General features: G+C 63.8%; 48 protein-coding genes, 1 tRNA gene and 1 pseudogene (2 of these 50 running past the window's edge). 30 read left to right on the top strand and 20 right to left on the bottom strand.

Features of this window, described 5'->3' with window-relative positions; genetic code table 11:
• Positions 1–515: the 5' portion of an ABC transporter permease gene (locus N826_RS02335; protein WP_044425671.1), read on the bottom strand. 340 nt of this gene lie to the left of the window's left edge; the window shows 515 of its 855 coding nt (coding positions 1–515); its start codon is at positions 513–515; its stop codon lies off the left edge, out of view.
• 9 nt (positions 516–524) lie between these two features.
• On the bottom strand, positions 525–1,511 hold the full coding sequence (locus tag N826_RS02340; RefSeq protein ID WP_044425672.1) for an ABC transporter substrate-binding protein: 987 nt from the start codon (positions 1,509–1,511) through the stop codon (positions 525–527).
• A 120-nt stretch (positions 1,512–1,631) separates the two neighbouring features.
• Between N826_RS02340 and N826_RS02345 the strand changes: the two genes are divergently transcribed.
• Both N826_RS02345 and N826_RS02350 read left to right on the top strand, forming a co-directional pair.
• Positions 1,632–2,534, top strand: coding sequence for a LysR family transcriptional regulator (locus tag N826_RS02345; protein ID WP_044425673.1), 903 nt, complete (start codon positions 1,632–1,634; stop codon positions 2,532–2,534).
• Positions 2,535–2,708: 174 nt separating this feature from the next.
• Entirely contained in the window at positions 2,709–4,448 is a 1,740-nt protein-coding gene (locus tag N826_RS02350) for a bifunctional diguanylate cyclase/phosphodiesterase (RefSeq protein ID WP_044425889.1), read from the top strand.
• A 3-nt stretch (positions 4,449–4,451) separates the two neighbouring features.
• Here N826_RS02350 and N826_RS02355 read toward each other — a convergent pair whose 3' ends face one another.
• The 3 genes from N826_RS02355 to N826_RS02365 form a co-directional block, all read right to left on the bottom strand.
• Positions 4,452–5,231, bottom strand: a complete 780-nt coding sequence (locus tag N826_RS02355) for an OBAP family protein (protein ID WP_044425675.1) — start codon at positions 5,229–5,231, stop codon at positions 4,452–4,454.
• An 81-nt stretch (positions 5,232–5,312) separates the two neighbouring features.
• Positions 5,313–5,861, bottom strand: a complete 549-nt coding sequence (gene msrA / locus N826_RS02360; protein ID WP_044425676.1) for a peptide-methionine (S)-S-oxide reductase MsrA — start codon at positions 5,859–5,861, stop codon at positions 5,313–5,315.
• A gap of 98 nt (positions 5,862–5,959) precedes the next feature.
• On the bottom strand, positions 5,960–7,654 hold the full coding sequence (locus tag N826_RS02365; RefSeq protein ID WP_044425677.1) for an AMP-binding protein: 1,695 nt from the start codon (positions 7,652–7,654) through the stop codon (positions 5,960–5,962).
• Positions 7,655–7,883: 229 nt separating this feature from the next.
• Between N826_RS02365 and N826_RS02370 the strand changes: the two genes are divergently transcribed.
• The 7 genes from N826_RS02370 to N826_RS02400 all read left to right on the top strand — a co-directional run bounded on the left by N826_RS02370 (position 7,884) and on the right by N826_RS02400 (position 16,307).
• Complete coding sequence (locus tag N826_RS02370) at positions 7,884–9,107, top strand: amino acid aminotransferase (protein WP_044425678.1); 1,224 nt, start codon at positions 7,884–7,886, stop codon at positions 9,105–9,107.
• Between the two features lie 469 nt (positions 9,108–9,576).
• A complete protein-coding gene (recO, locus tag N826_RS02375) occupies positions 9,577–10,326 on the top strand; it encodes a DNA repair protein RecO (protein ID WP_044425679.1) in 750 nt (249 codons plus the stop codon).
• 3 nt (positions 10,327–10,329) lie between these two features.
• On the top strand, positions 10,330–12,546 hold the full coding sequence (parC, locus tag N826_RS02380) for a DNA topoisomerase IV subunit A (RefSeq protein WP_044425680.1): 2,217 nt from the start codon (positions 10,330–10,332) through the stop codon (positions 12,544–12,546).
• A gap of 117 nt (positions 12,547–12,663) precedes the next feature.
• Positions 12,664–13,551, top strand: a complete 888-nt coding sequence (locus N826_RS42780; protein ID WP_044425681.1) for a PRC-barrel domain-containing protein — start codon at positions 12,664–12,666, stop codon at positions 13,549–13,551.
• A 17-nt stretch (positions 13,552–13,568) separates the two neighbouring features.
• The gene (locus N826_RS39605) at positions 13,569–14,108 is read left to right on the top strand and encodes a PRC-barrel domain-containing protein (protein ID WP_052830766.1); all 540 of its coding nucleotides are present in this window, start codon (positions 13,569–13,571) and stop codon (positions 14,106–14,108) included.
• Positions 14,109–14,149: 41 nt separating this feature from the next.
• Entirely contained in the window at positions 14,150–15,256 is a 1,107-nt protein-coding gene (locus N826_RS02395) for a branched-chain amino acid ABC transporter substrate-binding protein (protein WP_044425682.1), read from the top strand.
• 76 nt (positions 15,257–15,332) lie between these two features.
• Positions 15,333–16,307, top strand: a complete 975-nt coding sequence (locus tag N826_RS02400) for an SDR family oxidoreductase (protein ID WP_044425683.1) — start codon at positions 15,333–15,335, stop codon at positions 16,305–16,307.
• A gap of 4 nt (positions 16,308–16,311) precedes the next feature.
• On the opposite strand, the gene N826_RS02405 is transcribed toward N826_RS02400, so the two are convergent.
• Together N826_RS02405 and N826_RS02410 are read right to left on the bottom strand one after the other, a co-directional pair.
• Entirely contained in the window at positions 16,312–17,454 is a 1,143-nt protein-coding gene (locus tag N826_RS02405; RefSeq protein WP_052830767.1) for a glycosyltransferase family 4 protein, read from the bottom strand.
• Positions 17,451–18,641 (bottom strand): glycosyltransferase, encoded by a 1,191-nt coding sequence (locus N826_RS02410; RefSeq protein WP_044425684.1) that lies wholly within the window; start codon positions 18,639–18,641, stop codon positions 17,451–17,453. The genes N826_RS02405 and N826_RS02410 overlap by 4 nt, the downstream gene beginning before the upstream one ends.
• Positions 18,642–18,951: 310 nt before the next feature.
• On the opposite strand from N826_RS02410, the gene galE reads away from it, so the two are divergent.
• Genes galE through N826_RS02425 form a run of 3 tightly spaced genes read left to right on the top strand, consistent with a single transcriptional unit; the run spans position 18,952 to position 21,616 of the window.
• A complete protein-coding gene (gene galE, locus N826_RS02415) occupies positions 18,952–19,992 on the top strand; it encodes a UDP-glucose 4-epimerase GalE (RefSeq protein ID WP_044425685.1) in 1,041 nt (346 codons plus the stop codon).
• A gap of 1 nt (position 19,993) precedes the next feature.
• Positions 19,994–20,578: a class I SAM-dependent methyltransferase gene (locus tag N826_RS02420; RefSeq protein ID WP_044425686.1), complete on the top strand. Its 585-nt coding sequence runs from the start codon at positions 19,994–19,996 to the stop codon at positions 20,576–20,578.
• Positions 20,579–20,617: 39 nt separating this feature from the next.
• Positions 20,618–21,616, top strand: a complete 999-nt coding sequence (locus tag N826_RS02425; protein WP_052830768.1) for a GNAT family N-acetyltransferase — start codon at positions 20,618–20,620, stop codon at positions 21,614–21,616.
• Between the two features lie 13 nt (positions 21,617–21,629).
• Here N826_RS02425 and N826_RS02430 read toward each other — a convergent pair.
• Positions 21,630–21,704: transfer RNA gene (locus tag N826_RS02430), tRNA-OTHER, on the bottom strand.
• 14 nt (positions 21,705–21,718) lie between these two features.
• Positions 21,719–22,075 carry a hypothetical protein gene (locus N826_RS02435; RefSeq protein ID WP_044425687.1) on the bottom strand — a complete coding sequence of 119 codons (357 nt, stop codon included), beginning with the start codon at positions 22,073–22,075 and terminating at the stop codon, positions 21,719–21,721.
• A gap of 59 nt (positions 22,076–22,134) precedes the next feature.
• Between N826_RS02435 and N826_RS02440 the strand changes: the two genes are divergently transcribed.
• Entirely contained in the window at positions 22,135–23,343 is a 1,209-nt protein-coding gene (locus tag N826_RS02440) for a glycosyltransferase family 4 protein (protein WP_280178410.1), read from the top strand.
• Here N826_RS02440 and N826_RS02445 read toward each other — a convergent pair.
• The 3 genes from N826_RS02445 to N826_RS02455 form a co-directional block, all read right to left on the bottom strand.
• On the bottom strand, positions 23,337–23,963 hold the full coding sequence (locus tag N826_RS02445) for a ParA family protein (RefSeq protein WP_044425688.1): 627 nt from the start codon (positions 23,961–23,963) through the stop codon (positions 23,337–23,339). The genes N826_RS02440 and N826_RS02445 overlap by 7 nt on opposite strands.
• Positions 23,964–23,979: 16 nt before the next feature.
• Complete coding sequence (locus N826_RS02450; RefSeq protein ID WP_044425689.1) at positions 23,980–25,551, bottom strand: CYTH and CHAD domain-containing protein; 1,572 nt, start codon at positions 25,549–25,551, stop codon at positions 23,980–23,982.
• 169 nt (positions 25,552–25,720) lie between these two features.
• A complete protein-coding gene (locus tag N826_RS02455) occupies positions 25,721–26,767 on the bottom strand; it encodes a class I SAM-dependent methyltransferase (RefSeq protein WP_044425690.1) in 1,047 nt (348 codons plus the stop codon).
• A gap of 291 nt (positions 26,768–27,058) precedes the next feature.
• Here N826_RS02455 and N826_RS02460 point away from each other — a divergent pair, with 291 nt between their 5' ends.
• Entirely contained in the window at positions 27,059–28,252 is a 1,194-nt protein-coding gene (locus tag N826_RS02460) for a phosphoglycerate kinase (RefSeq protein WP_044425691.1), read from the top strand.
• Positions 28,253–28,282: 30 nt separating this feature from the next.
• Here N826_RS02460 and N826_RS02465 read toward each other — a convergent pair whose 3' ends face one another.
• The 6 genes from N826_RS02465 to N826_RS02490 all read right to left on the bottom strand — a co-directional run bounded on the left by N826_RS02465 (position 28,283) and on the right by N826_RS02490 (position 35,135).
• Complete coding sequence (locus tag N826_RS02465; protein WP_044425692.1) at positions 28,283–29,491, bottom strand: ABC transporter substrate-binding protein; 1,209 nt, start codon at positions 29,489–29,491, stop codon at positions 28,283–28,285.
• 39 nt (positions 29,492–29,530) lie between these two features.
• On the bottom strand, positions 29,531–30,571 hold the full coding sequence (locus N826_RS02470; protein WP_147040003.1) for a phosphotransferase: 1,041 nt from the start codon (positions 30,569–30,571) through the stop codon (positions 29,531–29,533).
• A 94-nt stretch (positions 30,572–30,665) separates the two neighbouring features.
• Positions 30,666–31,295 carry a TIGR04282 family arsenosugar biosynthesis glycosyltransferase gene (locus N826_RS02475; RefSeq protein WP_044425694.1) on the bottom strand — a complete coding sequence of 210 codons (630 nt, stop codon included), beginning with the start codon at positions 31,293–31,295 and terminating at the stop codon, positions 30,666–30,668.
• Positions 31,296–31,314: 19 nt separating this feature from the next.
• Positions 31,315–32,025: a TIGR04283 family arsenosugar biosynthesis glycosyltransferase gene (locus N826_RS02480; RefSeq protein WP_186818052.1), complete on the bottom strand. Its 711-nt coding sequence runs from the start codon at positions 32,023–32,025 to the stop codon at positions 31,315–31,317.
• Positions 32,026–32,126: 101 nt separating this feature from the next.
• Positions 32,127–32,990, bottom strand: a complete 864-nt coding sequence (locus N826_RS02485) for a sensor histidine kinase (RefSeq protein ID WP_169789276.1) — start codon at positions 32,988–32,990, stop codon at positions 32,127–32,129.
• Positions 32,991–33,425: 435 nt separating this feature from the next.
• Positions 33,426–35,135, bottom strand: coding sequence for an ATP-binding response regulator (locus N826_RS02490; protein ID WP_052830770.1), 1,710 nt, complete (start codon positions 35,133–35,135; stop codon positions 33,426–33,428).
• Positions 35,136–35,492: 357 nt separating this feature from the next.
• On the opposite strand from N826_RS02490, the gene N826_RS02495 reads away from it, so the two are divergent.
• The 9 genes from N826_RS02495 to N826_RS39610 all read left to right on the top strand — a co-directional run bounded on the left by N826_RS02495 (position 35,493) and on the right by N826_RS39610 (position 48,412).
• Entirely contained in the window at positions 35,493–35,795 is a 303-nt protein-coding gene (locus N826_RS02495; RefSeq protein ID WP_044425696.1) for a DUF485 domain-containing protein, read from the top strand.
• Positions 35,795–37,504: a cation acetate symporter gene (locus tag N826_RS02500; protein ID WP_044425697.1), complete on the top strand. Its 1,710-nt coding sequence runs from the start codon at positions 35,795–35,797 to the stop codon at positions 37,502–37,504. Before N826_RS02495 ends, N826_RS02500 begins: the two co-directional genes overlap by 1 nt.
• A 128-nt stretch (positions 37,505–37,632) precedes the next feature.
• A complete protein-coding gene (locus N826_RS45170) occupies positions 37,633–38,016 on the top strand; it encodes a Crp/Fnr family transcriptional regulator (RefSeq protein WP_244619381.1) in 384 nt (127 codons plus the stop codon).
• Position 38,017: 1 nt separating this feature from the next.
• Entirely contained in the window at positions 38,018–39,439 is a 1,422-nt protein-coding gene (locus tag N826_RS02505) for a putative nucleotidyltransferase substrate binding domain-containing protein (protein WP_244619380.1), read from the top strand.
• Positions 39,440–39,441: 2 nt separating this feature from the next.
• Positions 39,442–39,987, top strand: a complete 546-nt coding sequence (locus tag N826_RS02510; RefSeq protein WP_044425698.1) for a 3'-5' exonuclease family protein — start codon at positions 39,442–39,444, stop codon at positions 39,985–39,987.
• Between the two features lie 96 nt (positions 39,988–40,083).
• Entirely contained in the window at positions 40,084–40,911 is an 828-nt protein-coding gene (locus N826_RS02515; RefSeq protein WP_147040001.1) for a substrate-binding periplasmic protein, read from the top strand.
• A gap of 209 nt (positions 40,912–41,120) precedes the next feature.
• Positions 41,121–43,379, top strand: coding sequence for a mechanosensitive ion channel domain-containing protein (locus tag N826_RS02520; protein WP_244619379.1), 2,259 nt, complete (start codon positions 41,121–41,123; stop codon positions 43,377–43,379).
• A gap of 132 nt (positions 43,380–43,511) precedes the next feature.
• Complete coding sequence (locus N826_RS02525) at positions 43,512–44,636, top strand: FIST signal transduction protein (protein WP_044425700.1); 1,125 nt, start codon at positions 43,512–43,514, stop codon at positions 44,634–44,636.
• The gene (locus N826_RS39610; RefSeq protein ID WP_052830772.1) at positions 44,633–48,412 is read left to right on the top strand and encodes a response regulator; all 3,780 of its coding nucleotides are present in this window, start codon (positions 44,633–44,635) and stop codon (positions 48,410–48,412) included. Before N826_RS02525 ends, N826_RS39610 begins: the two co-directional genes overlap by 4 nt.
• 105 nt (positions 48,413–48,517) lie before the next feature.
• Here the strand turns inward: N826_RS39610 and N826_RS02535 are convergent, their stop codons facing one another.
• Together N826_RS02535 and N826_RS02540 are read right to left on the bottom strand one after the other, a co-directional pair.
• Positions 48,518–50,197, bottom strand: a complete 1,680-nt coding sequence (locus N826_RS02535; protein WP_044425701.1) for an L-lactate permease — start codon at positions 50,195–50,197, stop codon at positions 48,518–48,520.
• A 491-nt stretch (positions 50,198–50,688) separates the two neighbouring features.
• Positions 50,689–51,078 (bottom strand): annotated as a pseudogene (locus N826_RS02540) (gamma carbonic anhydrase family protein); the annotation flags it as partial.
• A 72-nt stretch (positions 51,079–51,150) separates the two neighbouring features.
• On the opposite strand from N826_RS02540, the gene N826_RS02545 reads away from it, so the two are divergent.
• The 7 genes from N826_RS02545 to N826_RS02575 all read left to right on the top strand — a co-directional run.
• The gene (locus N826_RS02545) at positions 51,151–51,807 is read left to right on the top strand and encodes a hypothetical protein (RefSeq protein ID WP_044425703.1); all 657 of its coding nucleotides are present in this window, start codon (positions 51,151–51,153) and stop codon (positions 51,805–51,807) included.
• Positions 51,808–51,885: 78 nt separating this feature from the next.
• Complete coding sequence (locus N826_RS02550; protein ID WP_044425704.1) at positions 51,886–52,143, top strand: GlsB/YeaQ/YmgE family stress response membrane protein; 258 nt, start codon at positions 51,886–51,888, stop codon at positions 52,141–52,143.
• 180 nt (positions 52,144–52,323) lie between these two features.
• The gene (locus tag N826_RS42785) at positions 52,324–52,974 is read left to right on the top strand and encodes a hypothetical protein (RefSeq protein ID WP_147039999.1); all 651 of its coding nucleotides are present in this window, start codon (positions 52,324–52,326) and stop codon (positions 52,972–52,974) included.
• A 164-nt stretch (positions 52,975–53,138) separates the two neighbouring features.
• A complete protein-coding gene (locus tag N826_RS02560) occupies positions 53,139–54,104 on the top strand; it encodes a thiamine pyrophosphate-dependent dehydrogenase E1 component subunit alpha (protein WP_044425706.1) in 966 nt (321 codons plus the stop codon).
• Between the two features lie 15 nt (positions 54,105–54,119).
• Complete coding sequence (locus tag N826_RS02565; protein ID WP_044425707.1) at positions 54,120–55,124, top strand: alpha-ketoacid dehydrogenase subunit beta; 1,005 nt, start codon at positions 54,120–54,122, stop codon at positions 55,122–55,124.
• Between the two features lie 35 nt (positions 55,125–55,159).
• The gene (locus N826_RS02570; RefSeq protein ID WP_044425708.1) at positions 55,160–56,296 is read left to right on the top strand and encodes an acetoin dehydrogenase dihydrolipoyllysine-residue acetyltransferase subunit; all 1,137 of its coding nucleotides are present in this window, start codon (positions 55,160–55,162) and stop codon (positions 56,294–56,296) included.
• A 102-nt stretch (positions 56,297–56,398) separates the two neighbouring features.
• On the top strand, positions 56,399–57,671 hold the 5' portion of the coding sequence (locus N826_RS02575) for a sigma-54-dependent Fis family transcriptional regulator (protein WP_044425709.1). Its footprint extends 683 nt past the window's final position; only the first 1,273 of its 1,956 coding nucleotides appear in the window; the start codon lies at positions 56,399–56,401; the stop codon falls past the right edge of the window.

The following is a 57,671-nucleotide window of genomic DNA, read 5'->3' on the forward strand; positions in this document are numbered from 1 at the left end:
AGGACGAGCTGGAAGAAGGTGCCGAGCCAGAGCAGGTACAGCTTCGTGCTTTCCCCAACGCCGAACCAGATGATCGACAGCGGCACCAGCGCCGGTACCGGCAGGTAGCGGATGAAGTCGATGATCGGCTCAAGCGCTGCTCCTACCACGCGGTAGCTGCTCATCAGGATGCCGATCGGGATCGCCATGACGGCGGCAAGGATGAAGGCGACCCATACCCGCAATGTCGAGATGCCGGCATGCTGAAGCAGGTTCTGCTTCTGGACCATCATCAGCATCGAACTCAGCACGGTGCTGGGGGATGGCAGGAACGTCGTGTTCACCAGCCCGATCCGTGCGACCGCCTCCCAGATCAGCAGCAGCCCGACGCTGGTTCCGACACCTATCCCGATCTGCGCCCGCCTGGACAGGGTGCCGCGAAACGCCCAGATCGAGGACGGATCGGGCCTGGGGGCCGTCGCGGCGGTTCGGGGGTCAGGGACGGTCACGGGAGCGGTTTCGCTGATATCGGTCATAGGTCCGGCCTATGGAGAGACTGCGGCGATTACCGAGGGATCGATCTGGCTGGACGCCGACAGCTTGGTCTCGGCCGCACCGTTCTCCAGGTTGAGCTGCATCACGGTATCGAAGATGCCATACAGCTTACCGGGCTTGCCCGAAGTTCCGATCATCTCCTTGGCCTCGGCAAGCGGCGTATAGGCGAGGCTGGTGGCGATGATGTCCTTGACCTCTTCCTCGCTCAGATTGTAGTGGGGGGCGGCAAGGGCGATGAACTCGTCCGGGTTGGTCTCGAAGAACTTGATTGCCCGATATATGCCGGTCAGGAAGTTCTGGTACTTCTTCGGGTTCGTCTTGAGATCGTCCTGCCGGGCGGTGATCACGTCGATGATGATCTCGGAATCGACCGACGACAGCAGGACCTTGCCCTTGCGGGCCGGGGAGATCGTGATTGCCTGCGACTGGAACGGCTGATAGGTGCCGACCGCCGCGATAGAGGTGTCGGCGAAGACGGCCGCCGTGTCGGCGGTCGCGATCTCCACGATTTGCAAGTCGTTCAGGCTCATCCCGGCCTTCTTCAGGGCGAGCTGAAGCAGCAGGCGGGCGGGGATATTAGGCTCCACCGCGATCTTCTTGCCGCGCAGGTCGGCGACGCCGTCGATCGAGCCGTCGGCGATCACGCCGTCGCCGCCGACAGACTTGTCGATCGTGCCGATGATGATGCCGGGCGTCGTCTCGTCACGCGGGCGGCCCTGATGCTCGCCGACGGTCCGCATATCGACGTCTATGTCGCCGCGCTGCATCGCCGCCATCACGTTGGCCCGATCGTCCTCGAACTTCATGTCGACGGTCAGGCCGAGTTCCTTGAAGTAACCCTTGTCGGAGGCGACGAACACGGGGGCGAACCCTGGCCATGTCGGCGACAGCACGCGGATGGTGTCTGCGGCCAAGGTCGGTACGGAAACGGTCCCGAGAAGGAATACAGCGGCTGCGATCTGGCTTATGCGGAGCATCGGTGACCCTCTTCACAGGAATTCGATGCCGCGATCATCACCCAGGTTTACATCGAAAATGAATCCCGTTTAATAGACGGATACATCGAAAACCTTCAATGTATCAGCGCTGGCAGGAACATGAGACGCCTCGACAACATCGACCTGCGCCTGCTCCGCGTCTTCGTGACCTTGGCCGAAGCCGACGGCTTCGCCGATGCGCAGATTCTGCTGAACCTGTCGCAATCGACACTCAGCACGCATCTGGCGGCGCTGGAGCGGAAACTGGGTGCGCCGCTGTGCCAGCGCGGACGCCGGGGCTTCCGCCTGACCGAGTTCGGTGAGGCGACCTACGACGCGGCCAAGCGGCTGTTCGCGGAGATCGACGCCTTCCAGTCTCGGATCGGACGCGACCGGGGCAAGCTGATGGGGCGGCTGAGGATCGGCATCGTCGATGGCGTCGTGACTTCGCCGGTGCTCGGCATCCACAAGGCGCTGGCCCGCTACTGCGACTACGCGCCGGATGTCTTCATCGACCTGTGGCTTGCCACCCCGGCGGAGCTGGAAACGGCTGTCGCCGACGGCTCCCGCGATGTCGTGGTCGGTCCGATGTCGCAGAAGGTACCGGGATTGACGTACCTGCCGATCTACCGAGAGCCGCATGCCCTCTACTGCGGCCGGCCCCATCCGCTCTTCGACGTGCCGGACGACCGGCTGGACAGGGGTGCTATCGAGGAGGCGTCGTTCGCGGTGCGAGGCTACCAGCACTTCGACGACCTCTACCGTGCCAACCATCCGCGTCCGGCTGGGACCGTCATGCACATGGAAGCACAGGTCATGATGATCCTGTCGGGCCGTTTCATCGGATTCCTGCCCTGCCACATCGGCGATGACTGGGTCGGACGCGGGTTGATGCGCCCGCTCAAGCCGAAGACCTATAATTTCGCATCGTCGCACTTCGTCGTGACGCGCAGCGCCGATGAACAGCGGGCGCTGGTCCAGTCCTTCGTTCAGGAAATCAAACGTCAGGCCGCCTCTTCATGAATAAAACCATTAGTCTAGTTATTATTAAATTTTTATGTCTTATTCCCTTCAAGTTGCAGGAATGCTTGTCGCCGTGATATCCGAAGTACCAGACTTGGGTAGCCTGCACTCGCAAGGCGCTTTTCAAACGGAGGTTCTATGGACACGCGGACCTGCGCGAAGGGCGACTGGAGAATGCTTCGGGAAAATCTTCAACGTCTTACCGTCGCTTTTCAACCGATAGTCAGCACCTCCTCCGGCCAGATCTTCGCACACGAGGTTTTGGTGCGGGGACATGAGGCAATGGGATACCGGTCGGTCGGGGAAATCCTGCGTGCCAGTCACGACTCCGGTTTGCTGTCGGAACTCGAAGCTCTGGTGCGCCGCAAGGCTCTCCGGATGCTGCCGCCTGCCGCGGCGGACGGCTCCCGGGTGTTGTCCTTCAACCTGGATCATCGAATAGCCGATGCCTGGAGTGTCCTGAGCGGCATCGGAGCCGGAGACCCTGGCAAGGATGGTGTGCGGGTGGTGACGGAGATAACGTCGATGCCCGCCTGCGCGGATGCCGCTGCCCGCGTTCGGTTGCTGAAGCGAGGGGGAGCCATGCTGGCGCTCGACCGCTTCGGAGTCACCGCGGATGGACTGGAGATGCTGCACGAGGTCGAGCCGGATTTCATCAAGATCGACCGCTCCTTCATCCAGGGGATCGAGGCGAATGCCCGCAAAAGGGTGGTTCTGGCTCAACTGATCGGCGTGGCCCATACGCTGGGCGTTCAGGTGATTGCCGTCGGTATCGAGAACGCCCAGCAACTGCGGATCTGCCGCGACCTGGGATGCGATCTGGTACAGGGCTTCTTCGTCCAGGCACCTATCGCGGATGCACGCCGCGCCAGCTTGTCCTTCCCGCATGTCGCCATGTGCGACAGCTTCACGGACCGCAGAAAGAAGGATCAGGAATGGGTGCTGGAGCGTTTGGACACGGCTCCAGCAATTCCATCCGACATGCCGATGCGCGAGGTCTTCGGCAGGTTCGCCAGCAATGCCAGCGCATCGTTTCTCCCGGTGGTCGACGGCGCCGGCCGACCGCTCGGCATCCTGTGCGAAAGCAGCCTCAAGAACTACGCCTATTCTCCCTTCGGCAAGGACCTGATCGCCAACAAGCAGATCGGACGCAAGATCACGGACTTCGTCGTCCGCTGCCCGGTGATCGACCTTGCGACCCCGTTCGACCAGATGCTGGCGATCTTCTCGGCGACCGACCATGCCGACGGCATCCTGATCACGACCGACATGGTCTATCGCGGCTTCCTCAGCGCCCATTCGCTGATTCGGGCCGTCCATGAGAAGAATCTAGACCGCGCGCGGGAGGAGAACCCGCTGACCCGGCTGGCCGGCAATGCCGCCATCAACGAATACATCGCCGGCCGCATCGCCGACGGCGAAGGCGCTTTCCTCGCTTACATCGATTTCGACAACTTCAAGCCATTCAACGACACCTACGGCTTCCGCCAGGGCGACCGCGCCATCCTATTGTTCGCCGAATTGTGCCGGAAGGCGTCGCGGCCCGAGTCATGGTTCCTGGGCCATATTGGCGGCGACGACTTCTTCATCGGCATCCGGGGCGTGTCGGCCACCGAAGGCGTCGCCGAGGTAAGCAAGCTGATCGGCCGGTTCACCTCGGATATCGAGAGCTTCTACGACCCGGAAACTCGGTTGCGCGGTTTCATCACGGCGGAGGACCGCGAGGGCAGGACCAAGACCTTCCCGCTGCTGTCGGCCAGTGCCGTGTTGTGCCAGTTGAACCCCGGCGTCTCGTGCCCGACCATCGATGAGATCAGCGGAGCCATCGCCGCGTGCAAAAAGCAAGCGAAGGCCTCTCCCGGCAAACTCGCCTTCGCGAAGCTGGACGAGATTGCGGAGAGAGTGTCGGCATAGCGATCACTTCGCGGCGCGCTTATCCACGACGCCGGGTATCGCCTGGGTCGGTCGTGGGAACTTGCCCTTCAATGCGTCCACGCCTTCCTGCGGGTGGGCCTGCGGCAGGAGGTCCTGGCGAGCCGCACTCCGTTCGGATGTGGATATGTCCATCTCGCGGTCGCGCGCCTCGACCAGTCCAGGCTGGGCTTCGCCCCGGCGGTTGAACGACCATGCCAGCAGGGGCGGGCCATAGGGCATCTTGGCGCCGGGTTCCGTGCCGTGCTCCGACTGCCATGTGTGCCACGTCTTGCCGTAGCTGTTCATCTTGCCCTTCATCAGCTCGTGCTCCGCCACTCCGGGAAGGTTGGGGGCTACGAGCTGGCCGGACAGGATCTCGCCGTTGTGGGGGTGCCAGTATTGGCGCTCTTTAGGCGGAAGCTGCTCGAACAGGCGTTCGGAGATGATGTATTCGACGCCGTTGAGGTTGGCATCCGCCGTGTTGCCGTCGAACAGCGCGCACTGGGCGAAGTCCTCGTTCACCTGATGGCAGAAGTGGTGCGCTTCCATCTGGTGGCTCGGATCGTTCTTCATCGGGTGGAAGCCGACGAGATAGATGTCCATGTTGCCGAGCGGCGCGTTGCTCTGAAGCGCCGCCGCTCCTGTTGCCAGCACGTCGGTCTTTGCGCTGGTCTCCGCACCCGGCGGGCTGGTGCTGGGCGGTACTGTCCCGGAGCCGGTGCAGGCGGCGAGCGTCATGAGGAAGGATGAGGCGATCAGGACCCTGCTGCGGGGGGACGGCATCGGTTTCTCCCGATATGATTGTACGATCCTCCATCTGACAGTTTCGGTGGAGTTTCGTTCCCCCGCAGCCTCCGCTCCCGCTTAGGCCCGAAGCTTGTCCATGTGCTGCTTCCGCAGCTTCGCCACCTTCGGCTCGATGATCACCTGACAATAGGGCTGTCCGGAATTACGAGCGAAGTAGTCGTCGTGATAGGCCTCCGCCGGATAGAAGGTCGGGAGCGGCGACACCTCCGTCACGACCGGGCGGTTCCAGATCCTGCGGTCGTTGACCGACTTGATGACGTCGCGCGCGATCCGCTCCTGCTCGGCATCGTGGTAGTAGATGACGGAGCGGTATTGCGGGCCGACGTCGTTGCCCTGACGGTTGGGCGTGGTCGGGTCGTGGGTGGTGAAGAACACCTCAAGCAGGTCTTCGTAGGAAATCACCGCCGGATCGTAGGCGATCTGGATCACCTCGGCATGGCCGGTGGTCGCGGTGCAGACTTGCTGGTAGGTCGGGTTCTCGACATGTCCGCCGGCATAGCCGGACTTGACGCTCTTCACGCCGCGCAGGTTCTGGAAGACCGCTTCGGTACACCAGAAGCAGCCGCCGCCGACGGTTGCCGTTGCCAGTTGCTGGTTCTCGGCCATCGTTGTTCATTCCTTGGGTAAGTGCATTCAATGTTCCGCGTCTCCATGTGGTGCGCGGAACTGCTGCGAAAACCCGGCCTGCGGTAACATTCCCGCGATCATGCCGTCCTGGAAATCTCCAGCTTCAATTCCTCGATCATCTTTTGCCGCATGATGAACTTCTGGATCTTGCCGGTGACCGTCATGGGAAAGGCTTCGACGAACCGGATGTGGCGCGGCACCTTGTAGTGCGCGATCCTGTCGCGGCAGAACTGGATAACCTCGTCCTCGGTCAGCATCTCGCCTTCCTGGATGTTGATCCAGGCGCAAAGCTGCTCGCCGTACCGCTCGTCCGGCACGCCGAAGACCTGGACGTCGGCGATCTTGGGGTGGGTATACAGGAACTCCTCGATCTCGCGCGGATAGATGTTCTCACCGCCCCGGATGACCATGTCCTTGATGCGTCCGACGATGTTGCAGTAGCCGTCCTCGTCCAGGACGGCCAGATCGCCGGTGTGCATCCAGCGCGACGCGTCGATCGCTTCCCGCGTCCGCTCCTCGTCGCCCCAATATTCCCGCATTACCGAATAGCCGCGCGTCAGCAACTCGCCCGGCGTGCCGACCGGCACGATCCGGCCTTCGGCATCGACGATCTTGACCTCGAGGTGCGGCTGGATGCGACCGACCGTCGCCACCCGCTTCTCCAGCGGGTCGTCCACCGAGCTTTGGAAGCTGACCGGGCTGGTCTCGGTCATGCCGTAGGCGATGGTGATCTCCCGCATGTTCATCTCGCCGGCCACGCGCTTCATGACCTCGATCGGGCAGGGGGAGCCGGCCATGATGCCGGTGCGCAGCGTGGACAGGTCGAACTCCTTGAAGCGCGGGTGGTTCAGGACGGCGATGAACATCGTCGGCACGCCGTGCAGGCCGGTGCAGCGCTCTTCCTGGACGGCGGTCAGGACGGCTTCCGGCTCGAAGCCTTCTCCCGGAATGACCATGCAGGCGCGATGCGTGACGCAGGCGAGGTTGCCCAGCACCATGCCGAAGCAGTGGTAGAACGGCACGGGAATGCACAGGCGGTCGTGCTCGGTCAGGCGCATCGCCTCCCCGATGAAGAAGCCGTTGTTCAGGATGTTGTGGTGCGTCAGCGTGGCGCCCTTGGGGTTGCCGGTGGTGCCGCTGGTGAACTGAATATTGATCGCGTCGTCGAACTGGAGGACGTCCTTCAACTCGTCCAGTCTGGCGAAATGTTCGTCACGTGCAGCGGCGGCGATATCGCCGAAGTTCAGCATGCCCGGCGTTCGATCCGTGCCCATCCGGATGACGGTCCGCAGGCTCGGTACCTTGTGCGCGTCGAGCCTGCCGGGTTCGGCGTGGTCCAGTTCCGGCGCGACGTCGCGGATCATCGCGATGTAGTCGCTGCTCTTGAACGACGACGCCAGTATCAGCGCCTTGCAGCCGACCTTGTTGAGCGCGTATTCAAGCTCGTGGGTGCGGTAGGCCGGATTGATGTTGACGAGGATCAGTCCGGCCTTGGCCGTAGCGAACTGGGTCAGAACCCACTCGGCATTGTTCTGCGACCAGATGCCGATCCGGTCACCCGGTTTCAGTCCCAGGGCGATCAGCCCGGCCGCCACCTTGTTCGCCTCGTCGCGGAACTGCCGATAGGTCCAGCGGATATCCTGCGGCCGGACGACCAGAGCATCGGCATCGGGCGACAGCGCCACGACACGGTCCAGGTGCGCTCCGATCGTATCGCCGATCAGCGGCGTGGTGGCCGCACCGTGGACATAGCTCCGCTCAAGTCTGGTCATCGCGTTTCCTCCTGACGCATCGTTTTTGCGTAGCGCCGATATTCCCGGCGCCGGCCTGTTTTCAAGAGCCGATGACTACTACGATATGCGGAAGGGAGAAAGCCCCGGAAGGAGCAGGGGTGCGGCAGCCGATATCAGCCGGTTCGCCAAATCTTGACGAGACGAACGGTCGGTTCCGATGCTATTGAGTCCGCGATTGACGCCAATTCCTTGAGGACCGTGTGCAGCCATGAGCGCCACCAATACATCGTCCCTTTTCGCCCCCATCGCCCTGGCGCCCCGCGACCCGATCCTGGGCATCACCGAGGCGTTCAACGCAGACCCCAATCCCAACCGGATCAATCTGGGCGTCGGCGTCTATGTCGGCGACGATGGCCGTGTTCCCCTCCTGGAATGCGTGAAGCGGGCCGAGACGCTGCTGCTGGAAGGCAGCCAGCCGCTCACCTACCTGCCGATCGACGGCCTGCAAGCCTATGACAAGGCGGCCTCATCCCTGGTCTTCGGCGCCGACAGCCCGGCCATTGCCGAGGGGCGCGTCGTCGCCGTGCAGACCCTTGGCGGGACCGGCGGTTTGCGCCTGGGCGCCGACCTGCTGCGCGGGTTCACGCCGGCCAAGCGCGTCTGGATCAGCGACCCGAGCTGGGAAAACCACCGTGCCCTGTTCGAGAACGCCGGCTTCACGGTGGAAACCTATCCCTACAGCCGCGAGCGTGGGCGTGAGCTGGACTTCGCCGGCATGGTCGGGTGCCTGTCGGGCCTGCCCGCCGGCGATGTCGTGATCCTCCATGCCTGCTGCCACAACCCGACCGGCCTGGACCTGACGCCGGAGCAGTGGGCCGAGGTGATCGAGGTGGTCAAGGCCCGCGGCCTCGTCCCCTTCCTGGATATCGCTTACCAGGGCTTCGCCGAAGGGCTCGACCCCGACGCGGCTCCTGTTCGCGCCTTCGCCGCCGCCGGCGTCTCGATGCTGGTTTCCAGCTCGTTCTCGAAGTCGCTGTCGCTCTACGGCGAGCGGGTTGGGGCGCTCAGCGTCGTGACGTCAGACTCTGCCGAGGCGACACGCGTGCTGAGCCAGCTCAAGCGGCTGGTGCGGACGAACTATTCCAGCCCGCCGTCGCACGGCGCCAAGATCGCCTCCGCCGTCCTCGGTTCGCCGGAGCTGCGGGCGCTGTGGGACGAGGAACTGACCGGCATGCGCACCCGCATTCGCTCGATGCGCGAAGCTTTGGCGGAGAAGCTGACCGCCCTGGTGGACGGTGAGGACTTCTCGTTCATCACGCGCCAGCGCGGCATGTTCTCATACTCGGGCCTGCCGCAGCTGGTCATCGCCCGGTTGCGGGAAGAGCACTCGATCTATGCGCTGGACAGCGGCCGCATCTGCGTTGCCGCACTCAATTCCCGGAACATCGACACGGTGGCCAATGCCATCGCCGGGTGCCTGAAGACCGCGTAAGGCGGTCTTATCGGGCTAGTCGGCTTTACATTTCTCGTATGCCCGCGCTCCGGTCGATGGGCGCCGGCATACGAAGACGAATTTGTAGTATTGGCGGAGTTTCGCTGCGTACAGTCTGGAAGACAAGCGCTAGTCAGATTATATGTATGACTGCCTGACTTGCCACACTCACAGTACAGACGAGAAAGACGACACGAGCCGTAAAACGTTCGGCTGGCGACCAACGCGCCCAATCCTTGGAAAAGCTGCTCCACATGACGACACCGTACTTCTAATTGTGTGAGATCTGTTGATGACCCCGACACTGAACCATCGCGTTTACAGAATGGTTAACATTGCCTGCTCGAGAATATTCCGTGTCGATATCACAGAAATGCGGCTTTTTCGCTAAGTGCAATTTCATTATCCGATGCGATGTCCCAGACGAAAGTTTCGGGCATCCCGATGAGAACTTTGGTAGAACATTCCTATGGAATGGACAGATGAGGCGATCGTACTGTCCGCCCGGCCGCACGGTGAGGCGGCTGTGGTGGCGACCTTGCTGACGCACAGCCATGGCCGGCACGCCGGTCTGGTTCAGGGTGGACGTTCGTCCAAGCAGCGCGGCAACCTCCAGCCCGGCAACCGCGTCAGCGCCCGCTGGCGGGCGCGACTCGCCGACCATCTCGGCTCCTTCACGGTCGAGCCGGTCCACAATTCGTCCGCCGCGATGCTGGACGATCCGGTCCGGCTGGCCTGCCTCGTCTCCGCCTGTGCGGTGACCGAGGTGGCGCTGCCCGACCGGGAGCCGCACGAGCCGGTCTTCCATGGCCTTGCCGCGCTGCTCGAAGCGCTGGAAACGCCGCTGTGGGCGCCGGCCTATGTCCGTTGGGAACTGGGGCTGCTCCAGGAACTGGGATTCGGCCTCGACCTCGGCACCTGTGCCGCTACCGGCGCCAACGACGCTCTCGCCTATGTCAGTCCGCGCACCGGCCGGGCGGTATCCCTGTCGGCGGGGGAGCCCTATCGCGACAAGCTGCTGCCGCTGCCGGGCTTCCTGACGGGGCAGGCAGCCGCCCGCAGCGGCGGTCTGGAAGAGGAAGTGCTTGCCGGGCTGGACCTGACAGGGCATTTCCTCGACCGTCACGCCTTCGCCAGCCGCGACACCGCCATGCCGGCGGCGCGGACAAGATTCATCGAACGCTATCGCAAATTGGCTACCCTGTCTGGTAGTAGATAAGACATGACCGACCCTGTACTCGATATCCAAGATAAGCCGCTTTCCGAAGCCCTCGGCGAGCGCTACCTGTCCTATGCGCTGTCCACCATCATGGCGCGTTCGCTGCCCGATGTGCGTGACGGGCTGAAGCCGGTCCACCGCCGGCTGCTGTTCGCCATGAGCCAGCTCAAGCTGGAACCGGACACGCCGCCCAAGAAATGCGCCCGCGTCGTCGGCGACGTCATCGGTAAGTTTCACCCGCATGGCGACACGGCTGTTTACGATGCGCTGGTCCGTCTGGCCCAGGACTTCGCCGTCCGCTATCCGCTGATCGACGGGCAGGGCAATTTCGGCAACATCGATGGCGATAACGCCGCCGCGATGCGGTACACCGAGGCCCGGCTGACCGCTGTTGCACGTGCGCTGCTGGAAGGCATCGACGAGGATACCGTCGATTTTCGGGGCACCTACGACGGCGAGGGCGAAGAGCCCATCGTGCTGCCTTCCGCCTTCCCCAACCTGCTCGCCAACGGCTCGCAGGGCATCGCGGTCGGCATGGCGACGTCGATCCCGCCGCACAATGCGGAAGAGCTGTGCGACGCTCTGACCTACCTGATCAAGCATCCCGACGCCACCGTGGACGACCTCGTCCGCCTGGTTCCCGGTCCCGACTTCCCGACCGGCGGCACCCTGGTCGAACCCGCCGCCTGCATTGCGGAAGCCTATCGGACGGGGCGCGGCAGCTTCCGGCTGAGGGCCAAGTGGGAGCTGGAGAAGCTGGGGCAGGGAACGTGGCAGATCGTCGTCACCGAGATCCCATATCAGGTCCAGAAGAGCCGGCTGATCGAGAAGATCGCGGAGCTGCTGACCGCCCGCAAGCTCTTCCTGCTGGACGACGTTCGTGACGAGTCGGCGGAGGATATTCGCCTCGTCCTGGTCCCGAAGAACCGCAACGTCGATCCCGACGTCCTGATGGAGTCGCTGTTCAAGTCCACCGATTTGGAGGTCCGCTTCGGCCTCAACATGAACGTGCTGGACAAGGACAACATCCCCCGCGTCATGAACCTGCGGGAAGTGCTGCAGGCTTTCCTGGCGCACCGGATCGAGGTGCTGGAGCGGCGCACGCGCCACCGTCTCGGCAAGATCGACCACCGGCTGGAGGTGCTGGGCGGCTACCTGATCGCGTATCTGAACTTGGACGAGGTGATCCGCATCATCCGCGAGGAGGACGAGCCGAAGAAGACGCTGATCAGGACCTTCGCGCTGACCGACGTCCAGGCCGAGGCGATCCTGAACATGCGCCTGCGGTCTCTCCGCAAGCTGGAAGAGTTCGAGATCAAGACCGAGCACGACGCCCTGACGGCGGAGCGCACCGATCTGGCCGACCTGCTGGAGAACGAACCCCGGCGCTGGAAAGCGATATCCAAGCAGATCGCCGAGACGAAGAAGAAGTTCGGCAAGAACACGCCGCTGGGCCAGCGCCGCACGGTGATCGGCGATGCGCCCTCGGCGATCGTGATCCCGCTTGAGGCCATGGTCGAACGCGAGCCGGTCACCGTCTTCTGCTCCGAGAAGGGCTGGATCAGGATGGTCAAGGGCCACCAGACCGAGGTGGCCGACATCAAGTACAAGGACGGCGACCGGGAGCGCTTCGTGCTGCGGGTAGAGACGACGGACAAGCTGGTGGTGCTTGGCACCAATGGACGGTTCTACACGCTGGCCGTGGACAAGCTGCCGCGCGGCCGGGGCTTCGGCGAGCCGTTGCGTCTGATGATCGACCTTGCCAATGACGCGGAACTGGTCAGCCTGTTCAAGCACGAACCCGGTCGGCGGTTGCTGGTCGCGGGGTCCAATGGCCGCGGCTTCCAGGTGGACGAGGACGAGGTGATCGCCCAGACCCGGGGCGGCAAGCAGATCATGACCCTGGGCGACGGGGTCGACGCGAAGTTCTGCGTGCCGGTCGAGGGCGATACCGTCGCCGTGATCGGCAACAACCGCAAACTGCTGGTCTTCTCTCTGGAGGAGGTGCCGGTAATGGCGCGCGGCCGTGGCGTCACGCTTCAAAAATACACCGACGGCAGTCTGGCCGACGTGACGACGTTCACCTTCTCCCAGGGCCTTTCCTGGAAGAGCGGCGAGCGGACCCGGGTGGAAACCGACATGTCACCGTGGAAAGCGTATCGGGGCACGATCGGACGCCTGCCGCCCAACGGTTTCCCCAAGAACAACCGCTTCACCTGAATAGCCTAATATTCGAGCACCCCCGGCAGGAACTCTCCGGCCAGCCCATCGTTCATGGTCCCACATGGATCAATGATCGGGCGGCCTGCGACAGGTCGCGAAAAACCGGAGAGTGGGATGCGCAAGACCTTACTGATGATGACCACGGCCCTGGCGGCGTGGTCCTGGGCGGCGGGAGCCAGTGCGCAACAGCCGCCGCCGGAGTCTCCGCCCGCTCCGCCGCCTCCGGCGGCACCGGCGCCCGCACCGCAGATCGACGTTCAGCAGCCGCCGGCCGCCGTCGATGTCCAGCAGCCGCCGCCGCAGGTGACGGTGGAGCAGCAGCCTCCGGAAATCGTGATCGAGCAGCAACCGCCGCAGATCATCGTCCGGCAGGCCCCGCCGCGAATCATCGTCCGCCAGCCTCCGCCCGAGATCACCGTCCGCCAGTTCCAGCCCCAGGTGATCGTCCGCCAGCGTGAGCCGGAAATCATCATCGAGCAGGCCGATCCCGAGATCGTGGTCGAGCAGCCGCAGCCGCTCGTCCGCTTCGATCAGGCGCAACCGCACGTCAACGTCCAGCAGCCGCCGCCCCAGGTCGTGATTGAGCAGGCTCCGGCCCAGATCCAGGTCGAGCCCGCCGCCCCGCCGCCACCGCCGCCCGCACCGCTCGCGGCAGCTCCTCCGGCACCACCAGCCGAGCCGGTGCCCGTCACCCCACCGTCGCCCGCCGGCGTCGCCGTGGAGCAGATGATCGGCAAGCCGGTCGTCAATGCGGAAGGCCAGGAGATCGGCCAAGTCCGGGACCTGCTGATGGGTCAGGATGGTGCTGTCAGCCAAGCGATCGTAGATGTCGGCGGCTTCCTCGGCGTTGGGGCCAAGCAGATCGCGGTTCCGTGGGACCAGATCGCGGTCCAGCCCGACGGCAACGGCATCACCCTCCCCATGGACCGGCAGCAGCTTGAGACGGCTCCCGAGCACGCCTATGCCGAGGGCGACAACGCCCTGGTCGGACCCACCCGCTGATATCAGGAGCGACAGACATGCGCAGACACATCTTCATCACGTCGGCCCTGCTCCTCGGCACCGCCTTTCCGGCGCTGGCCCAGACCCAGCCGCAGCCGGCGCAGCCGCCCCAGGCTGTCGTCCAGGGGCAGGGCACGGTCGAGGTCCGCCCCGCCGAGCCGCAGATCCGGATAGAATCCGCCCCGCCGCAGATTCAGGTGGAAACCGCGGGCGAAGCCGAGATCAAGGTCGTCCATGTTCCGACCATCGGCGGCCGCATGCCGGAAGACATCGTCGGCCAGACCGTCAAGAACAGCGAGGGCGAGGACATCGGCGAGGTTCGCGACTTCGTCACCCAGCCCGACAGTCCGGAGATCGACAGCCTCGTCCTGTCGCGCAGCCGCTTGCTTGGGTTAGGCGAAAAGCTGGTCACTATCCCTTGGGACAAGGTCCGGGTCGAGCCCCAGAGCCAGGGTCTGGTAGCTACACTGACCAAGGACGAACTGGATAACGCGCCGGAGTTCGAGTACAGCGGCGAAGCCAAGACAGTCATCGGACCGGAACAGCCGGAAAAATGACCACATTGTACTGTAGCGTGCGTAGAAAAGGATTTAATCAAATGCGCAAGACCGCCGTTTCTCTTACCGCTCTTCTGATGTTCGCCGGCACCGCCGCGACGGCGCGGGCGGATATCGAGGTGGCGGTGGTAACTGCCGTAACCGGCTCCATGGCCTCGTTCGGCGACCAGATGCGGAAGGGTGTCGAGGAGGCAGCCAAGGCCATCAACGACAAGGGCGGGATCAACGGCGACAAGATCACGCTGAAGGTCTACGACGACGCCTGCGATCCCAAGCAAGGCGTCACCGCCGCCAATCAGGTCGTCAACGACGGCATCTCCTTCGTGATCGGCCATCTCTGCACCGGCCCGTCGATCCCGGCCTCGGATGTTTATGCGGAGGAGGGGATCGTCATGATCTCGGCCACCGCGACGGCGCCGGCCCTGACCGAGCGGGGGCTGGACAACGTCTTCCGCGTGACCAGCCGCGACGATCAGCAGGGGCTTGTCGCCGCCGACTATATCGCCGCGAACATCAAGGACCCTAAGGTAGCCATCGTCCATGACAAACAGGCCTATGGCAGCGGACTGGCCGAAGCCACGACCAAGGCGCTGGGTGCCAAGGGCATCCAGCCCGTCATGACCGGCTCGGTCAATCCGGGCGAGAGCGACTTCTCGGCACTGGTCACCAAGATGAAGTCAGCTGGCGTCAACACCGTCTACTTCGGCGGCTACCACGCGGAAGCCGGCCAGATCGTCCGCCAGATGAAGAACGCCGGTCTGGATGCCAAGCTGATCGCGGGCGACGGCCTGTCGAACCCCGACTTCTGGGCGATCACGGGCGATGGCGGCGCCGGGACGCTGTTCACCTTCAGCCCCGATCCGACGCGGAACCCCAATGCCGAGCCGGTGATCCGGCAGCTTCGCACCAATAACGTCGAGCCCGCCTTCTTCACGCTCTACAGCTATGCCGCGATGCAGGTGCTCGCCCAGGGCATCGGCGAGGCGGGCGAACCCGATCCGGACGCCGTCATCGACGTGCTCCACAGGGCCGACTTCGACACGGTCATCGGGCCGCTGAAGTTCGATGACAAAGGCGACCTGACCGAGCCGGCTTTCGTGATGTATTCCTGGAACAATGGCAAGTACCAGACGGTCGCCGGCAAATAGGGGGCATCAGGGGGACGGAGACGCCGCAGCACTGTTGGGACGGGAGAAACCTTCAAGTTACGAAAGGCCTCCCCCCATGCCCAACAGCCTGCGGAACACCACCGTCGTCATCACGGGCGCGTCCAGCGGCATCGGCAAAGCGGCGGCGTTCGCCTTTGCGGCGCAGGGCGCCAATTTGGTCCTCGGTGCCCGGCGCGACGAAGCGCTGTTCGAAGTCGCGGAAGAAGCGCAAAGGTACGGCGTTCACGCCATCGCCGTGCCGTCCGATGTCACCGACCTTGAGGACATGCGCCAGCTGGCGAGCACCGCAGCCCAGCGGTTCGGCGGGATCGACGTCTGGATCAACAACGCCGGCATCGGGTTGGTCGGCCCCTTCGCCGACGTGCCGATGGAAAGCCACCGCCAAGTCGTGGAGACCAATCTGTTCGGCAGCATGAACGGGACGCATGCCGTGCTGCCGTACTTCCTCGACCAGCAATACGGCACCCTCATCACCAACATCTCGTTCGGCGCCTGGATCGCTCCGCCCTTCGCCGCGGCCTATGCCGCGAGCAAGGCCGGCATCGAAGGCTTCACTCAAAGCATCCGCCTCGAGTTGGAGGACTGGCCGGAAATCCACGTCTGCGACGTCTTTCCCGCCGTCATCGACACGCCGGGCTACCAGCACGGCGGCAACTATATGGGCAAGGAACTCAAGCCGGGATCACCGCTCGTAGCGCCGGAGCGCGTTGCCGACGCGATGGTCGGTCTGGCGAAGCATCCTCGTCGCGGCGTCACCGTCGGCGCCATGGCCCCGGTGACCAAGTTCATGCACACGCTGGCTCCGGCCCTGACGGAAGCCGTGATGTCCCGCGCCCTCAAGCACTATTTCCGCCGCGCGGCGCCCGCCCCCTACACCCATGGCTCCCTGTTCGAACCGATCCGGCAGGGCACGGGAACCAGCGGCGGCTACCGCAGGCAAACTTCCGGCGGAAACGTCCGATCCCTGACGCTGGCCGGGCTGGCCGCCGTCGCCAGTATCGCCGCCGTCGGGGCACTGGTCCGGCGCTGACCGGTCACCAGAGCAGTTCGTAGACTTCCGCCATCCGCTCCATGCGGCGGCGGAAGCTGAACTCCGCCTCGATCCGGCCGCGGGCGGCGTCGGCAAGCTGGCGTCGGAGTTCGGCGTCTTCGATCAGGCGGCGCAAGCCACCCGCCAGCGCGTCGGCCGAATCGGACGGCACCGTCAGCATATCGGTGCCGTCTCGCGCGAAAGCCTCGATCCCGCCGCAGCGCGTCGCAAGGACCGGCACTTCCATCGCCATCGCCTCCAGCACGACGTTCGGCAGACCTTCGCGCAGGCTTGAAAGGCAGAACAGATCGAAGTTCTCGAACAAGGCTACCGTATCGGCCTGGAAGCCGAGCAGGCGGATTCGGTCACCATAGCCGGTTGCCACGGCCTGACGTTCCAGCTCGTCCCGGGCTTCGCCGTCGCCCGCGATCCAAAGCTCCAAGTCGTGCCCTTCGCCGATCAGCGTCGCCACGGCCCGGATCAGCAGGTCGAAGCCCTTCTCCCCCGACAGCCGCCCGACGGCGCCGATCAGCAGGCGGCCCGGCGGCACCCCAACTCGACCAGCCGCCAGCGCCGCCGGGCCAGTGCGGCGGAAGTCTTCGGTGTCGATCGCGTTCTCGATCAGGTGAAGCCGGTTCTCCGGCACGCCGCTGGCACGGCAGCGCTCATACAGGTCGGCGGAGACGACGATCACCTGCTCGTGGCGCGGCAGCGTCCAGCGATCAACGGCGTAGTAGAGCGGGGTCTTCGACGTGTGCTTGACCCAGCCATGGACCGTCGTGACCAGCTTGAACCCGACGAACGGCTTCAGCAGCACGCCGAACAGGTTCGTCTTGTAGTCGTGGCCGTGCCAGATCCTGATATCGTGTTCGCGGCAGATTGCAGCCAGCCGCCGCAGACTGCTGAGGCTGAAGGCCGAGGCGTCGTCCACCTCGATCAGCGGGCAGTCCTTGGCGGCGGCGCGTTGGCGCAGTACTGCAAATCCGGGATCGTCCGGCGGCCGCAGGTAGCATGCCAGTTCCCGGTATCCCGTCCCGCGCATATATCGGGGCGAATTGAAGATGGTCTTCTCCGGCCCGCCGCCGGTTCCGGTGACGATCCGGGTGTGAAGCACGGCGATGTCGTCGATGGTCGTCATGACATTCATGGTTTGGACGCCATGAACCACTGTTCGAACTGCAAGGCCTTGTTCTCCCAACTCTCGTTAGCCAGCCGGCCCCGTGCCCGCGCCTGCGAGTCCGGCAGCGACCGCCGCGCTCGTGTCAGACACAGCTTGGCGAAATGGTCAGGATCGGCGGTCAGGTCCATCGCGTCGCCCCAGGCGCGGTTGGCTGGCAGGGGTGTCGCCACCACCGGCAATCCCGTCGCCAGGTATTCCTTGAGCTTCAGCGGCTGCATCGCACGCGTCACGGGCAAGTCGGCATAGGGCATGATCAGCACATCCGCTTCGCTCGCCAGTTCCGGCAGCCGCTCATAGGGTTGCGGCCCGGTCCAAGCGATGCCGCGCTGGCGGACCAGCCTGTTGTCCACCTCGTCGTAGCGGCCGACCATCCGGACGTCGCAAGTCGCGGTCAGGTGAAGCAGGATATCGGCGTCGAGCCGGGTGTCGGCGTGTCCCCAGTACAGAAGGGTCGGCCGTCGTCCCGGCCCGCAGAGAGGCCGACGCTGCACCGCCTGCCAATGCGTCAGCTCGACCCCATGGGTCAGCAGATGCGCCTGGATGCCGAGCCCGGCCAGCCGCCGCTTCAGCACATCGGAAACGCAGATGACCGTCGTGGCATGGCGGAGCAGGTCGAGTTCCATCCGCCGCAGGGTATCGCCGTCCAGCCCCGGCCACTCCGCGAAGTCGTCCACGCAGTAATAGATCCATTTCAGGCCGGGAAAGCTCGCAGCCAGATCCGCCGTGATCGGGACCGTCGTGATTACGGCCGCCGGTTTGGGATCGGCGTTCAGCACGCCGGCGAGTGCCCGCCGCAGCAGGAGGCGGTTCAGCATCCGCTCCGCCCTGGTCTTGAACCCCGGCCAATGGATCGGGGCATGGACGACGGGGGCCAGCGGATCGGGCGTCTCCGCTACGGGTGCCGAATCGCCGTGTCCGGCGGTCCATCCCTTCAGCTTCTCGATACCTCGCCGCAGGTCACCCAGGGAAAGCCGGGGCCGATGGGTGCCGACGGTATTGACCCAGTCCACCCGATACCGCGACAGCAATTGCAGGATCAGGTGCTGCGAGCTGCTCGGATGCCGTCTCCAGTCGTCGCTGAAGACGACCAGCCGTGGCCGGTCGGGCAGCGTTTCCACGAGAAGCTGTAGGGGGGTCGGCATGTCCTGGCGCATGGCCGCATCCTGTCTTCCGTCCCCAAAGGGAAACAACGAAAAGGAAGAGGTAAGCCCACGCTTTTCAAGCTAGCGAAAGCGAAGGCTCAGCTCGCCTAAAATTAAAATAAACCAAAATCTAAACGGGAGTACCGCTGCGGGCGAACAGCCAGCGCAGCCGGGTACGACCCTCGATAAATGATCACGCCGATGCGGAGTGAATGAACTCTTCGATACTCCATCGCGTTCTTCTGGTGTCGATAAGCGACTGCGACAATGCCGGTCGAAGATTGGCATCCATGATGCCGTTATTGATGCTATGGGAAAATCGATGTCAGAGTTACCCGTCGTTCTCGTCACGGGCGGAGCCGGTTATATCGGCTCACACGCGGTACTGGCCCTGAAGGATGCCGGCATTCCGGTCGTCGTCTACGACAATCTCTCGACCGGCGTCCGCTTGGCGGTTCCGGACGATGTCACGCTGGTGGAAGGCGATATCGGCGACACCGCCCATCTGGCGCGCGCCATCCAGGAGCACCGGATAGCTGCCGTCATGCACTTCGCCGGCAGCATCGTCGTTTCCGAATCGGTCGAGAAGCCGCTCAAGTATTATCACAACAATACTCAGAACAGCCTGGGACTGATCGATACCTGCATCAAGCAGGGCGTCCGGCACATGATCTTCTCGTCTACCGCCGCCGTCTACGGCGAGCCGGAAAGTTCGCCCATCTCCGAGGACACGCCGACCAAGCCGATCAATCCCTACGGTGCATCCAAGCTGATGACCGAGCAGATGCTACGGGACGCGTCGGCCGCCCATGGCCTCAACATCGGCATCCTTCGCTACTTCAACGTGGCGGGAGCGGACCCGGCGGGCCGCGCCGGGCAGAACACGCCCGCGGCGACCCATCTCATCAAGGTGGCGGTACAGGCGGCATTGGGCCTTCGCGACAGCATTTCAGTCTTCGGCACCGACTACCAGACGCCCGACGGCACCTGCATCCGCGACTACATCCACGTGTCCGATCTGGCCGACGCCCATGTCCTGGCGCTGCGCCATCTGGTGGAGAACGGTGGGAACCTGCTGGTCAACTGCGCCTATGGCCGTGGCTTCTCGGTCCGCGAAGTCCTGCGCGCGGTCGAGGCGGTAACCGGCGAACCTCTGCCGGTGGTGGACGCTCCGCGCCGGGCGGGCGATCCTCCCGCCCTCGTCGCCAGCGCCGATCGCATTCGCCAAGTCCTGGGTTGGAAACCGGCCCATGACAGCGTGGAGGAGATGGTCAGGACGGCGCTCGCCTGGGAGCGCCACATTTCCGGCGTTCCCGACCGACCCGCCTCGGGAGATGCCGCGCAGACGCGTCAGGCTTCCTGATATGTCGTTCCAGGATTTCGCTCTCGGCACTCGCGCTGCGGTACGGCCATACCACGATGCGGAAGACGCGGCCGGCCGCCGTGTCCGTCAGGTGCTCCGCATCACCCGTGACCTGCGCGAGTTGTTCCCCGGATCGAGCGGCATCCTGGATATCGCTGCCGGAGGAGGAGAGGCTGTGTCGTGGTATCGCAGCCTGTTCCCCGGCGTCCGGCTGGTCTGCCTTGAGGGTCCCACTGCAAAGCCGCGCCCGACAGTGGCGCGTTTTGCGGCGATAGCCCATTTCCGCCGGTTCGACGGTGCCGCCATTCCCTACGCCGACGCCAGTTTCGACGTGATCACCGGCTACCGCGGGCTGTCCGCGACGCCTGAGGACAGGCGTGCCGTCCTGCTGCTCGAAGCGTATCGCGTGCTGAAGCCCGGCGGACTGATCGTCCTGTTCGAACCGAAAGGGGCTGGGCTGGCGGCGCGCACCCTGACGCGCACCATCCGCGACGTCGGTTTCCACGACGCGATGGTCCGTTACGACGGTCCGCTGCCGCTGCTGCCGATCGGGGCCGATTTCCATGTCGTGGCCTTCCGGCCCTGACTTTCTTGCCCTGATTTTTCCCGCCATGGTCTGCCGGCCTTGACGCTTTCCTGCTCCCACTTCTACGACACGGCCGACTGGTACCGGGTGTTTGAGGAAACCTGCCTCGACCCGGGCGACGTTGTCCGAATCGAGCACCTCGACGGCGGTCATATCTTGCCGATACGCGAGCGTCCTGACGCCGTCGGCCCCCTTCGGGGACGCCGGATGGAGTGGCTCGGCAACTACTACTCATGCCGCTACGCACCGCTACTGACCAGCCCAGACGCCGCTTCAGATGTCGCGGAGTGGGGGAGGGAGATCCGCCGCGGCAAACCGCGTCCCAGCCTGCTTGTCTTCGCGGCGATGGACCGGCCCTCCGCCGGTTTCGACGCCCTATGGAACGGTCTTGGCCGCGCCGGCTATCTGGTCGAAGCGACGGAGGATTTCGGCAATTGGTACCTGGAGCCAGCCGGCGACTTCGCAAGATATTGGGCTGAACGCAACAGCCGGCTGCGCAACACGGTGGAGCGCAAGGAGAGGGCTCTGTTCCGGGCGCACGGTGCGCGGGTAGAAATCCTGGAGTCTCCTGCGGACACGACCCGCGCCATCGACCTGTATCAGCGCGTCCACGCCGAATCGTGGAAGGAGCCCGAACCCTACTCCAACTTCATCCCGAGCCTGATCGCCACCGGCTTCGGTGCCGGAGCCGTCCGGATCGGTGTTCTGATGGTCGATGAAGAACCGGTGGCGGCTCAGCTCTGGATCGTCTGGAACCGCCATGCGACGATCTTCAAACTCTCCTATGCCGAACGGTTCGCGCGCTTCTCGCCCGGCTCGATCCTGACGCGGCACATGATGCGGGACGCCTTCGACCGCGGCGGCTTGGTCGAGATCGATTTTGGCTGCGGCGACGATCCCTATAAGCGGGAGTGGCTTCCGGAACGCCGCCAGCGCTGGGTGCTGACCGCCTACGATCCCCTCAGCCTCACCGGTGCCGGCCACACGATCCGGCGTTACCTGCCGCGTCTGCTGCGCCGCCGGCTGCTGGGGCGCTGATCGGCTGGGAAAATGGTGGAGGAGCCAGGATTTGAACCTGAAACTGCTGACCCGAAGGCCAGGGCTTTCCCGATTAAGCTACTCCCCCGTATTCTCTGCGGCTCAGGCCGCGTACAGACCCTCGCCGTATGTCTTGGCGAACAAGGTCTGAAGCTCCTGAAAGAGCTGTTCCGCCTCTTCGTCCCAACCTTGGCCGATCCCGTCGGTGCGCCGGACATTGTACAAGTCCAGGGCCGTGACCATCAGCCTCGCTTCGTCGCGGGACAGGTCGAACTTCCTGGTCGCGATTCCTTGTTCCAGTTTCCCGATCACCGCGTCGTACCGGTCCGTGCTCCGCCGCTCCGCGATCCTGGCGATTCGGAAGCCGTCGGAGTTCGTCTCATGACCAATTCGAGCCGCCGCATCGAGCGTCCGGATAACCTGTTCGAGCTTCTTGCGGCTGGTGCGCGGGTGGAACATCGTGCCTCCTGACGACCTGCCAGTTGGCAGGTGCCGACCCTAGCCAAAGAAGAGACGCCGTGACAATCGCAGATCGGGCCACACCCCCACAGTTTCATCAAAGTATTTCTGAGGGAGTAATCCCTGATCCACTGCATTTATTTCATGTCTTCTCTTCCTTCGAGGTCGGCGGTCAGCAGATGCGTTTCGTCAAGATCGCGAACCGGCTGGGGCGGGCTTACCGCCACACCATCGTCGCGGTGGACGGCAATGTCGACTGCCTGGACCGGCTCGATCCTGAACTCGACGTCCGGGTCCTGTCCGTCCCCGTGGCCAAGGGCCGTCTCCTCAGCCTTGGCAACCTGATCCGTTTCCGCCACGCCTTGGTTTCGCAGAAGCCCGACCTTCTGCTCAGCTATGCCTGGGGCGCCGTGGAGTGGGGGCTGGTCAACCGGATCGTACCGGTCTGCCCGCATCTCCATTTCGAGGATGGCTTCGGTCCGGAAGAAGCGGTCGGCCGCCAGTTCCGCCGCCGGATCTGGTTCCGCCGCGCGGCATTGGCAGCCCCGACCGAGCTGATCGTGCCTTCGCGCGTGCTCGAATCGATAGCCCTGGAGTCCTGGCGTTTTCCGGAAAAGCGAATCCGTTTCATCCCGAACGGCATCGATTGCGCGCGCTTCGCGGCCAAGCCCGATCCTGCGGTCCTACGGCGGCAGCCCGGCGAGTTGCTTGTCGGATCGGTCGGGACGCTCCGGCGGGAGAAGAACTTCGGGCGGTTGATCCGGACTTTCGCAAGCTTGCCGGCCGAGCCGGCATGCCGTCTCGTCCTGATCGGCGACGGTCCCGACCGTCCGGCCCTGGAAGCCTTGGCGCGCGACCTCGGAATCTCGGATCGCGTGACTTTCGCGGGCCAGATGCTCAACCCGGAACTGGCTATCGGTCTGCTTGACGTCTTCGCCCTGTCCTCCGATACCGAGCAGATGCCCTTGAGTCTCCTGGAGGCCATGGCTGCTGCGTTGCCTGTCGTCGCAACCGACGTGGGAGACGTGCGCGGCATGCTGACCGACGACAACCGCCGGTTCGTCGTTCCACGAGATGACGAATCGGCTTTCACCTCAGCGATCAAGACGTTGTTGAACGACGCCACGCTGCGCCGGCGACTGGGCCATGGCAACCGCGCGCGCGCCGTGCGGGAATATGACGAGGCCGCCATGGTCGCGACCTACGACACCCTGTTCCGTTCCGCGGTCCAGGGAGATGTCCAGGGTTCACGGAAGCGGGATCACTGAACCTGATCGATGTAGTGCAGCAGGGGGTCCCAGTCCGACCGGTAATCGCCGACCCGCTTGCCGTTAAGGTCGAACAGGCTGAGGCCCGTCGCCGCCACGTCGGCATAAAGCTGCGTATCGCGTAATCTGGTCACGACCGTATGGCCGACACCGTCCAGGAAGTCGTCCAGGCGGTCCGCCGACTTGGTACGGGCGCGCAGACGATTGCCTACGACGGCGATCTGCTTCTTGTTCTTCGCGATGGGCTTCAACTCTTCCAGCTTGTCCAGGAAGCGCCGGGTCGCCAATTCGTCGAAGGTACTGGGCAGGACCGGCAGCACGATCACGTCCGCCAGCTTCACCAGCTCCTCGATCTGCTTCGTCTTCAGGGCGGCCGGCGCGTCGATCACCAGCCGCGCCGCTCCCTTGGGGACACTGTCGAGGTCCCTGGTCCAATCGACGCCGACAAGATGCGCCGCGTTTGCGGGGCGGCGCTCCAGCCAACCGAGGCTCGACTTCTGGCGGTCCACGTCGGCCAGCACCGTGGTCTTCCCGGCTGTCGCGAAAGCGGCGGCCAAGTGGGTGGCTATGGTGGTCTTGCCGCAGCCACCCTTGATATTCGCGACGAGGATTGTGAGCATGATGCCGAAGTCTACCCTAGCGATTGGAGGGCTTCGACCAGAAAGGCGTCGCTTTCGCAAATTTATGCCAATCGCGGACCAGGCAAGGTTCCAGCTGAGTGACCCCGCGTGCGTGCCAGCCGATCACCATGCCGCCGCCAATACGCCAGAGGCCTTCACCTTCCGCAGACTCGCCGGCAAGCCTGCCCATCAGCATCTCGGCGGTCGCCACGTCGTTCAGGTGTCCTAGATCGTCCTGGAGCGCCGAAAGCCGCTTCAGATACCGGGCGACTTCCTTGTCGCCATACAGCGAGCGGAAGAACTCGGCGGCGTAGCGAAGCTTCTTCAAGGCAATCCGCAACTGATGGCGTTCCGCGGGCGCCAGGTCGGCGAATCCGGCGCCGCGCTTGCGCGCCTTGCGGTGACGCTTGGCGAGCAGGCCGTCGGAGAGTTCCCTGACCGGAGCGAACAGCCGCGCGGCCTCTTCCGACAGCGGTTGCTGCCGCCAGGATCGCGACTCCAGCCAGCCGCCCAGGCGTAGAAGCAGGACGGTATAGCGGGGTGACAGGATCGCGGCGTGCGCCTGTTCGTAGGCCCGCGTCCTGCTTGCCAGCGCCGTGCAGTGAAGCGCTTTGGTCGGCTCGTCTCCCCCTAAGGCTTCTTCTACCGGCGCCAGCAGATCCGCCAGGAAGACGTCCCAGTTGCGGGCATGCCCGAGTTCTCCGGCCAGCCACTTCACCTCGCCCGACAGGAAGTCGTACTGGTCGGCAGGCATCAGGTCGCGGAACAGGCCAAGTGCGGAGCGCAGCCGGCGCAGGGCCACGCGCATCTGATGGATGCCTTCGGCATCCTCACCCTTCAAGGCAGCGGCTTCGTTCAGCACCGCATGCGACAGGCAGTTGCGCATGATGGAGGCGAGCGCTTGCTCGGCGGTATGTTCCGGCGTCAGCTCGAGCTTCCGGGCCTTGACGGCGGACTGCGCTTCGCCAGCGACCAGCGCATAGCCGCGCTCGGCCTTGGTGCGGGTTTCCACCCGCACGGGAGCCACCTCCGTCAGCTTGAGCGCCAGATCGAACAAGGCTTGCGGGGCGCCGCTCTTCAGCTCAAGCTCGACCTCCGCTATCGGCAGCACGGTCCCGTCCGATGCCCGAATTTCACCTTGGTCGACCGCGACCTCGATGGCGGTGTCGCCGGGCTGTCCGTCGGCGCCGTTCAGCAAGCGAACGCTCCGCTTGATGTGGCTTGCGAAGATCGGCTTCAGATCGTCGGCGCTGACGACGCCGAGATGCTCCAGCGCTTCTGCGTCATCGATGGCGCTCAGGTCGGGAAGGGCTCCTGCAACTTCGCACTCCCACTCTCCCCGGCTGAAGACGCCACCGGCATGTTCGTTGGCAATCTTGAGAGTTTGGATGAAGCTCTTGCCCTTCTTGCGGACCCGCAGGGTGACGCCGCGCTGGCGAAGGACAAAATCTTCGGTGTCGTAGTAGATGCTTTCGAGACTTTGCGTGGTGGCTCGCTTCGTCGAATCGGCGAACGCCGATGCATTGCGAAAGCGAGCCAGATGCTCCGGATCGATCCGCAGCTTCAGCTCGATCTCTTGATTGGCCATGTTTTTCGTCTCTCGTCCCAACCCTGCATATGGGGCGGTATAAATTGTAGTTTCGAAACCTTGGGTCAAATTTATACGACGTCATCAGAAATTAGACAATATGTCATATAATCGTCATCAAACTGTAACTTTCGATGACGAAATGTTCGGCACGGGGCCTTGAATTATTTTACCGGCATTTGCGCAAAACGACCACTTTGGACATGAATGCAGGGGTCGTTTCTACGATCTCCAGTCCGGCCCCGCCGAAGAGGTCCGCCAAATCCTGCCGCACGTAGTCGGCGTAATAGGGTTCGTGGAAGCCGATGGGAAACAGCTCGAGCAACCCGTCGAATTCCGGTCTGTCGCCCTTCTGGACCGTTTCCACGAAGACCAGGATGCCGTCGGGCTTCAGCACCCGCGCCATCTCCGCCGCCGCTGCCGCTCGCACCTTGCGGGGCAATTCGTGGAACAGGAAGATGCAGGTGACCGCGTCGAAGCTCGCGTCGGGCGCCGGGATGCTCTCGGCCGCCGCCTGCACCACATGGGCGCGCGACCAGGGCGACAGCAGCCTCCGGGCCTGGGCGAGATAGTTGGGGCTGAGGTCGAGTGCCGTCACGTCGAGCCGGGGATAGTTGTCCTTCACGAAAGTCAGGAACCGGCCGGTTCCGCTCGCCACGTCCAACAACCGCGCCTCGGTCGTGCGCCGGGTGTGGAAATGATGGTGCAGCGGCACCAGCGCCTGACGCCGCATCGCGTCTGCCGCCCCGCCGAACAGCACCTCGACCTGATGGTCGTACAATTCCGCGGAATGGTCGCTCAGGTAGCCATCGGTCTGGTAATGGAAGTTTTGGAGATAGTAGCGGGGCAGGGCGGAGCCTTCCCGCCGCTTCTCCTCGAATACCTCGTCATTGACATCGTCCCGCCGACGCCGGTGCACCTCCGGCAGGTCGCGGAAGAAACGCACCGCGTCGCGCAGGACCTTGCGCGGCGGCTCGATCATATCATGCGGCATCCTGTAATAGCCGGCCTCGATATTTGCGAGATCCCGTCGCATCAGTCGCCGAACTTCTTCCAGTATCTCGGAGTTATCGGGAAAGGTCAGCCCCTTCGGCTGCTTTTCTTCCGGAACCAGCCTGCCGTTCAGACGCGCCACCAAGGCCTTCTGTCCGAAGAACCAGGAAATTCGGGCCGTCTGGCTCAACGCGTAAGCCGCCCATTCCGCCGGTCCGATCATCTTCCGAGCTCCGTTTTCCTGTAAGCTATGCACTTAACCTAGGCTCTCCCCCCAGGATGCCAAGTCCGGCGCCCATGGGACGGTTGCAGGTGCAAAAGCCGGCACGAAAAGCGGGAAGGCTGCGCCCAACCGGCTTACCTGAAATAGCCGCAGCCGGACGTGTCCGGGGGACATTGATTTGCCTGCGCGGTTGTGGTTGGTTCCCTCGCGGAGTGATCGGCATCATACAAATGCCGCAAAGATTGTTAGGCCCTGAACAGGCACCCTGAACCAAGGAATGGGACGGCACGGATGAGCGACTTCAAAACCCTTGACGATTTTGAGTTCGACGGCAAGACCGTCCTGGTCCGCGCTGACCTGAACGTCCCGGCCAAGGACGGGGTCGTGACGGATACGACGCGCATCGACCGGTTGGCACCGACCCTGACCGAGCTTTCGCAGGCCGGCGCCAAGGTCGTCGTCCTCTCGCATTTCGGTCGTCCCAAGGGCGGTCCCGACGAAAAATACTCGCTCAAGCAGGTGGTGGACGCCGTGTCCAAGGCCGTCGGGCAGAAGGTCGCCTTCGCCGACGACTGTGTCGGCCCCGTCGCCAAGGACGCCCTGGCGAAGATCCACGCCGGCGGCATCATCGTGATGGAGAACCTGCGCTTCCATCCGGAAGAGGAGAAGAACGACGCCGGTTTCGCGGCCCAGCTGGCCGAACTCGGCGACATCTACGTCAACGACGCCTTCTCCGCGGCGCACCGCGCCCATGCTTCGACCGAAGGTCTTGCCCGCCTGCTGCCGAACGCTGCGGGCCGTTTGATGGAAGCGGAACTGAAGGCACTCACCCTCGCCCTCGAGAAGCCGGAGCGTCCGGTAGCGGCTGTCGTCGGCGGTGCAAAGATATCGACCAAGCTGGACCTGCTGGGCAACCTGGTCCGCCGGGTCAACCTGCTGGCGCTGGGCGGCGGCATGGCCAACACCTTCCTCTACGCCAAGGGGACTGCGGTCGGCGCCTCGCTGTGCGAGAAGGATATGGCGGAGAAGGCGCGCGAGATCATGGCGATCGCCGAGGAAGCCGGCTGCGAGATCCTGCTGCCGCGCGACGCGATCACCGCCAAGGAGTTCAAGGCCGGCGCCGAGAGCGAAGTGGTCGCGATCGATCAGGTCCCGTCCGACAGCATGATCCTCGATATCGGCCCGGCCACGGTCGAATACATCACGCTGAAGCTTCAGGGCTGCAAGACGGTCGTCTGGAACGGACCGCTCGGCGCGTTCGAGACCAAGCCGTTCGACGCCGGCACCAACGCGGTGGCCGGCACGGTCGCGGCGCTGACCAAGGCCGGCCGGGTCCTCAGCGTCGCCGGCGGCGGCGACACCGTCGCGGCGCTGGCGGCAGCCGGCGTCGAGGATTCGTTCACCTACGTTTCCGCCGCCGGCGGCGCCTTCCTCGAATGGCTCGAAGGCAAGGACCTGCCGGGCGTCGCGGCCCTCAAGTCCTGACCTGCGGCAATGCTGGATGCGCCGGCTGGGTCAGCCGGCGCCGTAACGCTTGAGCCACTGCTGCTCGATCCGTACCATCCACGACGGATGCGGCTCGGGCAGCGGAACGCCCAGTTCCTCGTGGGACAGCGTCGCCTCGCCCAGGGGCAACTCATCGAATCGGGCACGGTCGGCGGCAGTCAGCTTATCCAGGTCCAGCACCGTGAAGTCGCCCCAGACGCCGGGATCCTGCTTGTGCAATTGCGCATCGGGCGACAGCAGGAAGTCCGCCACCACCATGGCCGCACCAGGAGCGTTGGCGTTGTACGGGATCGCCACGAAATGGGTGTTGCCGATGGTGCCCCGCTCCAGCACGAAAGTCCGAATCGACGGCGGCAGCAGGCCGGTGGCGATGTCGCGTGACGCTTCGCCGGGATGGAAGCTCATGCCTATGGCAACCTCTCCATCGGCCAGCATCTGTTTCAACGCCGGCCCTGTCGCCGGGAAGTTCCGGCCGCTCCTCGCCAGATTGGGGTGAAGCTGGTCCAGGTATGACCAGAGCGGGGCAGTGACCTTGTCGAAATCGGCATCGTCGGCTGCATCCCGGAGTCTCGCCGGGTCTGGCGTCACCTCCACCAGCATCTGCTTCAGGAAGGTACTGCCGGTGAAATCGGGCGGGCTGGGATAGGTGAACCGTCCGGGATTGGCCTTCGTCCACTCCAGCAAGGCAGCGGCACTTCTCGGCGGCTTCGCCACCTGTTCGGTATCGTAGGTGAAGACGAACTGAGCCATGCCCCAAGGTGATTCGAGTCCATCGGTGGGGATGGTGAAATCTACTGTCGTGGTGGGCTTGCCCTTGGTGTCGATCAGGGCCGCATTCGGCAGGCGGTCGACGAAGGGGCCGTAAAGCAGCCGGTTCTCCTTCATGGCGGCGAAGTTCTCGCCGTTGACCCAAACCAGATCGACGGAGCCACCCTGGTCCTTGCCGGCCGCCTTCTCCGCCAGGACCCGTGATACGACGTCGGCCGTGTCGGTCACCTTGACGTGTCGAAGGTCGATGCCGTAGCGGTCGCGAACCTGTCCGCCGACCCAGCCGATGTAATCGTTGATCCTCGGATCGCCGGCCCAGGCGTTCCAGTAGACCACCTTGCCGCGAGCCGCCGCCACGGTGTCGTCCCATCCGGCCGCCGTCGCCGGCGGCGTAAAGCCGAGGAAGGCGGTCGCGGCGACAAGCGTCGTCAGGCGGGTCGTCAGGCGCATCTTTTTCAAGTCGTCACTCGCTCTGTCGGTGTCATGAGATCAGGCTTGCCTTGGCAACAGGGCGGTGAGCGCATTGTCGCCGAGCCATTCGGAACGGATCGCCGCGATGGTTCCGGCATCCAGGTAATCGGCCACGCGGTTCGCCACGTGATCGATCAGGGCACGCTCGCTCAGGTCGGCCGACCAGTCCTCGGCATTCTCCGCTATATGCTTTTCCGTTACCGCGGCGCGAGACTGGACCCGCCATTTGGCACACCATGTCACCGACCACAGCCACATGATCCGCCGCATCGGCAGCAGCCAGGGACCCGATGCCTCCGCGAGTGCCGGCGGCACGCTTTTCAGCCAGTGGCGATAAGCGTCCGCGGTGGCCGATGTCTCCAGCACGGCGCTGACGGCGACATCCCAGGTGGTGGAGGTATAGAGCGTCGCGTGGGCCAGATCGAACCCGGCAGCACCGTACCGCGCCTTCTCCAGATCGACCAGAACCGCGGTACCCGACGGCAGGATCAGGAAATTGCCGGGATGAGCGTCGAACGAAATCAGGGTGGAAGGCGGTCGAGCCCGTGTCTTCCGAAACTCTTCGGCCCAGGCCAGTTCTTCGTCGATCGCGCGCCGGGCAGCGGCGCCAAGGCCGGCGGCATCCAGGAACGCCGCCTGGAGCCTTACCTCGTGCAGCGTCTCACCGACGGGATCGGAGTGGTCGCGCAGCGGAGCGCGGGCCGGTGCCGGCGGGACCGGCAAGGAGTGGATGGACGCAAGCGCTGTCATGATCGCCGGCAGGTCGTCCGGCAGGACGGGTGGCCGGCCCGGAACCTCGTCAACCAGCAGCGCCCCCAGCGGCACCGTCTCGTCCGGTATCAGGACGGCGTGCAGTCCGGGGATGTGGTGCCCGGGCGCCGCCCGCTCGAAGCATGTCGCCTGATAGGTCAGGTTGACCGTCGCCGAGAGCGCAAGCTGGCTCTGCTTGGGCACGCGCAGCAGCACGCCGCGTCCCTTGACCCTGATGTGTTCATGGGCAAGGCCGGTTCCCTGAAGCGGGATCAGGTCATCCAGCCGTACTTCATCGTAATCAGCCAAGCGGATCAGACGCCGGTGTATGGCTTTAAGGAGCGTATCCGAAATCATGGAGTGAGTATGGAGGATGGCCGTTCCCAGTCAAAGCGGCTGCCGTTCAATTTGACGTGAATGCGAAAGACGGGTGCCGGCGCCATCGGTTCCAGGCTTCGGGATCGTCGACATCCTCCAGGATCGGCAGAGGATCCCCCACCCGTGCCGGATCGAGGTTGGCCAGGGTGTCGGCCAGAGCGTGTTCCGTGGACCACCTTACGCCCGCGAAGAAGTCGGGCGGCTCCGCCGGACGCCGGCGCGCTCCGACCAGCCAGTAGCCTCCGTCCCGGGCCGGACCGAAGACGAACGGGTACCTGTCCAGCGTCCGGAATGCCTGCCAGATGTGATGGCTGCGGATACAGGGAATGTCGCTTCCGACAACCACCACCGGTCCCGGGGGCAGGCCCAGCGGAGGACGGCGCATGGGGCGTCTCATCCGTTCGCCGAGATCGCCGCCGCCCTGGGCACGGATATCGACTCCCGGCGGTCGTGCGGGCATGCGCCCACGGTCCGGAGTCAACGCCACCCAGGTCGTCCAGCGGCGATCCCGGCTGATGCGGAACAGCAGGGTTCGAAGCGCCACGCGCTGGAAATGGACAGCCGCCACCGGGCCGATGTTGCCGGCGAGCCGGCGCTTTCCCCTGCCCAGCCGGAGTTCACGTGCGAAGACAATGAGATGGCGGCGAAGCGGCACGTTCCTACCCGGGTTGTTTTCACCTGTAGTAGAGCCGCCGTATCAGCGGCGGCGCTGCGCCCATCATATAGAGCGCCAGACAGGTAAGGTTACGCAGCGGACGGCGGATGTAACCGTCTCTCCGGTAGCGGGAAGCCGAAGTCGTAATGCCAGTCGGCAGCCCGATCAACCGGTGCCGGCCGATCCTGCGGACGATCGAGACATCTTCCATGAGGTCCATGGGCGTGAATCCGCCGACCGACAGATAAAGGTCCCGATGGATCAGCAGTCCCTGATCGCCGTAAGGCAGGCCCAGCCAGCGGCAGCGCCATGCCACCATCGCTTCCAGCCGGCGCGCTGCCGGCGTGTCATGGTCGAGTTCGAACCGCCCATAGGCGGCGCAGGCTATGTTCTCCGGCTTACGAATGAACGCGGCGAGGGTCTCCTGCCAACCCGGATCCGGAATGCTGTCGGCATGCAGGAAGAACAGCCACTCCGCTTGCAGGTCGCTGATCGCGGCTCCGGCGCCTGCCGACAACTGTACCCCGCGCCCTGGTTCGGCGGACACGATGCGGGCTTCATGCCGTTTGGCGACCGTGACGGTCGCGTCGGTCGAGCCGCCGTCCGCCACCATGATCGGCCACCCGGCATCTCTGGCAATTCTCGAGATCGACTCGAGCATCCGGTCCAGGCTTGAAGCGCAGTTCAGGGCGGGTATGACGATGACAAGGGTGGACAGGATCTGCTCCAAGACGGGGCGGCAAGCAGCGGCCGAACTTCGAACGGCGCGGCCGCTATCCTATCATCTCTGCCGATCATCTTCGCCAGCCACCGCCTATCCGGCCGCCATCTTCAGGTACCGGATCGCCGGCTGCGCAGATGGATCTCTACCTTCGTCCCGTTGTCCCGCAGGAAGCGCACTTCGGCGTTTGCTTGCCGGGCAAGGGTTCTGACAAGCAGCAAGCCGAGCCCACGCCGGTCGTTGGGCGCACTGGGGTCCATGCCTATGCCGTTGTCGTGAATGACGATGCAGTTGGTCGCCGGATTTCCATAAACCTCGACCCGGACCCGGCGGTCTTCAACAATGTGCTCGGACGTATCCGGAAAGGCATGGCTGAGGGCATTGCTGACCAGTTCCGCAACGATCAGTCCGAGTGGACTGGCGGCATTCAGCGGGATACGGCCGGTTTGACCGTTTACGTCGATGGCGATGCCGCCGGACGACTCACCCTTAGATGCCAATTGCCGGCACAGCTCGGTCAGCAGAGGCAAGGCAGGAGTATCGGCACGGCTTCCTTCATCGAACACAAGTCCGTGAACCAGACTCATGGACTGGATACGGGCAAGGCTCCTGCGGACTTCGGCGGCACTCTGCTCACCGATGCGATTGGCCTGAAGGTTGAGCAGACTGGCGATGATCTGGAGGTTGTTGCGGGTCTGGTGATGGATCTCCTCGATCAGCGCCTCCCGGTCGGCCAGCGACGCCCGCAGGTCGGCCGTGCGTTCGTCGACCTGTCGCTCGAGCGTCCGGGTCAGCTCGTAGAGCTGCAGGTTGCTCTCCGCCAAGCTGCGCGATGAGACCTCCAGTTCCTCGAGGGAGACGTGGAACTCCTCCTCGGCATTGGACGCCTCCGCCTGACTGGCGGCAAGACGGGTTTCCAATACATGGATGGTTTCCTGGTCGCGCGACCGCTGGCGGCGCATGGACTCCGCCAATCGCTCCATTCTACCCAGTTGGTCGACCGTTGCGGTCAACTGAGACCCGAGACTATTGCATTCCGCGGTCATCGTGTTCAATTGATCTCGCAGCTCCTCACATTCCAGGATTGCCTCTTCGCAGCTGGCTTCCGCGAACTGAAGCCGAGCGATGAGATCGTCGGTACCGGCCGCCTCAACCGCCGACTCTTTGGTGCTGTACATGCTACGGGTAGGGCCTGGCACGTTTCAGTTCCTCCCGTTTGCTGGCTCAGGTAGAAAGTGCGCCAATACTGCCCATAAGGCGCCCGCCATTTGCCTGCTCATCGCGTTATCAGGACATCGATGTTGCCCAGACCCACTCCGTACGCGAATCGATCCTTCGCGTCGGGTAGCGGGCCTGAAGCAACTCACCACCTGATACGTCTAATGGTTCGGAATGACCGAAGTTCCCTTTTAAAGACAGTCGACCAGCGTTCGCCGCAAGTCATCCGGGTTGATCGGTTTGTGAAGAAGGCGATAACCGCTCCGCTTGGCCTCCGTAAGACGCTCGGGTGCCGTATCTCCCGTCATCAGGATGGCGGGCACGGGCCACCGCCGGTGGACGATGTCCACGACGTCAAGCCCGCTGCTGCCGTTCGGTAGCCGGTAATCGACCGCCAGCAGGTCCGGAACCCGATCCAGACCGTCGAGAAGCGTTGGTACATCCTGCACCGAACTGGCGGAGTGGACCTCCAGTCCCCAATCGCCCAGCAACATCTCCAGAGCCATGAGGATGGCGGGATCGTCTTCCACCACAACGATGGAACGGCCCGTCAGGTCTCCTGGCGCCTCCGCCAAGAGATCTGTCCTCCCGGATCCTGCCGTCTCATGGCCCGATGCGAGTGGGATCTTGAACGAGAAGACCGAGCCGTTGTTTAGTTCTGACCGCAGTCCGATATCGTATCCGAGCAGTCTGGCGACCCGGCTCACCGTCGCGAGGCCGAGGCCGAAGCCCCGTGCGCGGTCGCGCGCAGGGTTGTCCAACTGCCGGAAGTCTTCGAATATCACGGTGAACTTGTCGTCGGGAATGCCGCGTCCGGTATCGGCGACTTCGACGACCCCGCAGCCGTCCAGTTCGCGGCACTCGACGGTGACGCCGCCGCGATCGGTGTATTTGATCGCGTTGGAGATCAGATTGCGAAGGATCAGTTCGAGCAGGAGCGGATCGCTCGACACGACCAGGGAAGCGGGCGGCACCTGGAGCCACAGGCGCTTCACGCGGGCCTGTTCCTCGAATTCCGACGCAAGCCGGTGCAGCAGGTCGTCTATCGGAAAATCGCGCATCTGCGGATCGACGATGCCGGCTTCCAGCCGTGCCACCTCCAGCAGGCCGTTCAGCATCCCGCGCAATCCTTCCAGCGATGACGATACCATGCCGACAAGATCCCGCGTCTCCGGATCGAGGTCGCGCCGCTCGAGCATTCCGAGGAACAGCGAGGCGGCCTGCACCGGTTGCCTCAAATCGTGGCTGGCGGCCGCCAGGAAGCGGGACTTGTCGAGATTGGCGCGTTCAGCCTCGTCGCGTGCGGCCCGCGCGGCTTCTTCGGCCCTGCGGCGGTCGGTTATGTCGATTCGCAGGCCGATCATCCTGACAGGCTTTCCCGCGTCGTCCCGGATGCATCGGCCCCGTCCCGCCATCCAGCGTATGTCGCGCGGCGGATGGTCGATGCGGTACTCGATGACGAACTCGTCCTCCTGTCCGAGCAGGCATGCGTTCAACCTGCGCTCGACCTCGACGCGGTCCTCCGGAAGCAAGGTTTCCAGCCAGTCGGAATAAGTTCCGGGGGTCGAATCATCGTCGAGGCAATCCGGACTGCCATAGCAATCGGACCAAGTCAGGCGGCCGGTGCCGATTTCCCAGTCCCAGGTGCCGGCGCCGCCGAAATGCTGGGCCAGACGCAAGGTCTGTTCCTTGAGGCGCAACAGGCCGTTCGCGTGCGCCAGTTCGGTCGTCCTTTCGAGGACGCGCCGTTCCAGATCGGCATTGGTTTCACTGAGGCTATGGTTGGCAGCCGCGAGTTCGGTCGCCACGAGCCCGGACGACACAAGCCCGGACGACACAAGCCCGGACGACACAAGCCCGGTGGCCGATGTGCTCACCTCCGTGGCGGTATCGTTGGGCATCGGGTTGGCGGCAGCGTCTTCGGAGCCTTGTTTCGATGATGTCGTTATGGCTCTCATCCCTCTGAACGAATCATTCTCCATCATACGCCCGGGCTGCCGAACCGCTATTGCCCTGTAGATCATGCCGGGTGGTTGAAGACTTAGGCTTGCATCTAAGTGTACGGAACCGCGTGTTTGCTTTCCCGGTCAGCCGAACTTTCTTTGCTCATTCCATGCCAATTTCTGGAGATGCGGTCATGGACCTGCATAAGAATTGATCCAGATCAGTCCGCTTCCACGATGCTTTCGATAACATCCGCGGTCTAAAAGCAGGGCTTCATTTCTTAATGTCGTCCCGACAAATCGAGGGGACCCCGGATGCATGCTGAATTGACAAAGAAGATCAGGAACAACCCAAAGTTTGTGGAGCTTACCACCAAGCGCACTGCGTACGGCTGGAAGCTGTCCATCCTGATGCTCGTGATCTATTACGGATTTATTCTCGTGGTGGCGTTCGCGCCGAAGCTTCTCGGCACTCCGGTTTCCGGCGTCATCACCCTCGGTATTCCCTTGGGCGTTCTCATCATCGTCTCGGCCTTCATTTTGACCGGCATCTACGTGCGCCGCGCCAATTCCGAATTCGACGAATTGAACCGCCAGATCATCGAGGAAACGAAATAATGAAGCGCGCTACAGCAGCTCTCGCGGCGGCCTCGGGCCTTGCCGCTGCCGTCCTTTCCTTCTCCGGCGCTGCCCTAGCTGCCGACGCGATCACCGGTGCCGTCCAGAAGGCCGAAACCAACTGGACCGCCATCGTCATGTTCCTGGCTTTCGTGGCGGGGACCCTGGGCATTACCTACTGGGCCGCTTCCAAGACCAAGACGGCGAAGGACTTCTACTCCGCCGGCGGCGGCATCACCGGCTTCCAGAACGGTCTGGCGATCGCCGGCGACTATATGTCCGCTGCGTCCTTCCTCGGTATTTCCGCCCTCGTCTACGGCTCCGGCTATGACGGCGTCATCTACTCGATCGGCTTCCTGGTCGGCTGGCCGGTCATTCTGTTCCTGATCGCCGAGCAGCTCCGCAACCTCGGCAAGTACACCTTCGCCGACGTGGCGTCGTACCGGCTCCAGCAGACTCCGATCCGTACGCTGGCCGCTTCCGGCTCGCTGGTCGTCGTGGCGCTCTACCTGATCGCCCAGATGGTCGGCGCCGGCAAGCTGATCCAGCTGCTGTTCGGTCTCGACTACGCCTACGCCGTCGTCATGGTCGGCATCCTGATGATCATGTACGTGACCTTCGGCGGCATGCTCGCGACGACCTGGGTCCAGATCATCAAGGCCGTCCTGCTGCTCTCCGGCGCCTCCTTCATGGCGATCATGGTGCTGGTCCACTACGGCTTCAACTTCGGGGCGCTGTTCCAGGCCGCCGTCGACGTCCACCCCAAGGGCATCGCGATCATGCAGCCCGGTACCCTGGTCAAGGACCCGGTCTCGGCGATTTCGCTCGGCATCGCGCTTATGTTCGGCACCGCCGGACTGCCGCACATCCTGATGCGCTTCTTCACCGTCGCCGACGCCAAGGAAGCCCGCAAGTCGGTCTTCTACGCCACCGGCTTCATCGGCTATTTCTACATCCTGACCTTCATCATCGGCTTCGGCGCCATCGTCCTGCTGATGAACGACCCGTCCTACTTCAAGGTCGCGGCCGACGGTACCTACAACAAGCTGACCGGCGTCCAGGGCGGCGCCAACATGGTCGCCATCCATTTGGCCAAGGCGGTCGGCGGCGACTTGTTCCTGGGCTTCATCTCGGCCGTCGCCTTCGCCACCATCCTCGCCGTCGTGTCGGGCCTGACGCTGGCCGGCGCTTCTGCGGTCAGCCATGACCTCTACGCCTCGGTGTTCCGCCGTGGCCGGGTCAACGAAGTGCAGGAAATCCGAGTCTCCAAGATGGCGACCGTCGCCCTGGGCGTCCTGGCGATCGTGCTCGGCATCGCTTTCGAGCAGCAGAACATCGCCTTCATGGTCGGCCTGGCCTTCGCCATCGCGGCGAGCGCCAACTTCCCGATCATCGTCCTGTCGATGTTCTGGTCCAAGCTGACCACCAACGGCGCCCTGATCGGCGGCTTCATGGGCCTGATCAGCGCTACCGTGCTGGTGGTCCTCGGCCCGGCGGTGTGGGAAGGCGTGCTGGGCAACGTCAAGGGTTCGGCTCCGTTCCCCTATGACAACCCCGCCATCTTCTCCGTCCCGCTGGCGTTCATCGGTTCCTGGCTGTTCTCCATCCTGGACAAGAGCCAGAACGCCCGTGACGAAGAAGCTGCCTACGAAGCTCAGTACATCCGCTCCCAGACCGGTCTGGGTGCTGAAGGCGCCTCCTCTCACTGAGGAAACGCTCGCTGAGTTATAGTGTCACGGTGCGCCCTGCGCCGTGACACCGGTACTCGCCAAAGCGCCCCGAGGATGCCAACCTTGGGGCGCTTTTTCATGACCATCAACGGCGAAGGTCCGTAGTCGTGCCTGAAGCTTTGAGTTTCACAAGCCCTCCTTTCGACCGCCTGAGCGATGCCGAGCGCGATCGGGTCCGTGCCGCATCCGATCTGGCGGCGTGGCCTAAGGGAACCACGATCCTACGCGGCGATGACGCGGCCGAGCATCTTCATGTCGTCCTTAAGGGACTGGTCCATGAAGTGGAAGGCGCCGAGGTGCTGACATCCTATGGACCCGGCGAGAGCTTCGACGCCAAGGCGCTTCTCGGCACGCCGTGCACCAGTTCCTTCGTCGTGCGCGAAGACACCGTATGCCAGCTCCTGCCGGCTGCCCTGTTCCTCGACCTGACCCGAGCCAACCCCTTATTTCGGCGCGTGGTACCACCAGGAATTGATCGAGCGGCTGCGTGAGATGGCTGTCCGTCAGGCCAACGGGGAGATGACCTCCTTCATGATGGCCCGCATCCGCCAGGCCTTCATTCATCCCGCGACCTATGTCGATGCGTCCTGTACCGCCCGCGAGGCCGTCGCCGCCATGAAGGCGACGCGCTCGACGTCGCTGCTGGTCCGCGACGGCGAGGGGGCGGACGAACGCGTCGGTGTCCTGAGCGATCGCGATCTGCGCGATGCCGTTATCCTGGATGGCGCGCCGGTCACATCGCCGGTCGGACCCTTCACCAGCTATTCGCTGATCTCGCTCGATATCGACGATTTCCTGTTCAATGCCCTGGTCGTGATGACCAAGCACGGCATCCGCCGCATCGTGGTGACGGAGGAGGGCAGGATCGCCGGCATCCTGGAGCAGGTCGACCTGCTGGGCTTCCTGTCCAACAACTCCCATGTCGTAGCGATCCGTGTCGAGCGCGCGAGCGATCTTGCCGATCTCAAGACCGCTTCGGCCGAAATCCCGACCCTGATCCAGGCTCTGCATGCCAATGGGGTCAAGGTTCAGCTGATCGCGGAGATGGTGACGGCCTTGAACCGCCGGATCTTCGCAAAGCTGTTCGAAATGCTGGCGCCCCCCGATCTGCTGGCGAACTCCTGCCTGATCGTCATGGGCAGCGAAGGCCGGGGCGAGCAGATCCTGAAGACCGATCAGGACAACGGCCTGATCCTGCGCGATGGCTATGCCTGTCCCAATCTCGACGCGATCACCGCCGAGTTCTCACGGTCGCTGATCGAGTTCGGATATCCCGAGTGTCCCGGCAAGATCATGGTCAACACGCCGGAATGGACAAGGCCGCTGGCCGGATACCGGGAGGCGATTCACAATTGGGTCCATCATCCCGACGAGGCGGCTCAGCTCAACCTTGCGATCTTCTACGATGCGGCTGCCGTGGCCGGGGACGCCACACTGCTGGAGAAGGCGCGCGACTACCTGCTCGAAACCCTGTCCAGCAACGATGTCTTCTTCTCCCATTTCGCTCGTCCTACGCTGAGCTTCGAAACTCCCATCGGCATGTTCTCCAACCTGCGCGGAGAGCAGCTCGACATCAAGAAGGGTGGTATCTTCCCGCTGGTCCACGGAGTGCGCAGTCTCGCACTCGAGAAGCGCATGACCGAGCGCAATACCCTGGATCGGATCGAAAAGCTGCTGGCTCTGGGTGTCTTCGATCGGACAATGGCGACCGAATTGTCGGAGTCGCTGCTAGCAATGATGGCGCTGCGCTTGAAGCTTCGCCTTGCCGCCGGCGAGATCGGAACCCAGACGGACAACTTCATCCGGCCCGACCAGTTGAACCGGCTGGAACGCGACCTGCTCAAGGACTCGCTCTCTATCGTCAAGCGGTTCAAGGAATTCATTACATATCATTTCCACTTGAAGATGTTTTGAACATGCTGTCGGATCTCCGTAAAAGCTTCAATCGGCGCAATCTGACCGATCCCGCATTCGGTTTCCTGTTCGATGAGGATTCCAGCGGTGAAGTCGTCGTTCTGGCGGTCGGAGCCACATCCTTCGAGCCGGCGCAGGCCGATCTCCTGGAACTCACCGGCATCCTGGTCAAAGGCAATCGTCTTCTGACCAGCGAAAAGCTCCATCTGAAGGTGGGGGAGGGGGCTGCGACGGCGGAAGCGGCGGCCCTGGACCTTCTCAGGTTCGCCGGGTCTCGGCCGCTGGCCGGTTACTATCTGAACTTCGCCGTCGGTTTGCTGGATCGCATCATCCGCCCGGTGATCGGCGTGCAGATCCCCAATGAGCGGATCGAAGTATCGAGTCTGTACTACGATCAGCGTCGGGTAATTCCGGGGCGGACCGCCACGGACTTGCGTTTCGACTCGATCCTTCGGGACCTAGATCTGCCCGATCGCGGCGCCTCCGGATCGTTCGACGATGCCGTTTCCGCTGGATTGATTTATCTGACGCTAAGGCAACCCGCGTGATCTGCCCCTTCGATCGAAACAATTCGTATTGACGGGTGCCGTGCAACGACCCTGCTGATCTACCGCTTGATTAAGCCACTAACCGGTCATTTCAGGATGCCGATGATCGCTCGCCTGATCGTCCTAGTCAGCTTGATGGGGTTCCTGAACCTCGCCTTCGGCGAGGCGAGAGCGCTCGATCTCGTCAATGTGGTGCTGGCGCCCATGCCTCCTTTCGTGATCGAAGGCGGAACGTTGGGATCTCCGCCCGGGATCGTGTCGGAGATCATCACCGAAGCTTATCGGCGTGATGGCAAGCGGCCATATTATGCATATATGCCCGCTGCACGAGCCGAGCATACGGTGCGTAATGGCAGGGCGATGGCGACGGTCGTTTCGGGTGATCCCGGCGATCACGCAGGCAGCTTCGTCCTGTCGAACAGCTTGCTGAGGACCCCCGTCAGCGCCGTCATCGCTTCCGGCTACGCAGGTCCGCCCCTGACGAGCTTCAATGCGGTCGCCGAGCGGCAGGCCACGATCCTGATGGAAGGGCAAGGGCGACTGAGGGTCATCTCGATCCATGGCGATCCCGTCATCGACGATCTGCACGAAGCCGGGGTCGAGGTCGAAGAGGTTCCCGGCATCGAATCTGCCATGTCTCTGGTCGTCAGGGCGGACGGCCGGGTGGTCCTGGTGACCTTCTCCAACGCCGCGGTGCATCTCGCTCAGAACACCGGTGTCCCGATGGCGCAGTTCCAGTCGTTTACGATCGGGTACTCCGACTTCTATCTGGCTATATCGCGCACCCGGCCCGGCGCGATCGATCTGGCGAACCGGTTTAACCGGTCATTGGAGATCCTGCGCCTTGACGGGACCATCGACGCCATCCTCGATCGCTACGGGGCCGGCCGAACCTCTCCGGACCAGTCTCCAACCACCGATTAACCCGTTCGATATTGTCACCGTCGCAACGAATCGGTGATTGGCGGGTTTTTGGCTCGATGATTTCACATCTTGCCGGGTAGCTCCGAAGCACGTCCCCGGCTAGCTTCGTGATTTGCCACAGCTCCGGATCAAACGAACGGATGATGACCGACCGAATACTCGACCGGTCCGCGCGCGGCCTTTTTCTGATATTGCCCGTGCTGGCCCTCATGCTCAGCACTCTTCCGGCGTCTGCCCAGATGCCGTCGGGCGTTCTGCCCGGAGCGTCCGCCCCAGCGAAGCCGGCAACTCAATCCACTGCGGAAAGCGGTGATCCAGGGGACCGGATCGCCTCCCTGCTGGCCACCTTGGAAGATCCGGCTGCACGGGAGCGGCTTACGGCTCAACTGCGGACGCTGCTCGATACGCAGGAGCAGACTGAACCGGAGACGGTCGAGCCACCCAGTTCCCGCGTGCTCGAATTCATGTCCGAGCGTGTCGGCAGGCTCACCCGCCAGATGGTCGCCTTCGGCAGCGTTTTCGCCGACCTGCCCGACACGGTCGATTGGCTCGAGGGGCAGGCGACGGACCAGACACGGCGGGATCGCTGGTTGCAGTTGATGTCCCAGCTCCTCCTCGCCGTAGGGGCCGGGTTTGCGGCCAGCGCGATGGCATCCCGGCTGCTCAGGCGGGCGCGTTTGTCGATCGAAAGCCGCCGGAACGAGCGGATACTTGCGCGTATTCCCTTGGCGATCCTCCGTACCGTCCTGGAAGTGGTCCCGATCGCAGCCTTCGGCATAGCCGGCTATGGCATGCTATCGGTTACCGACCCGCCCCTGGTCATCCGGCTGGTGGCTCTCATCGTGATCAACGCCACCATCCTGATCCAGCTTGTCCTGGCGGTTACCCGGGGCATCCTGGCTCCCGTGGCGCGCAATCTCAGGATGCTCCCGATCGGTGACGAATCGGCGCATTACGGATATATCTGGGTCCGACGGCTGGCCTATACCTGCGTCTACGGCTTCTTCATCTCGGAAGCGGCCTATATGCTGGGCTTGCCCGGCGGCGCCCATGAGGCGCTGCTCAAGGTCGTCGGCCTCATTGCGACCGGCATGCTGGTCATCCTGATCCTCCAGAACCGGAAGGACGTAGCGGAGTGGCTGCGCGGACGGCCATTGACCGGCGGTTCCAACGGCCATGTCGAGGCGGAGGAGATCGCCGCCGGAACGCGCAGCGGCACCTTGCGGGCGGCGCGGCGGCGGCTGGCGGATGTCTGGCATATCTTGACGATCCTTTATCTGGTCGTGATCTACGGTATCTGGGCTCTCAGCATTCCTGACGGGTTCGAGTTCATGCTGAGGGCGACCGGCCTGTCGCTGCTGATCCTGATTGCGGCCCGGATCGTCGTGAACCTGATCGATGCCCTGATCCGGCGGGGCTTCTCGATCTCGCCGGACATAAAGCGCGAGTTCCCCCATCTGGAAGAACGCGCCAACCGCTATCTGCCCATTCTCCAGCGGGTATTGAAGGCCATCATCTGGTTCTTCGCCCTGCTGGCGCTGCTCGCAGCCTGGGGCGTGGACAGCTTTGCGTGGCTCGAATCGCCACTCGGCCAACGCATCAGTTCCAGCGCCATATCGATCAGCGTCGTACTGCTGCTGGCCGTCATCACCTGGGAAGTCGTCACCAACCTGATCGAGCATTACCTGTCCGGCAACGACCGCTACGGCACCCGGATCGAGCGGAGCGCCCGCGTCCGAACGCTGCTGCCGCTGCTGCGGAATGCCGTCATGGTTCTGCTCATCACCGTGGTCAGCCTCGTCACCCTGTCGGAGATCGGCGTCAACATAGCGCCGTTGCTGGCGGGCGCCGGTGTCATCGGTCTCGCGATCGGCTTCGGGTCGCAAACGCTGGTGAAGGACGTCATTACCGGCCTGTTCATCCTGTTCGAGGACACCATTTCGGTCGGCGACGTGGTCGATGTCGGCGGCGGTCACAGCGGCCTCGTCGAAGCGATCACGATCCGTACGATCAAACTGCGCGATCAGGCAGGCGGGGTCCATTCGATCCCATTCAGCCAGGTCAACTCGGTCCTGAACATGACCAAGGACTTCTCCTACTACGTGTTCGACATCGCGATCAGCTACGGCGAAGACCCCGACCGCGTGATCGGAGCGATCAAGGATCTGGGAGCGGAACTCCAGGCGACGCCGCAGTTCGGGCGGGTGATCCTGGAGCCGATCGAGATCATGGGGGTGGACGCTTTCCGCGACAATGCTTTCATCGTCAAGGCGCGGATCAAGACACGGCCCATCCAGCAATGGAACGTCGGGCGCGAATTCAATCGGCGGATGAAGCTCCGGTTCGACGAGATGGGTATCAGTATTCCGTTGCCGCACCGTATCGTCGAGTTCCGTCCCGACGCATCCGCTGGGCAGCCGATGGCGACGCCTGAAGCAGGAGCGTTGCAGTTGTCGAGGACGAGATGATCTCTTGTGTCCATTTGGATAGGTCTTATGAAAGGAGATGTAGATAATTCGGTCGAATGCGGGTAAATATTTCAACTTCGGTCGGGCGACTACCGCCCATGCGAGGGCAACCAAACTCCGGAGTTGCAGTAGATGCTCATCAATCAGCTTACCTGGACTCCGGGACAGGGATGGGACACCGTCGCATCCTCCGACGAAACGGTGCCGGCCGACGTCGTCCTCTACTTCTTCGGCCCCGGCGTGCAGGAGCTTCCCGTCCGGCTGGAGGAGCTCGGCCAGAAGTTTCCCCAGGCTCATATGATCGGCTGCTCGACCGGTGGTGAGATCATCGGCGACGAGGTGTTCGACGACAGCATCGTAGCCTCGGCGGTGAGCTTCGAACGGACTCCTATCCGCGTCGCCAAGGTCGAGATCGACGGAGATTCATCGCGCGATGTCGGACGGCGCCTCGGTGCCGAGTTCCCGAAGGAGGGCCTGCGTGGCCTCTTCGTCCTGTCCGACGGCACCGGCATCAACGGCAGCGACTTGATTCGCGGGCTTCAGGACAACTTGGGCACCGATATCAAGATCACCGGCGGTCTGGCCGGCGATGGCGCCGATTTTCGGATCACCTATGTCGGTGCCAACGACCTGCCGCAGCCCGGCCGCGTGGCGGCGATCGGGTTCTACGGCGATGCGGTGACCATAGGCCACGGCAGCTACGGCGGCTGGCAGCCCTTCGGGCCGGAGCGACGGATTACCCGTGCGGTCGACAACGTCCTCCATCAGCTCGACAACGAACCGGCGCTGGATCTGTATAAGCGCTATCTCGGCGATCAGGCGGAAGGCCTGCCCGGAACGGCTCTGCTGTTTCCGCTCCGCCTGACGCGGCCGGATGGCGGCGAGGTCGTCCGTACCGTCGTCGGCACCGACGACGCCAGCAGCACCATGGTCTTCGCGGGCGACGTCCCGGAAGGCAGCTCCGCCCAATTGATGCGCGCGACTTTCGACAAGCTGATCGACGGTGCGGGAGAGGCCGCCGATCAGGCGGCCGTGGCCGAGGGCACGCACCTCGCCATTCTGGTTTCCTGCATCGGACGCAAGCTCGTCCTGGGCCAGCGCGTGGCGGAGGAGGTGGAAAGCGTACTGGACGTCCTCGGCGCCGATGCGCGCACCATCGGTTTCTACTCTTATGGCGAAATTTCGCCGCAGGCGCGGACGGGTGCTTGCGAGTTGCACAATCAGACCATGACGATCACGACCATCGGCGAAAAATGAGCCTGCATCGGCTGCTCGAGCGGCAACTAAAGCGGGCGGCGCGCGGACGTCCCGACGGCCAGCCTGAGGTCGCCGCCTTGCTCGACATGATCGACCAAGCCTATCGGGAAGCCGATCAGGAGCGTGAGCGTGTCGAACGCAGCATGCGCCTGATGGAAGAGGAGTTGAGCGCCGTCAACCGTCGCGTCCGGGAGGAAGGGGCGGCGGTCGCCCGGACCATTCTCGACAATGTCGGCGAAGGTATCGTCACATCGGACGAACGCGGCACCATTGAAGGCGTCAACCGCGCGATCGAAGTGATGTTCGGCTACACCGAGCAGGAACTGCGCGGCCAGAGCCTTGCCATACTGATGGCCCCTGCCGACGCCAAGCCCCACGACGCTTATATGCGCGGATACCGGAGTTCGGGCGAAGCGAAGATCATCGGCCGCCAGCGCGAGGTCGTCGCCTGCCGGCGGTCGGGCGAGATCTTTCCGATAGAACTGGCGATCGCGGAGATCACGCTGGAGGAAGGGCGCAAGTTCATCGGCGTCATCCGCGACATCACCCTGAGAAAAGAGGCGGAGCGCGAGATCCGCGACAGCGAGAAGAGCTTTCGTGATTTTGCCGCCTCCGCGTCCGACTGGTTCTGGGAGATGGACGACCGGCTGCGCTTCACTCGCTTCCTCGGCAATTTCGAAGCGGTGCTGGGCGCTGCCGCAGAACTTGCCGTCGGCCGGACCCTGCGTGATCTCGTCGGTCCCGATGCCGACACCGAGCGGCTCGGCGACCTCGACGCACACAGGCCGTTCCGCGGGCTTACCTGCCGTTTCGAGGACGTCCAGGCTACCGTCCGCACGATCAGCATCAGCGGGACGCCGCTGTGTAGCGACCAGGGCGTCTTCACCGGCTACCGCGGCACCGCGACCGACCTGACCGCATCCGTGGCCGCCGAGCAGCGGATGAACCTTGCGGAAGCCAAGCTCGCGGCTGTCATCGCCAGTATTTCCGAAGGTCTGGTGCTATTCGACGCCGACGACAGGCTCGTCTTGTGCAACGAACCGTACCGGCACATGTTCGCCCCGATCGCCGATCTTCTTCAGCCCGGCCTTTCCTTCGACGAGGCGCTCGACGCCCTGGTCGAGCGCAGCCATTACCTGGAGCATGCCCATACGGCCGAATGGCTGGCCGATCGTGTCGAAGCCCATCTACGCGCCGACGGCACTCCGTTCCTTCACTACATGGCGAACGGCATGGAGATCGAGAGCACGGAGCGCCGCACCCTCGACAGCGGGACTGTCGGCATCTACGTGAACGTGACGGACCGCCGCCGCATCGCCCGCGAACTTCTCGACGCGAAGGACAAGGCGGAGGCCGCCGACCATGCCAAGTCGGAATTCCTGGCCGCGATGAGCCACGAGATCAGAACGCCGATGAACGGCGTCATCGGCATGACCGGCCTGCTCCTGGATACGGGTCTTACGTCCGACCAGCGCTACTATGCCGAAACGATCCGGGAGAGCGGCGAAGCGCTGCTCGCCATCATCAACGACATCCTGGATTTCTCCAAGATCGAGGCCGGGCGCCTGGAACTGGAGGAAACCGAGTCCTCGATCCTGGACGAGGCGGAAGCGGTGGTCGAATTGCTGGCCCCGCGAGCGCTTTCCAAGGGGATAGAGATCGTCTCCTTCGTACCTCCCTCCCTGCACAGATTGGTGCTGGGCGACCCCGGACGGCTTCGGCAGATCCTGCTCAATCTGGTCGGCAACGCCGTCAAGTTCACCGAACACGGCGTGGTTTCGCTTCAGGTGATCGACCTCGACGGGCCGGACGGGCTCAAGAGCATCCGCTTCGTCGTGGACGACACAGGCATCGGCATACCCCCGGAAGCGATGGGACGTCTGTTCCGGCATTTCTCCCAGGTGGACAGCACGACGTCCCGCCGCTACGGCGGTACCGGCCTTGGGCTCGTCATCTCCAAGCGGCTGGTCGATCTGATGGGCGGCGACATAGGGGTGGAGAGCACGGTCGGCCGGGGGTCTACCTTCTGGTTCGAACTGCCGCTGGCCCGGACCGACCGAATGCCGGCGGCCAAGCAGGCGGACTGGTCCGTACTGGCGGGCCGTCAGGTGCTGATCGTCGACGACACGGCGGTCAACCGCGACATCATGGTGCGGCAACTGACGCCGTGGGGCGTTCAGACCAGGACTGCCGTTTCCGCAGCCGAAGGCCTGATGATCCTGCGCCAGGCCGCCAAGTCGGGGCAGTCCATCGACGCCGTACTGCTCGACCACAACATGCCGGAGATGTCCGGTATCGACCTGCTGGCGATCCTGCGCGCCGACCCTCGGCTGCGCGGTCTCAAGATCCTGCTCTGCTCGTCGTCGGGCGTAGGCAGCCTGAAGGACGAACTGATCGGCGTGGAGGTCGACGGCTTCCTTCACAAGCCGCTGCGTCACACGACTCTGCTGACCCGGCTGGCGGAAATGCTCGGCGGTGCGGTCGAGGATGCGGGCGCCGTCACCAGTGCACCGGCGGAGCCGGCGATGCCCGCCCGCCGGTTGCGTATCCTTGTGGCGGAGGACAATCAAGTCAACCAACAGGTTGCAACGGGCCTGATCACCAAGCTTGGCCATCGCGTCGACATCGCGGCCAACGGACGCGAAGCGGTGGAGGCGATCTGCAATCTCCCCTACGATCTCATCCTCATGGACGTCCAGATGCCGGAGATGGACGGGTTCGAGGCGACCGCGGCGATCCGGCGCCTGAACGGCGGCCGTGCCGATGTCCCGATCATCGCCATGACCGCCAATGCGATGGAAGGCGATCCGCAGAAGTGCCTAGCTGCCGGCATGGACGATTACATCGCCAAGCCGGTCGACCGCCGCAAGCTCGCCAATGCCATCGGTTACTGGTCGGCCCGGCGCAGCGGCGGTGCCGAACTGGCGCCCGCACCGGTAGTGGAGGCTCTACCCGAGCCGATGCCGGAGCCTGACCATGTCCCTGACTCGGAGCAGAGGCAGGACCTCAGGCGCGCGATCCTGGTCGTCGAGGACGATCCGATCAGCCGCCGGATACTCGCCGGACTGCTGAAGGAGGAAGGGCGAGACATCGATACCGCCGTCAACGGCACCGAAGCGGTCAAAGCGGCGAAACGCCGTCCCTACGATGCGATCCTGATGGATATCCAGATGCCGGAGATGGACGGATTCGCCGCCACCCGCGCGATCCGGGCGCTGCCCACTCCGTCAGGCGCCACGCCGGTCATCGCCATGACGGCGGATGCCGACCTTCTTCAGGGGGACGAGTGGCGCGACTGCGGCATGATCGACTTCGTGACGAAGCCGATCAACCGCAAGCAGGTCAATGAGAAACTCGAGCATTGGACGTCCCAGGCCACCGATAAGGCTCCCAATAAGGCCGCCATTATGGCCGATGACGGCGCAGGACACGTGGAGATCGAGCGGCTGGCCGATCTCGCCGACGCGATGGGCTGGGATACCGTTGCCGAGCTTGTGGAACTCTTCATCGAGGCCAGCGGGCAGTCTGTCACGGCCATCTGTGCGGCACTCGCCGCCGGCGATCTGGTCAGGGCCGGCAAGGAAGCCCATACCCTCAAAGGCTCATCCAGCAATGTCGGAGCCGTGACCGTGCAGGCCGTTTGCCAAGCTTTGCTGGAGGCGTGCCATCACGATGACTTGGCTGCCGCCCGATCCCTGGCCATGCCGGTTGCCACGGCCACCGCCGCGGCCGTCGCCCCGCTGCGCGCCGCGACGGCCGATCAGGTGACCGCCTGAGCGGCCCATCCCTCCTGCTGCCCGTCCGGCAGAAGGATCCGGACAGCAAAAAGCCGCTGCCGGAGAGTTCCGGCAGCGGCCAGCCGATGGTTACGGAGGTTCTGCTTAATAGACCAGCGCCGTGAACGGCCAGACATAGGCCTGCGCCATCACGAGCAGGCCGACCAGCACCGCCAGCGCCAGGCTGTGGAAGAAGACGTAGCGCAGGATGTCTCCTTCATGGCCGTACCAGCGGGTAGCGGTTGATGCGACCACGATGCTCTGGGCGTCGATCATCTTGCCCATGACGCCACCCGAACTGTTGGCCGAAGCCATCAGCACGGGGTTGAGCCCCAACTGCTCCGACGTGATCTTCTGCAAGCCGCCGAACAGGACGTTGGATGCCGTATCGGAACCCGTCAGCGCCACGCCCAGCCAGCCCAGCATCGTACCGAAGAGCGGATACAGCCAGCCAGTCTGCGCAAAGGCGAGGCCTAGCGTCGCGTCGGTTCCGGAGTACTTCGTCACATAGCCCAGCGCCAGCATGCCGGCGATGGTCAGCAGCGAAAAGCGGATCAAGTAGAAGGTCTTGAAGTACATCCGGATCAGGCCGAGCGGCGAATAGCCCAGCACGAACCCGCTGACGATGGCGGCCAGGAAGATGCCGGTGCCGGTCGCCGACATCAGGTTGAGGCTGTAGATGGCCGGTTCGGCCAAGGGTGCCGCCACCACGGGCGGTACCTTCTGGACGAGGTTGTGAAGCCCCTCGACCGGGATCTTGAGGATCCAGATGCTGTCCAGGAAGACCTTGATCTGGGGAACGCCCCACATGAAGACGAAGACGCTCAGGATGATCCAGGGAACCCAGGCCTTGATGACTTGGCCACGGGTATACTGGGACGCCCGGCGCTCGTACTCGCTGTCGTGGACGACCTGCGCGCCGACCGCCTTCGCACCGGCGATGCTGTTGTCGCGGGTCGTGGACAGCCACAGTTCACGAGGTTTCCAGCCCCTCAGGAACAATGCCAGCGCTGCCATCGACACGATGGCGGCAACGACGTCGACCAGCCAGGGGCCGTGGAAGTTCGATACCAGATACTGCGGCAGGGCGAACGAGACGCCGGCGACCACCAGGGCCGGCCAGATGCTCATCATTCCCCGGAACCCAACGAAGGCCCAGATCAGCCAGAACGGCACGATCACGGAGAAGAACGGCAACTGGCGTCCGATCATGCCGCTCAGTTGCAGCAGGTCCAGGCCGGTGACGGCGGACAGTGCGATGATCGGAGTACCGAGCGCGCCGTAGGCGACCGGTGCCGTGTTGGCGATCAGAGACAATCCCGATGCCGCAAGCGGCGAGAAGCCCAGGCCGATCAGCATGGCGCCGGTCACCGCCACCGGCGTACCGAAGCCGGCGGCTCCTTCGAAGAAGGCGCCGAAGCAGAACGCAATCAGCAGAAGTTGCAGGCGGCGGTCGCGCGTGATCGACGCGATGCTGTCCTGGAGAATCGTGAACTCGCCTTTTTCGCTCGTCAGCTGATAGAGGAAAATGACGTTCAGGATGATCCAGCCGATCGGCAGCATGCCATAGGCGGCACCGTAGACCGCCGACATGCTCGCCATGCCGACCGGCATGCCGAAGCCCACGATGGCGACCGCCAGGGACGCGAGGAGGCCGAGGCCGGCGGCATAATGCGCCTTCATGTGGAAAAGGCCGATGGCGCCCAGCAGGACGACGATCGGGATCGCCGCTACCAGCGTCGACAGCAGCATGCTGCCGAACGGATCATAGACTTGGGGCCACATTCCGTGTCCTCCCATTGCTCGATTTATCGTGTTCGATTTTCAGATTATCGCGTGGTGGTTCTGGCTTTGGGTGGCCGACCCCGTCAGGCGGCGCGCGGCGATGCCGTAACCCTGCGCAAGTCCAATGTCTTCGTCCTTGGTAGGGTCATCGTCGCGGTGCTTGATGCTCTGATTTGTGGGGAGACCACGCAGCTTGCATAGCCAACAATTGGACCTACCACATTTAACAAGCGGTCGAACTATTTTTTCATACGAGCTTATGGGTACAATTTGACGTCGTATCGCGCCGCGCACAATCTCGTATACTTTAAGTAGTATACCAGATCGTGCGGTGCAGCATATTCGCGTAGTTGGGATCAGTTCTCTGCAACGAGATGTTGCTTGTAGCGTTTCCAGTTCTCCACATACCGGTCCGCCCCCTGCTGCATTCCGGCTATCTGTTCCGCGCTCAGTTCGCGAATCACCTTTCCGGGAGCACCCATCACCATGGAGTTGTCGGGTATCTCCTTGCCCTCGGTGATCAGCGCGCGGGCTCCGATCAGGCAGTTCTTTCCGATCTTAGCTCCATTCATGATGACGCTGCCGATCCCGACCAGCGTCCCATCGCCGACCGTGCAGCCGTGCAGCATGACCATATGGCCGACTGTGACGTTCCTGCCGATCAGCAGTGGAAAGCCCGGATCGGTATGAAGGACCGAACCATCCTGAATGTTGGAGTTCTCGCCGATGGTGATCGGCTCGTTATCGCCGCGCAGCACGGCGCCCCACCAGACGCTCGCGTTATGCTTCAGGATCACGTCGCCGATGACGACTGCGTTCGGCGCGATCCACCAGTCGTCGCCCTCGGTCGTGACGCGACGGTCTTCAAGAGCGTATCTCATTCAATGCCTCCCAGTCGGATGTCAAGCCTATCCATGGCCCGGAACGATGGCTGAAAACAAGGTTCAGTCGGCATGAAAATCAGTTTTCCACGTCCGGAAGCCCTTGTACGGCCAAGCATCCTGCTTCGATTTGCCGTCGTGACGATCGTCCTGGTACTGGTCGTTTTCTCGGACCGCGTAGCGGATGCGGTGGGAGGCGTACGCGACGCGGCGGTGGGAGCACGGGGTATGGACCTCTTCGTTTCCGGAGGGCTGACCCATCGGACCGGGCGCGAAATCGTGACGTTCCTGGACCTGCACAAGGGCAGCGACGTCAGGCTGGTGCTCGACAGTCCCGGCGGCTACGCGCGGGCGGCGGACAATGTACGTCAGGCCGTATTGGACCATGGACAGGTCAGTACCGTGGTCGCCGGCTACAATCTCTGTGCTTCGGCATGCACGGCGATCTTCGCCGCCGGGCTCCACCGTTCGGCCGGTGAGAACGCACGGTTCGTCTTCCATTCGGCCCGTATCGTCCTCGGGCCGATCTCCTTCGACGACCCGTTCGGCGGCGACCCGGATCGTTACCGAGTGCCCGGCGACGACGGCCGGATAGCGGCTGCCTTGAGTGAATTCCTCGATCGCTCCGACGCGTTGGATACGGGAGAAGCGGGCGCCGCGGCACTCGATCTTTCCCGCATCGTACCGGGGTGGATAACCGAACTGATTCCGTCCGACGCGGATATCTAGAGTGCCGTTCAATGGAGGTGGCACCAAAGCGGCCTTCGATCTGTTTCCTGACCGGTCGTTCAATATAAAGGGGGAAACATGTCGATCGTCGCCTGGATTATCCTTGGTCTCATCGCCGGCTGGATCGCGAGCAAGATCATGCATGGCAGCAGTTCCGGCCTGGTGACCAACCTCGTGCTCGGCATCGTGGGTGCATTCGTCGGCGGCATCCTGTTCAGCGCGGTTGGCGGAAGGGGAGTTACCGGCTTCAACATCTGGAGTTTGATCGTCGCCGTCATCGGGGCCATCGTCGTCCTCTGGATCTACAACGCCGTGACGAGCCGCCGAAAGGTCTGAGTACAATGAGCCGGCCTCCGCTATCCGGGGGGGAAGAGAGGCCGGCCCTTTTCGCCAAATCGGCCTTACGGCCGGGCAGTTGCGGCGATATGTCTAGGTTTTGAATGCCATCGATGTTGCATAGCAGCAAAAGTTATCGCACGATGTCCGCGTTACAATTCTGCTGGAGTGGACAGATCGATGGTTGCCGCCAGAACTCCGAATAAAACCCCCGCTCCAGCCGCCGCGAAATCCGCTGGTCGGCCGAAACCCGCTCCATCCAAGGATCGGACCAAGGCGTCTGTAACCTCCAAGGTTGTAGAATCTGCGGTACCTCCCGTTGCTGACACCGCCGAAGCTCCCCTGACGGTTGCCGGGGTCGAAGCGGTTATCGAACCCACTGCGCTTCCCCAAGCCGAGCCGGTAGCCGTCGAACCTGCCGCGACGCCTGAGCCGGCGCCGGTGGCCGCCGCGTCACCCGAGCCCGATGTTTCGCCCGAGGCAGTCGAGCCGGAAGATGCCGGCATCGCCATCGACGAAGGTGTCGAGCAACTAGCCAGCATGGCCGAGCAGGTCATTTACGAGGCGGAAGCGATCGCAGGCGAAGCGGCGCACAACTTCCAGGTCGCTCTCAAGGCGGCGACGGGAGCGCATGGCGTCGTGCCGACTCTGAGCGGCGTGAACACGTATCTTCACCGCTCCGTTCGCATCAACGCCCAGTTCGTTGAGCAGTTCGCCGCCGTCCGCTCGCCGATCGATCTGGTGAACCTTCAGGTACGCTTCCTGGAAGAGCATCGCCTTGCGATGCTGGAGTTCACCCAGAACTGGGCAGCGCAAAAGCCGACGGCCTGAGTTGCGACACCTGTAGCGCGGCTGTCGCAGCGACTGTTGCGGCAAGACCGCCGTCCGGACCGGAATCCCCGAGGTTTCAATCGGTTAGCCTGATGGCATGGCGGTTGCTCTTCCTCCCATCGTAGCCCGAGCAACAAGGGCAGAAACGATGGGAGGAAGCGACTATGCAGCTCAATCGCGAAGAGCTTCTGCAAAGCTACCGCACCATGTGCACGATCCGCGAGTTCGAGGAGCGTGTGCATAGCGAGTTTTCCGAAGGCGGCATTCCCGGATTCGTCCACCTCTACGCGGGGGAGGAAGCGTCCGCCGTCGGCGTGTGCAGCCACTTGGACGACCGCGACAACATCGCCAGCACCCACAGGGGGCACGGCCACTGCATCGCCAAGGGCTGCGACGTCAACGGCATGATGGCCGAGATCTTCGGCAGGGGCGACGGTCTGTGCGGCGGCAAGGGCGGCTCGATGCATATCGCCGACCTGTCCAAGGGCATGATGGGCGCCAACGGCATCGTCGGCGGCGGCCCGCCGCTGATCTGCGGCGCCGCCTTGACCGCCAAGACCCTGAAGACCGGCGGTGTCGCCGTCGCCTTCGTCGGTGACGGCGCGTCCAACCAGGGCACCACTCTGGAAAGCTACAACCTTGCCAAAGTCTGGAACCTCCCCGCGATCTTCGTGGTGGAGGACAACGGCTATGCGGAATCGACCGCCAGCGTCTGGGCGGTGGCCGGCGACCAGTCCAAGCGCGCGGCCGCCTTCGGGATGCCGTCCTACGAGCTGGACGGCAACGACTTCTTCGCGATCCATCAGGCCGCCGGCGAAGCGGTCGAGCGGGCGCGCGGCGGCGGCGGCCCCAGCCTGATCCACGTCAAGCTGACCCGCTACTTCGGACACTTCGAGGGCGACGCCATGACCTACCGTCAGGCGGGCGAGATCGAAGTGGCGCGTCGTGAACGCGATCCTCTCCGCTTCTTCCGCCAGCGCGTCACCGAGGCGGGCGTCCTCGAAGCCCATCAGCTCGACGAGATCGAGAGCGAGGTCAAGCGCCTGATCGACCAGTCCGTCGTGCTGTCGAAGGCGGCTCCACCGCCGACGCCGGAACGCCTGCTGACCGACGTCTATGTCTCGTATTGAGGGGAGGCCGCCGAAATGTCGAAGAAATCATACCGTCAGGCGATCAACGAAGCACTGGCCCAGGAAATGCGGCGCGACCCCACCGTCATCGTGATGGGCGAGGACAATGCCGGTGGAATGGGCGCACCGGGCGACGACGATGCCTGGGGCGGCGTGCTGGGCGTCACCAAGGGGTTGATGCCGGAGTTCGGCCGGGACCGGGTGCTGGATACGCCGATCACCGAAAGCGCCTTCATCGGCGCCGCCGTCGGCGCCGCCGCGACCGGCCTGCGGCCGGTGGCCGAGCTGATGTTCGTGGACTTCCTGGGCGTCTGTTTCGACCAGATCTTCAATCAGGCGGCCAAGTTCCGCTATATGTTCGGCGGCAAGGCGGTCACTCCTGTCGTGATCCGCACCATGTACGGCGCGGGTTTCCGGGCAGCCAGCCAGCATAGCCAGTGCCTCTATCCGATCTTCACCCACATCCCCGGCCTCAAGGTCGTCGTCCCGTCCTCCGCCTACGAGGCCAAGGGCCTGCTGATCCAGTCGATCCGCGACAACGATCCCGTCATCTTCCTGGAACACAAGGTCCTCTACGACGAGATCGAGGAAGTCCCCGATGAGCCCTACACGATCCCCTTCGGTGAGGCCAACCTGACCCGCGAAGGCGACCATGTCACCATCGTAGCATTGGGCCGCATGGTCGGTTTCGCCAACAGGGCGGCCGACGCGCTGCAAAAGGAAGGGATCACCTGCACAGTCGTCGATCCACGCACGACCTCTCCCCTGGACGAGGACACGATCATCGAATCGGTCGAGAACACCGGCAGGCTGGTGGTGGTGGACGAGGCCAGCCCGCGCTGCGGCATGGCGGCCGACATTTCCGCCCTGGTGGCGCAGAACGCGTTCAAGGCGTTGAAGGCCCCCATCCGCATGGTCACGCCGCCGCATACCCCGGTGCCCTTCGCGCCGCAGCTGGAAGACGCATACATCCCTACGCCGGAGAAGATCGCCGACGCGGTTCGTCATGTCATGGCCTGAAAAGCCCGCGTGGCCGATCCTATGAGGACTGATGAATGAGTAATGAGATCAAAGCCTTGACCATGCCTAAATGGGGCTTGGCGATGACCGAGGGCGCCGTCACGTCATGGCTGGTCGAAGACGGCGCGGACCTCCGCGAAGGTGACGAGATCCTGGAGATCGAGACGACCAAGATCACGAACGTCTACGAATCTCCGGCTTCCGGCGTCCTCCGGCGCCGGACGGTCGAAGCTGGACAGACCGTTCCCGTGGGCGCGCTGCTCGGCGTGGTCGCCGACAGGTCGGTTCCCGAGACGGAGATCGATGCCTTCATTGCCCGCTTTCAGGAGGAATTCGCCGTAGAGGCGGCGGAGGCCGCCGATGCCGCGGGACCGGAGCCGCAGTTCGCCGATGCCGGTGGCCGGCGGCTTCGCTATCTGGTGATGGGCGAGGGCAGGGGAGGCGAGGGGGCAGCCCCCCTCGTCCTGATCCACGGCTTCGGCGGCGACTTGAACAACTGGCAGTTCAATCAACCTGCCTTGGCCGAAGACCGTGCCGTCTATGCGCTCGACCTGCCGGGGCATGGCGAATCGACCAAACACGGCGTCCAGGGCGGCGTCGCCGAACTGGCGGAAGCCGTCGGCGACTTCCTCAACGCGACGGGAATCCAGCGTGCCCATCTCGCCGGCCATTCCATGGGCGGAGCGGTGGCCTTGCATCTGGCGTCCGACGAACCGGCGCGCGTCGTTTCCGTCACCCTGGTCTGCTCAGCCGGCCTCGGCGAGGAAATCAACGCCGACTACATCGAAGGCTTCATCGCCGCCGACCGGCGCAAGGAGTTCAAGCCGGTTCTGGAGATGCTGTTCGCCGACCCGTCGCTCGTCAGCCGCGACATGATCGAGGAGTTGCTGAAGTACAAGCGGCTGGACGGCGTCGGACAGGCGCTCCGCGCCATCGCCGACGCCGCGTTCGCGGGCGGGCGGCAGGCTAAGGTATTCGCGAACGATCTGGATCGGATCAAGGTGCCGGTCCAGGCAATCTGGGGCGCCGACGACCGGATCGTTCCAGCCGCGCATGCCACGGCGATACCCGAACCGCACCGCCACGTCCTCGGCGGTGCAGGGCACATGGTTCACATGGAAAAGGCGGGAGAGGTCAATCGCCTCATATCCGACTTTTTAACCGTGCGCTGATCCTGGTGCGGTGATTACGCCAGAGGCGGACCGATGCTATACTCACACCCTAACGGCGATCCAACGCTGATAAAATCGGGTCGGCATGATGGGAGGAAGGCAATGGTCCGTCTCCATGCGCCAGAGCGGGAGCACGTCGATCTAATCGTCGCCAGCGTTACCGGAGGGGCGGCATCAGCCAGCGACCACGACCAAGACACCCAGCCGCCCGATCTGATCCGGCGATCCTGGGCGCGCTGTCTCAACAGCCATCGGCTCGACCCAGCCCGCCCGGGGCGTCCGGTGGTCTTGACGCAGAACGAGCTGGGCGGCTTCCGTGAACCGATGGAAGAGTTCATCGGCATCGCCACGGCCGAGCTGCGGCGGCTCTATGCGCAGGTCGCCGGCTCGGACTACGTCGTGATCCTGACCGACGCCAACGGCGTCGCCGTCGATTACCTCGGCCAAGCCAGTTTCGAGCAGGAACTGAAGCAGGCTGGCCTGTATCTCGGCTCCATCTGGGCGGAGGCGCAGGAAGGCACCAACGGCGTCGGCACCTGCATCGCCACCCGCGAGCCGCTGATCGTCCATCGCCACGAACATTTCCGCGCACTTCACACGGGCCTCACCTGTACGGTGGCTCCGATCTTCGATCCGGCCGGCGCCTTGCTGGGCGTGCTCGACGTCTCCAACATGTCGGCCCCGACGGACCGCCGCAGCCAGATGCTGGCCCTGGAACTGGTCAAGCGCTCGGCCCGGCTGATGGAGGACGGCTATTTCCTGACGCGGTCACGCCGATGCTGGATCGTCGGGATCAGCGCCGGGCGGGAACTGGCCGACTTGGTGATCGACGGACTGCTGGCGGTCGATGGCGGCGGCACTATCCTGGGCGCCAATCAGACCGCGCTCCGCGCCGACCTGACCGGCGACGGCAGTCCGCTGATCGGCCGCAGCCTCTACGATCTGTTCGGCCTGACGCTGGACAGCCTGATCGGCCGGCAGCGCACGGGAATGCCCCAGGCGCTGCGCTGCCTCGCCACCGGGGGAACCTGGTACGCGACGCTCCGGCCCCCGGCGGGGCGGGCGCTGCGGCCTGCCACCGACCGTCCCCGGCAACAGATGGCGGTGTCGCAAGGCAAGCCCGAGAATCCCACCGGGCCGCTCGATCTCGATCGTCTCGCGGGTGCCGATCCCGTGATGATCGGGAACGTCCAGCGGGTGCGCCGAGTGCTCGGCAAAGGGATTGGCATCATGATCCTCGGGGAAACCGGGACCGGCAAGGAAGCGGTCGCCCAGGCCATCCATCACGCCGGTCCCCGCTCCGCACGGCCCTTCGTCGGTATCAACTGCGCCGCGATTCCGGAAACGCTGATCGAAAGCGAGTTGTTCGGCTATG

The organism is Skermanella aerolata KACC 11604, assembly GCF_000936425.1.
In the GTDB taxonomy this organism is placed as follows: Bacteria; Pseudomonadota; Alphaproteobacteria; order Azospirillales; family Azospirillaceae; genus Skermanella; species Skermanella aerolata.

Bases quoted from the DNA above. Each gene is read 5' to 3' on its own strand.
- N826_RS02370 (WP_044425678.1), top strand. From the start codon at position 7,884: ATGAGCGCCACCAATACATCGTCCCTTTTCGCCCCCATCGCCCTGGCG.
- N826_RS42785 (WP_147039999.1), top strand. From the start codon at position 52,324: ATGGTTGCCGCCAGAACTCCGAATAAAACCCCCGCTCCAGCCGCCGCG.
- N826_RS02395 (WP_044425682.1), top strand. From the start codon at position 14,150: ATGCGCAAGACCGCCGTTTCTCTTACCGCTCTTCTGATGTTCGCCGGC.
- N826_RS02525 (WP_044425700.1), top strand. From the start codon at position 43,512: ATGCTCATCAATCAGCTTACCTGGACTCCGGGACAGGGATGGGACACC.
- N826_RS42780 (WP_044425681.1), top strand. From the start codon at position 12,664: ATGCGCAAGACCTTACTGATGATGACCACGGCCCTGGCGGCGTGGTCC.
- N826_RS02350 (WP_044425889.1), top strand. From the start codon at position 2,709: ATGCTTCGGGAAAATCTTCAACGTCTTACCGTCGCTTTTCAACCGATA.
- N826_RS02565 (WP_044425707.1), top strand. From the start codon at position 54,120: ATGTCGAAGAAATCATACCGTCAGGCGATCAACGAAGCACTGGCCCAG.
- N826_RS39610 (WP_052830772.1), top strand. From the start codon at position 44,633: ATGAGCCTGCATCGGCTGCTCGAGCGGCAACTAAAGCGGGCGGCGCGC.
- N826_RS02345 (WP_044425673.1), top strand. From the start codon at position 1,632: ATGAGACGCCTCGACAACATCGACCTGCGCCTGCTCCGCGTCTTCGTG.
- N826_RS02405 (WP_052830767.1), bottom strand. From the start codon at position 17,454: ATGAATGTCATGACGACCATCGACGACATCGCCGTGCTTCACACCCGG.
- N826_RS02505 (WP_244619380.1), top strand. From the start codon at position 38,018: ATGGCTGTCCGTCAGGCCAACGGGGAGATGACCTCCTTCATGATGGCC.
- N826_RS02500 (WP_044425697.1), top strand. From the start codon at position 35,795: ATGAAGCGCGCTACAGCAGCTCTCGCGGCGGCCTCGGGCCTTGCCGCT.
- N826_RS02570 (WP_044425708.1), top strand. From the start codon at position 55,160: ATGAGTAATGAGATCAAAGCCTTGACCATGCCTAAATGGGGCTTGGCG.
- parC (WP_044425680.1), top strand. From the start codon at position 10,330: ATGACCGACCCTGTACTCGATATCCAAGATAAGCCGCTTTCCGAAGCC.
- N826_RS02340 (WP_044425672.1), bottom strand. From the start codon at position 1,511: ATGCTCCGCATAAGCCAGATCGCAGCCGCTGTATTCCTTCTCGGGACC.
- N826_RS02455 (WP_044425690.1), bottom strand. From the start codon at position 26,767: ATGATCGGACCGGCGGAATGGGCGGCTTACGCGTTGAGCCAGACGGCC.
- N826_RS02535 (WP_044425701.1), bottom strand. From the start codon at position 50,197: ATGTGGCCCCAAGTCTATGATCCGTTCGGCAGCATGCTGCTGTCGACG.
- N826_RS02510 (WP_044425698.1), top strand. From the start codon at position 39,442: ATGCTGTCGGATCTCCGTAAAAGCTTCAATCGGCGCAATCTGACCGAT.
- N826_RS02355 (WP_044425675.1), bottom strand. From the start codon at position 5,231: ATGCCGTCCCCCCGCAGCAGGGTCCTGATCGCCTCATCCTTCCTCATG.
- N826_RS02520 (WP_244619379.1), top strand. From the start codon at position 41,121: ATGCTCAGCACTCTTCCGGCGTCTGCCCAGATGCCGTCGGGCGTTCTG.
- N826_RS02400 (WP_044425683.1), top strand. From the start codon at position 15,333: ATGCCCAACAGCCTGCGGAACACCACCGTCGTCATCACGGGCGCGTCC.
- N826_RS02420 (WP_044425686.1), top strand. From the start codon at position 19,994: ATGTCGTTCCAGGATTTCGCTCTCGGCACTCGCGCTGCGGTACGGCCA.
- recO (WP_044425679.1), top strand. From the start codon at position 9,577: ATGGAATGGACAGATGAGGCGATCGTACTGTCCGCCCGGCCGCACGGT.
- N826_RS02410 (WP_044425684.1), bottom strand. From the start codon at position 18,641: ATGCGCCAGGACATGCCGACCCCCCTACAGCTTCTCGTGGAAACGCTG.
- msrA (WP_044425676.1), bottom strand. From the start codon at position 5,861: ATGGCCGAGAACCAGCAACTGGCAACGGCAACCGTCGGCGGCGGCTGC.
- N826_RS02465 (WP_044425692.1), bottom strand. From the start codon at position 29,491: ATGCGCCTGACGACCCGCCTGACGACGCTTGTCGCCGCGACCGCCTTC.
- N826_RS02515 (WP_147040001.1), top strand. From the start codon at position 40,084: ATGCCGATGATCGCTCGCCTGATCGTCCTAGTCAGCTTGATGGGGTTC.
- N826_RS02495 (WP_044425696.1), top strand. From the start codon at position 35,493: ATGCATGCTGAATTGACAAAGAAGATCAGGAACAACCCAAAGTTTGTG.
- N826_RS02435 (WP_044425687.1), bottom strand. From the start codon at position 22,075: ATGTTCCACCCGCGCACCAGCCGCAAGAAGCTCGAACAGGTTATCCGG.
- N826_RS02560 (WP_044425706.1), top strand. From the start codon at position 53,139: ATGCAGCTCAATCGCGAAGAGCTTCTGCAAAGCTACCGCACCATGTGC.
- N826_RS39605 (WP_052830766.1), top strand. From the start codon at position 13,569: ATGCGCAGACACATCTTCATCACGTCGGCCCTGCTCCTCGGCACCGCC.
- N826_RS02490 (WP_052830770.1), bottom strand. From the start codon at position 35,135: ATGCCCAACGATACCGCCACGGAGGTGAGCACATCGGCCACCGGGCTT.
- N826_RS02450 (WP_044425689.1), bottom strand. From the start codon at position 25,551: ATGGCCAATCAAGAGATCGAGCTGAAGCTGCGGATCGATCCGGAGCAT.
- galE (WP_044425685.1), top strand. From the start codon at position 18,952: ATGTCAGAGTTACCCGTCGTTCTCGTCACGGGCGGAGCCGGTTATATC.
- N826_RS02365 (WP_044425677.1), bottom strand. From the start codon at position 7,654: ATGACCAGACTTGAGCGGAGCTATGTCCACGGTGCGGCCACCACGCCG.
- N826_RS02445 (WP_044425688.1), bottom strand. From the start codon at position 23,963: ATGCTCACAATCCTCGTCGCGAATATCAAGGGTGGCTGCGGCAAGACC.
- N826_RS02550 (WP_044425704.1), top strand. From the start codon at position 51,886: ATGTCGATCGTCGCCTGGATTATCCTTGGTCTCATCGCCGGCTGGATC.
- N826_RS02545 (WP_044425703.1), top strand. From the start codon at position 51,151: ATGAAAATCAGTTTTCCACGTCCGGAAGCCCTTGTACGGCCAAGCATC.
- N826_RS02460 (WP_044425691.1), top strand. From the start codon at position 27,059: ATGAGCGACTTCAAAACCCTTGACGATTTTGAGTTCGACGGCAAGACC.